General features: G+C 61.4%; 45 protein-coding genes and 5 pseudogenes (1 of these 50 running past the window's edge). 23 read left to right on the top strand and 27 right to left on the bottom strand.

Annotation, left to right across the window (positions count from 1 at the left end; all coding sequences use genetic code 11):
* The first annotated feature begins 150 nt into the window (after positions 1-150).
* Positions 151-372: a hypothetical protein gene (locus tag RX328_RS17045; RefSeq protein ID WP_213253502.1), complete on the top strand. Its 222-nt coding sequence runs from the start codon at positions 151-153 to the stop codon at positions 370-372.
* Positions 373-386: 14 nt separating this feature from the next.
* Positions 387-809 carry a hypothetical protein gene (locus RX328_RS17040; protein WP_213253501.1) on the top strand — a complete coding sequence of 141 codons (423 nt, stop codon included), beginning with the start codon at positions 387-389 and terminating at the stop codon, positions 807-809.
* 36 nt (positions 810-845) lie between these two features.
* Here the strand turns inward: RX328_RS17040 and RX328_RS17035 are convergent.
* Positions 846-1213: pseudogene (locus tag RX328_RS17035) on the bottom strand (Ku protein); the annotation flags it as partial.
* A gap of 178 nt (positions 1214-1391) precedes the next feature.
* Between RX328_RS17035 and RX328_RS17030 the strand changes: the two are divergent.
* The 4 genes from RX328_RS17030 (at position 1392) to RX328_RS17020 (ending at position 3144) form a co-directional block, all read left to right on the top strand.
* On the top strand, positions 1392-1511 hold the full coding sequence (locus tag RX328_RS17030) for a hypothetical protein (RefSeq protein WP_283772398.1): 120 nt from the start codon (positions 1392-1394) through the stop codon (positions 1509-1511).
* A 44-nt stretch (positions 1512-1555) separates the two neighbouring features.
* Entirely contained in the window at positions 1556-2110 is a 555-nt protein-coding gene (locus RX328_RS43685) for a LysR substrate-binding domain-containing protein (RefSeq protein ID WP_312018065.1), read from the top strand.
* 249 nt (positions 2111-2359) lie between these two features.
* Positions 2360-2944, top strand: coding sequence for an alpha-hydroxy-acid oxidizing protein (locus RX328_RS43680; protein ID WP_213253500.1), 585 nt, complete (start codon positions 2360-2362; stop codon positions 2942-2944).
* Positions 2851-3144 (top strand): hypothetical protein, encoded by a 294-nt coding sequence (locus RX328_RS17020; RefSeq protein WP_213253528.1) that lies wholly within the window; start codon positions 2851-2853, stop codon positions 3142-3144. Before RX328_RS43680 ends, RX328_RS17020 begins: the two co-directional genes overlap by 94 nt.
* Before the next feature lie 116 nt (positions 3145-3260).
* Here RX328_RS17020 and RX328_RS17015 read toward each other — a convergent pair whose 3' ends face one another.
* Positions 3261-3728, bottom strand: a complete 468-nt coding sequence (locus tag RX328_RS17015; protein WP_213253499.1) for a metallophosphoesterase family protein — start codon at positions 3726-3728, stop codon at positions 3261-3263.
* Positions 3729-3804: 76 nt separating this feature from the next.
* Entirely contained in the window at positions 3805-4509 is a 705-nt protein-coding gene (locus tag RX328_RS17010) for an SGNH/GDSL hydrolase family protein (protein WP_213253498.1), read from the bottom strand.
* A 723-nt stretch (positions 4510-5232) separates the two neighbouring features.
* Between RX328_RS17010 and RX328_RS17005 the strand changes: the two genes are divergently transcribed.
* On the top strand, positions 5233-6741 hold the full coding sequence (locus RX328_RS17005; protein WP_213253497.1) for an ATP-binding protein: 1509 nt from the start codon (positions 5233-5235) through the stop codon (positions 6739-6741).
* 244 nt (positions 6742-6985) lie between these two features.
* Positions 6986-7468, top strand: coding sequence for a transcription elongation factor GreA (gene greA / locus RX328_RS17000; protein WP_213253496.1), 483 nt, complete (start codon positions 6986-6988; stop codon positions 7466-7468).
* Between the two features lie 170 nt (positions 7469-7638).
* Here greA and RX328_RS16995 read toward each other — a convergent pair whose 3' ends face one another.
* From RX328_RS16995 to RX328_RS16915, 17 genes are all read right to left on the bottom strand, one after another.
* The gene (locus tag RX328_RS16995) at positions 7639-7833 is read right to left on the bottom strand and encodes a hypothetical protein (RefSeq protein WP_213253495.1); all 195 of its coding nucleotides are present in this window, start codon (positions 7831-7833) and stop codon (positions 7639-7641) included.
* 202 nt (positions 7834-8035) lie between these two features.
* Positions 8036-9349 carry an HlyD family type I secretion periplasmic adaptor subunit gene (locus RX328_RS16990; RefSeq protein WP_213253494.1) on the bottom strand — a complete coding sequence of 438 codons (1314 nt, stop codon included), beginning with the start codon at positions 9347-9349 and terminating at the stop codon, positions 8036-8038.
* The gene (locus RX328_RS16985) at positions 9346-11100 is read right to left on the bottom strand and encodes a type I secretion system permease/ATPase (RefSeq protein ID WP_312018064.1); all 1755 of its coding nucleotides are present in this window, start codon (positions 11098-11100) and stop codon (positions 9346-9348) included. The genes RX328_RS16990 and RX328_RS16985 overlap by 4 nt, the downstream gene beginning before the upstream one ends.
* A gap of 112 nt (positions 11101-11212) precedes the next feature.
* Positions 11213-21184 carry a choice-of-anchor I family protein gene (locus RX328_RS16980; RefSeq protein WP_213253493.1) on the bottom strand — a complete coding sequence of 3324 codons (9972 nt, stop codon included), beginning with the start codon at positions 21182-21184 and terminating at the stop codon, positions 11213-11215.
* A 502-nt stretch (positions 21185-21686) separates the two neighbouring features.
* On the bottom strand, positions 21687-21908 hold the full coding sequence (locus RX328_RS16975; RefSeq protein ID WP_213253492.1) for a hypothetical protein: 222 nt from the start codon (positions 21906-21908) through the stop codon (positions 21687-21689).
* 250 nt (positions 21909-22158) lie between these two features.
* Complete coding sequence (locus RX328_RS16970; protein ID WP_249726745.1) at positions 22159-22512, bottom strand: YybH family protein; 354 nt, start codon at positions 22510-22512, stop codon at positions 22159-22161.
* Positions 22481-23440, bottom strand: coding sequence for a hypothetical protein (locus RX328_RS16965; RefSeq protein WP_213253490.1), 960 nt, complete (start codon positions 23438-23440; stop codon positions 22481-22483). The genes RX328_RS16970 and RX328_RS16965 overlap by 32 nt, the downstream gene beginning before the upstream one ends.
* Entirely contained in the window at positions 23437-25158 is a 1722-nt protein-coding gene (locus tag RX328_RS16960; RefSeq protein WP_213253489.1) for a radical SAM/SPASM domain-containing protein, read from the bottom strand. Before RX328_RS16960 ends, RX328_RS16965 begins: the two co-directional genes overlap by 4 nt.
* A gap of 19 nt (positions 25159-25177) precedes the next feature.
* Positions 25178-25678 (bottom strand): hypothetical protein, encoded by a 501-nt coding sequence (locus RX328_RS16955; RefSeq protein WP_213253488.1) that lies wholly within the window; start codon positions 25676-25678, stop codon positions 25178-25180.
* Positions 25672-27273, bottom strand: a complete 1602-nt coding sequence (locus tag RX328_RS16950; protein WP_213253487.1) for a LysM peptidoglycan-binding domain-containing protein — start codon at positions 27271-27273, stop codon at positions 25672-25674. Before RX328_RS16950 ends, RX328_RS16955 begins: the two co-directional genes overlap by 7 nt.
* A 200-nt stretch (positions 27274-27473) precedes the next feature.
* The gene (locus RX328_RS16945) at positions 27474-28163 is read right to left on the bottom strand and encodes a hypothetical protein (RefSeq protein ID WP_213253486.1); all 690 of its coding nucleotides are present in this window, start codon (positions 28161-28163) and stop codon (positions 27474-27476) included.
* Between the two features lie 119 nt (positions 28164-28282).
* Positions 28283-30892: a LysM peptidoglycan-binding domain-containing protein gene (locus RX328_RS16940; protein ID WP_213253485.1), complete on the bottom strand. Its 2610-nt coding sequence runs from the start codon at positions 30890-30892 to the stop codon at positions 28283-28285.
* 313 nt (positions 30893-31205) lie between these two features.
* The gene (locus RX328_RS16935) at positions 31206-31769 is read right to left on the bottom strand and encodes a hypothetical protein (RefSeq protein ID WP_213253484.1); all 564 of its coding nucleotides are present in this window, start codon (positions 31767-31769) and stop codon (positions 31206-31208) included.
* Between the two features lie 93 nt (positions 31770-31862).
* Positions 31863-32384, bottom strand: a complete 522-nt coding sequence (locus RX328_RS16930) for a hypothetical protein (protein WP_213253483.1) — start codon at positions 32382-32384, stop codon at positions 31863-31865.
* The gene (locus RX328_RS16925; protein ID WP_317258753.1) at positions 32347-32610 is read right to left on the bottom strand and encodes a hypothetical protein; all 264 of its coding nucleotides are present in this window, start codon (positions 32608-32610) and stop codon (positions 32347-32349) included. Before RX328_RS16925 ends, RX328_RS16930 begins: the two co-directional genes overlap by 38 nt.
* Before the next feature lie 356 nt (positions 32611-32966).
* Positions 32967-33338, bottom strand: coding sequence for an immunity protein YezG family protein (locus RX328_RS16920; protein ID WP_213253481.1), 372 nt, complete (start codon positions 33336-33338; stop codon positions 32967-32969).
* A gap of 18 nt (positions 33339-33356) precedes the next feature.
* Positions 33357-34637: a DNA/RNA non-specific endonuclease gene (locus RX328_RS16915; protein ID WP_213253480.1), complete on the bottom strand. Its 1281-nt coding sequence runs from the start codon at positions 34635-34637 to the stop codon at positions 33357-33359.
* A gap of 6 nt (positions 34638-34643) precedes the next feature.
* On the opposite strand from RX328_RS16915, the gene RX328_RS43675 reads away from it, so the two are divergent.
* Together RX328_RS43675 and RX328_RS16910 are read left to right on the top strand one after the other, a co-directional pair.
* Positions 34644-34841 (top strand): DUF4142 domain-containing protein, encoded by a 198-nt coding sequence (locus tag RX328_RS43675; protein ID WP_213253479.1) that lies wholly within the window; start codon positions 34644-34646, stop codon positions 34839-34841.
* Positions 34842-35009: 168 nt separating this feature from the next.
* Positions 35010-35369 carry an inorganic diphosphatase gene (locus tag RX328_RS16910; RefSeq protein WP_249726741.1) on the top strand — a complete coding sequence of 120 codons (360 nt, stop codon included), beginning with the start codon at positions 35010-35012 and terminating at the stop codon, positions 35367-35369.
* 941 nt (positions 35370-36310) lie between these two features.
* Here the strand turns inward: RX328_RS16910 and RX328_RS16905 are convergent.
* Positions 36311-36652: an imm11 family protein gene (locus tag RX328_RS16905; RefSeq protein ID WP_213253478.1), complete on the bottom strand. Its 342-nt coding sequence runs from the start codon at positions 36650-36652 to the stop codon at positions 36311-36313.
* A gap of 657 nt (positions 36653-37309) precedes the next feature.
* Positions 37310-37507 (bottom strand): DUF3606 domain-containing protein, encoded by a 198-nt coding sequence (locus tag RX328_RS16900; protein ID WP_213253477.1) that lies wholly within the window; start codon positions 37505-37507, stop codon positions 37310-37312.
* A 290-nt stretch (positions 37508-37797) separates the two neighbouring features.
* Between RX328_RS16900 and RX328_RS16895 the strand changes: the two genes are divergently transcribed.
* The 5 genes from RX328_RS16895 to RX328_RS16875 all read left to right on the top strand — a co-directional run bounded on the left by RX328_RS16895 (position 37798) and on the right by RX328_RS16875 (position 42646).
* The gene (locus RX328_RS16895; RefSeq protein ID WP_249726740.1) at positions 37798-38049 is read left to right on the top strand and encodes a SemiSWEET family sugar transporter; all 252 of its coding nucleotides are present in this window, start codon (positions 37798-37800) and stop codon (positions 38047-38049) included.
* A 1033-nt stretch (positions 38050-39082) separates the two neighbouring features.
* On the top strand, positions 39083-40201 hold the full coding sequence (locus tag RX328_RS16890) for a site-2 protease family protein (protein WP_213253476.1): 1119 nt from the start codon (positions 39083-39085) through the stop codon (positions 40199-40201).
* 898 nt (positions 40202-41099) lie between these two features.
* Positions 41100-41339 carry a redoxin domain-containing protein gene (locus tag RX328_RS16885; protein ID WP_249726735.1) on the top strand — a complete coding sequence of 80 codons (240 nt, stop codon included), beginning with the start codon at positions 41100-41102 and terminating at the stop codon, positions 41337-41339.
* A 431-nt stretch (positions 41340-41770) separates the two neighbouring features.
* Complete coding sequence (locus RX328_RS16880) at positions 41771-41962, top strand: hypothetical protein (RefSeq protein ID WP_213253475.1); 192 nt, start codon at positions 41771-41773, stop codon at positions 41960-41962.
* Positions 41963-42088: 126 nt separating this feature from the next.
* Positions 42089-42646 (top strand): ferritin-like domain-containing protein, encoded by a 558-nt coding sequence (locus RX328_RS16875; protein ID WP_213253474.1) that lies wholly within the window; start codon positions 42089-42091, stop codon positions 42644-42646.
* 211 nt (positions 42647-42857) lie between these two features.
* Here RX328_RS16875 and RX328_RS16870 read toward each other — a convergent pair.
* A pseudogene (locus tag RX328_RS16870) lies at positions 42858-42956 on the bottom strand (septum formation inhibitor Maf); the annotation flags it as partial.
* Positions 42938-43012 (bottom strand): annotated as a pseudogene (locus RX328_RS16865) (dephospho-CoA kinase); the annotation flags it as partial. The pseudogenes RX328_RS16865 and RX328_RS16870, both read right to left, overlap by 19 nt.
* A gap of 692 nt (positions 43013-43704) precedes the next feature.
* Here RX328_RS16865 and RX328_RS16855 point away from each other — a divergent pair.
* The 4 genes from RX328_RS16855 (at position 43705) to RX328_RS16845 (ending at position 45839) form a co-directional block, all read left to right on the top strand.
* Positions 43705-43911 (top strand): hypothetical protein, encoded by a 207-nt coding sequence (locus RX328_RS16855; protein WP_213253472.1) that lies wholly within the window; start codon positions 43705-43707, stop codon positions 43909-43911.
* A gap of 229 nt (positions 43912-44140) precedes the next feature.
* Positions 44141-44635 carry a DUF4142 domain-containing protein gene (locus RX328_RS16850; RefSeq protein WP_213253471.1) on the top strand — a complete coding sequence of 165 codons (495 nt, stop codon included), beginning with the start codon at positions 44141-44143 and terminating at the stop codon, positions 44633-44635.
* Positions 44636-44808: 173 nt separating this feature from the next.
* Positions 44809-45243 carry a Crp/Fnr family transcriptional regulator gene (locus RX328_RS43670; protein WP_409410861.1) on the top strand — a complete coding sequence of 145 codons (435 nt, stop codon included), beginning with the start codon at positions 44809-44811 and terminating at the stop codon, positions 45241-45243.
* A gap of 350 nt (positions 45244-45593) precedes the next feature.
* Complete coding sequence (locus RX328_RS16845; RefSeq protein ID WP_213253469.1) at positions 45594-45839, top strand: DUF6894 family protein; 246 nt, start codon at positions 45594-45596, stop codon at positions 45837-45839.
* Positions 45840-46412: 573 nt separating this feature from the next.
* Here RX328_RS16845 and RX328_RS16840 read toward each other — a convergent pair.
* Positions 46413-47443 (bottom strand): annotated as a pseudogene (locus RX328_RS16840) (IS110 family transposase).
* A 334-nt stretch (positions 47444-47777) separates the two neighbouring features.
* On the opposite strand from RX328_RS16840, the gene RX328_RS16835 reads away from it, so the two are divergent.
* The 4 genes from RX328_RS16835 (at position 47778) to RX328_RS16820 (ending at position 54425) form a co-directional block, all read left to right on the top strand.
* Complete coding sequence (locus RX328_RS16835; RefSeq protein WP_317258752.1) at positions 47778-48803, top strand: Ku protein; 1026 nt, start codon at positions 47778-47780, stop codon at positions 48801-48803.
* Between the two features lie 142 nt (positions 48804-48945).
* Complete coding sequence (locus RX328_RS16830) at positions 48946-50085, top strand: DNA topoisomerase IB (protein WP_410734063.1); 1140 nt, start codon at positions 48946-48948, stop codon at positions 50083-50085.
* Positions 50086-50919: 834 nt separating this feature from the next.
* Positions 50920-52854 carry an alpha-1,4-glucan--maltose-1-phosphate maltosyltransferase gene (locus RX328_RS16825; protein WP_249726775.1) on the top strand — a complete coding sequence of 645 codons (1935 nt, stop codon included), beginning with the start codon at positions 50920-50922 and terminating at the stop codon, positions 52852-52854.
* A 5-nt stretch (positions 52855-52859) separates the two neighbouring features.
* Positions 52860-54425, top strand: a complete 1566-nt coding sequence (locus RX328_RS16820; protein ID WP_213253577.1) for a putative maltokinase — start codon at positions 52860-52862, stop codon at positions 54423-54425.
* Here RX328_RS16820 and glgX read toward each other — a convergent pair.
* Positions 54422-56653 (bottom strand): glycogen debranching protein GlgX, encoded by a 2232-nt coding sequence (gene glgX / locus RX328_RS16815; protein ID WP_213253576.1) that lies wholly within the window; start codon positions 56651-56653, stop codon positions 54422-54424. The genes RX328_RS16820 and glgX overlap by 4 nt on opposite strands.
* A 592-nt stretch (positions 56654-57245) precedes the next feature.
* Positions 57246-57671: pseudogene (locus RX328_RS16810) on the bottom strand (putative zinc-binding metallopeptidase) (its annotated part continues 411 nt past the right edge of the window); the annotation flags it as partial.

Here is a 57671-nt window from a genome sequence, read left to right as displayed (position 1 = left end):
AAATGCGCGCCGAGACCGCCCGCAATCCGGACGCTGCGCGGGTGGGCCATCTCGGTGCTACAGGAAGCCGTTCTTCTCTTGAAAGAACACAACTTCGGGCCGATACTGGATCGAAGTCCTTGGCTATCACAGCAATCCGAGGAGGCGATCATGGCAATCCAGATCGTGATGGACCGCACCGGCGACAGCCGTCATCACTTCAACTCCCACGACGCACGAGAACTAGCGAAGGCGCAGCAGCGGTTCTACGAGCTGACGAAGGTCGGCTTCACCGCGGCGGTCCGGACCGCTCCAGGTCAGGTCTGCCAGATCCGATCGTTCGACCCGAACGCGGAAGAGACCGTTTTCTTCCCCAGGCTGGTCGGCGGGTAGTCGGTCTTTCTGCCATGTTCGGCTTTCGACCGCTGCCGCCAGGTGGCCGCTCCCGCAGAAGAGCGACGCGAGCCCTGTTTATCATGCACGGCGCCGAGGGCACGCCGGAGGGCCGGTCGCTGCGGCTACTGCGAAAATGGCTGTCGCCGAGCCAGTTGGAGCAGTTCGGCAGACGGGGCTACTTTGAGGTCGTCGGAAGTGACAGCGGAAAGCGGTACAGGATCCACGCCGGGGCCTCGGTGAACGTGTGCGAGGTTGACGAAAGAGGTCGCCTGCAGGAGGGGTTGTGTTTCATGCCGATCGGCGCGCTGCCGATCGGAGATGTCATGCTCGCCCAGAAGATCGCGCTGGAGACATGCGAGGACAAGGCGCGCGGCGTGGCCCGCAGGTTCACTCCGAACGGTTTCCATTTCAGAGAAACCCGACCTCTCGGCTGACGCCGCGGACCTCATCGCGGCTGGGGCGGAGCCGTTCTATGCCGACTCCCGCTGCGGCTTCGGCGTCGTCTTCTTGGCGGCGTTCTTCGCCGGCTTCTTACCGGAGATCGCCAGCAGCATCTCCTTCTGTCCGGCCGCCACTTTCCTCGGCTTTCTTCGTGGCCTTTGATGGCTGCTCGCCAACGCTCCGGCGCAGCGCCTCCATCAGGTCGATGACGTTGCCGGCGGCGGGACGCCCCTTTGGAGTGATTGGCTTGCCGGCGCGCTTCTGGTTGATGAGGTCAATCAAGGCCGTTTCGTACTGGTCCTCGAACTTCTCGGGTTCGAACCGGCCGCTTCTGGTTCACGATGTGCTTGGCGAGATCGAGCATATCCTTGATAACTTTGACGTCCTGGATTTGCTCGATGTCATTGGGCTTCCCATCGGTCAGCACCAACAGCAGCTTCTTGCGCTGGGGTTGACGGGCAAGCTCGGCAGCGGCATGGAGCACCGCCGCGCCGATGGGCGTGTAATAACCCGGCTTGAGCGGCATCTCCGGCCGGGTATCGGTCGGAGTCATCACGTCGGTAGCACAACGCACGATGGCGAGTTCTTCCGCAACCGTGGCGCAGCTCTATCCGGAGATCACGCTCTCGGTCTGCGAGGGATACACCGAAACGTTGACCGACTGGGTAAATTCCGGACAGCTCGATTTGCGCTGATCAACGTCCCGCGCCGTTGCGTTTCGCTCGCCGCGCACCATGTCATGGACGAAGAAATGGTGTTCGCGTGTCGAAAGGATGCGCCGATCAAGCCGTCGGCGAAGCTGCGGTTCGGGCATCTGGCCGAGTTTGATCTGGTCATGCCGTCGAGGCGGCACGGCCTGCGCATGATCCTCGAGGAGCATGCCGCCGCAGCGGGCATCGAATTGAAGCCGCGGCTGGAGCTCGACACTCTGCCCGCACTCTGCGATGTGATTGCGACCACGCAACCTAGTGACCGTGTTGCCGACGATTGCGTTGCAGCAGTCGCTGGCAGATGGCAGAGTGAAGGCGCATCGCTTTGCGAACCGCGGATTGTCCGGTCGATCGCCTCGGTCCATCATTCACGCCGGATGGTATCCGCAGCTGCCCGGGCCGCGCTCCATACTATTGGCCACGAGTGGTCGAGACCGCGACATCTGCGAGCAGTTACGTGCAGCCTGGTTCGGGAATGGCTGCGAGGCGTCGGAACTTACCGCGCGGCAAGTCGCGATCGGTGCATTCCTGACGCACCAGTAAAAGCTATGGGACGCATCATCGGTAATTATTTGCTGAGATGATACGCCGCGTCATATGGTAGTACCCGGCGCAAAGAGGGGCAGTTCTCATGACGGGCGATCTTCGCATCTCTTCACCGCGCGCACGGCTGGGGCGCCGGCAGCGGAACGAGTCCCGAGGCTTGCCTGCGGCAGCGTTTGCCGACACTGGATGATATCGAGCGCCGCACCCGCCGCCGCGCGCTTTGCCTTCGACTTCTCGAGGGCGGTACGGGGGCGATCTGAACACCGGGCGCAATCGAGAGGCGCTCGATGCGGTGGAATTGGGTTCCGCGCTACGGCAGGCCCGGTCCCGTGCAGACCGAGATTGAGCTATTCGGGGTCCGTTGCCGCGCCAATCGGCATTTCTCCGGTCGGGTCGACGGCGTGATCCGGCCCGGCGCCACGCGGATTCTCGCAAACGCCGCCGGCAAGGCACGAATTCCTCATATTACCGGCACGCTGGGCACCGCCACGATCGAAGATGTCGTCGAGCTTGCCGGCCCCTACGCCTGGTTTCAGCTTTACGGATTGCCTGCCGACGACCACGCCGTCACGTTCGATCTGATCAAGCGGGCCCGCGCAGCCGGCGCGCGGATAATAGCTGGGACACTGGATACGCCGGTCCGCTCCAAACGGCCGCGTGACCTGCGCAACGGTCTGGTAGTCCCGTTCCGCCCCACGCCAAAGACCATCTGGAAGTGGCATTGTCGCCGTCATGGCTACTTGCGCTCGCCACAGCCGGCGCGCCGGCATTTCGTAATATGGAGCGCTATGTCGAAAAGCCGGCAACGCTGGCGAACACGGCCGGTTTTGTGCAGAGCCGGATCAAGGGCACATTTTCGTGGGATGTCGTAAAGCGGATGCGGGATGCCTGGCCGGGCGCGCTGGTCGTAATCGACCATGCCCAATGTTCTGGTCGTGAAGCCGAGCAAGATTCCGGCGTCCAACGTGCAGGAAGCAATGGTCAAGATCATGTCCGATCCGGCGGTGCAGAACGGATGATCAATATCGGGCCGACCCGATCTACACAAGCCAGGCCGAGTTCAAGCCTCTGATCTCGTCGGAAGCGATCAAATGGCGAAATCTCATCAAGGAAGCCGGAATGTCCACCAACTGACAACAATTCGGAAGAATAGCGGCTGATGAAGTGCAAGCGAAGAAGCCTTGCCGGTCAGCTCGCACCTACGATATCGTGAATTAGTGGTCTGGGGCCGCTTGCCGTTAGATCCAATGTCGCCAGGGTGACAGGCAAGTTGAAACGTCGTGGTCCAGCGCTGCCCGGGTTGAGATAGAGCACCCCACCAACAGTCTCGATCCGCGGACGATGCGAGTGGCCGGAAATGACGACGTCGATCCCATACAACATCGGATCGAACTGCAGTTCATGGATGTCGTGCAGGACGTAGATGGAATGCCCGCCGAGTCTCACCGTTTGGGTGTCCGCATAATGCTTCGCCCAGGGACCGGTGTCGACATTCCCTCTGATCGCAGTGACGGGCGCAATCCGCCTGAGGCCGGCGATGACATCTCGTCGACCGATATCACCAGCATGGACGATATGTGCCACGCCGGCGAGACGTTGCTCGATCTGCGGGCGTAGGAGTCCGTGGGTATCCGAAATGACTCCAATCCTGAGCACCGCGTCAGCATCCCTGGTTGCCCGACCTCCAGCTCAACGAGGCGGCTGGTGCATAATGGGGTCATCTTACCTGTGCTTACGGGTCGGCGAAAACGTCGGCGCTTGGCTTCTGTCCGCCCACGAACCTGGCAATCGTCCGCGCGATCTTGAGGCCACCCGTCGTCGAGGGCTCTATAGCGTTCGCGAAATCGCTGTCCTCGCTGCAAACGAGCCGTAGGTCGATCAGAGATGCGCCCGCCGAAAACGCCTCCCTTGTGATCACATCGTTTAGGATGCTGAGGGCGGTCGCAGCCGATCGCCGCCGCGCCGGGTCGGGGAAGCGGGGCTCGTAAATGGTACAGACCGCGATGGCAGCATTTTGTCCGGAGAGAAGTTTCATCATCGAAGCATAATTTTGGCGGAAGCCTTCGGCTATGAGCCGTAGCCTCTCCAGTGCACCCGAGACATCGGAAACTCTTTCTTCCAGTACTCCAGAGGCTATGAGCGCGTCGTTTCCTCCAATACTCACCACGACGTGAGTGGCGGCCTGGGGTGCCCGACCAAGCTGGGCATGAATATCGGATATAACGGCGCCATCTCTCGCAAGGAAGCTGATCTCTATCATGGGCATCAGCGATTGAAGCTGAGCTCGGACGTCCGGCGCTCCGCTCACATAAGCGCCGTTGTCAAAAATGGAATCGCCAAGCATCAATACGTGTTTCATCGGGCTGGCTTCGGTCCTGCCTGCAATGCTGACCGCCAGTACCGCTCCTGCCTTCAAGATACTGCGCCGGCTGGCCATTGCGCTCTCGTGATCGCGGTGAAAGTGAACCGGCCTCTCTGATCGGCTTGGAATGGCTTGTATTATCTTTCTTCCGCACGTTGAGAAAACCACGGCAGCCATAGCTAGTTCCAACGTAAACTAGAGGCGCGACACACTCGATGAGTACTGGGAACTAACAACCGTACTTCGAATTTCCCGAAAGTTGCCTCGAAGCGCGAGTCAATGGTTAGGCATCTATCCCGAACGAGCGAGAAGGGACGCGGAAGCTGGTGTTAGCCGGTTCGGTTACGTCCGCACGATCGTTGTGAGGCTGTTTTCATGGTTCGCAGTGCCGCATTTGGCCGAAGCAACGCAGCGGCTTTTAGATGCCGGTGTGTTGCGGATCGAAAAGCAAGGACCGCCTTCGGGTTGCTGTAACGTGCTGGTGGCAAACGGCAACTAGCCAACCGGCGCTTTGCGGACTCTCCGGTGAAACATGAATTACTTTCAGTTGCGCCTCCTTCTGGCCAATGCGGGGCGGACTCGTTCGAGCACTGCTACCGCGCAAGGTCCCTCGCTAGTCCTCTAGAGATATTCAACATGCAAGCAACTTGGCTATCGTTGATGGTCTGCGAGGTGCACAAGTCGTGCACACGCTGGCTTCTAACGCCGTGGAGAACACGGAGTAGTCGGCCATGGGCGCTCGACGGACGGCGATCAGGTTGTTAAGCCCGCCTCCGCAAGGAGACTTTGAGTCGAGACATGACCGTTGCGATCGAGATGGGACACACGACGGCAGGCGCCCCAGCGACTCTGGACCTTGAGGAACTGCTGGCGACTCGTCTGCTGGTGCAGGGCAATTCGGGTTCAGGCAAATCCCATCTGCTGCGCCGGCTGCTGGAACAGAGTGCCCCCTGGGTGCAGCAGACCATCATCGACCCCGAAGGCGACTTCGTGGCGCTTGCCGACCGTTTCGGCCACCTGTTGATCGATGCCGAGGACCATACCGAGCGCGGCCTGCAGGTCGCCGGCGAGCGCGCGCGCATCCATCGCGTCTCCACGGTGCTCAATCTCGAGGGGCTCGACGCCGAGAACCAGATGCGGCGCGCCGCCGCCTTTCTCGGCGGGCTTTTCGAGGTCGCTCGCGACCACTGGTACCCGATGTTGGTGGTGGTGGATGAGGCGCAGCTCTTCGCGCCGGCAGTCGCCGGCGAGGTTTCGGACGAGGCGCGCAAGCTCTCGCTCGGCGCCATGACAAACCTGATGTGCCGTGGCCGCAAACGCGGGCTTGCGGGGGTCATCGCCACCCAGCGACTGGCGAAGCTCGCCAAGAACGTCGCGGCCGAGGCGTCCAATTTCCTCATGGGCCGAACCTTTCTGGATATCGACATGGCGCGCGCCGCCGACCTTCTGGGCATGGAACGGCGACAGGCAGAGGCTTTCCGGGATCTGGAGCGCGGGCATTTCATGGCGCTGGGACCGGCCCTCTCCCGCCGTCCGCTGGGGCTGCGCATTGGTCCAACGGACACCACGCCGCGCGACGCGACCCCGCGCCTGATGCCTCTGCCGGAAGCGACACCGGACGCACGCGCCATCATCCTGGCAGCGTCGCCGCTCGAGAATAATCGGCCCCAGCGCCGGTCGCCGCCGGACCTCCTCGGCCAACTCATGGCGGCGAAAGCCGCGGCGCTGGAGATCCGTCCCGAAGCTGTGGAGCAGCCACTCGGCGCTGAGGAACTGGCGGAGCGGCGTGAGCGAGTGGATCGTATTCTGCGCGCCGTCATGGCGGAACCCGAGGCCGGATTCCGTGCCATCGGCGTCCTCTATCAGGAGTTCGTGGTCCGCTGCCGAATAGAGGGCCTCGGTTCGGCCGTGCCGGAGCTGGGTGACTTCCGTCGCATGCTGACGCGCGCCCGCGCCGGGCTCGGCTCCGATATGGCAGAGGATGACGGGTGGCAGGATGTCTCGGTCCGAGCCTCACTTCTGCCGGAGGATATGCAAGGCGTCTTCATGATGATCGCCCGCGCCGCCAAGGAAGGTTGGCCTTGCCCAGGCGATGCAGCGATTGCGCGCGCCTATGGCTCACATTCGTTGCGCCGTGCACGGCGTCTGCTGACCTACATCGAGGAGCAGGGCCTCATCGTTTGCCAGCTTGACGGTGCCGGTCGGCGGATCGTGACGCTTGTCGAACTGGCCTGGGCGACGGCACCGGGCGACCCCAATGCCGAGGAACTGCCGGCGGGGCAAGGCTGCAGCAGTTCGGCTGTGTGATGCGCGGTCGAGCGCGCCCTCAGAAAATACCACGCATCAAGCCGTGGCTGTCTGCAGCAGAGGACTGCCACAGGGCTTCTGTCGAGTGATACACAAACGAGGTAACTTGATAACGGCGCCCGTCTCGCTCCGCGGTATATGATTCGTAGAAGTCGCTGAGCGTTGCGCTGCAGTTCCTTTGACGAGTCCGCGCTCTTGTCGCCAACCGCTTTTTTGCATATCTCCCTCAAAAGGAGTCCTGAGCTTGAGCGTTGCCTTTACCAAGGAAGACAGTGCCGAAACTGCGTCGGAGACTTTGCTTCCCGACCGCCCGGTTTCACCCGATCCGAACCTTCTTACGGAAGCGGGATTAAAGGCTCTGGAATTTCAGCTCCACCAGGCTCGCGAGGCATACGAGACTGCGCAAAAAATCGAAGACGTGAACGAACGACGGCGGCAAGCAGCAACCCCTTTGCGTGATGTGCGCTACTTTGCGGCGAGAGTTCGGACCGCTCAGGTCATCCCCAATCCGACGTCAAATGAAACTGTCGCCTTTGGGAGCACAGTGACGTTCGAGCGAGACGATGGGCGCGTACAGAAATATCGTATTGTGGGAGAGGACGAAGCGGACCCCAAGGCCGGTTCGATTTCCTTCGCATCACCAGTGGCAAGGCTTCTGATGGGCAAAGCTGTTGGGGATGTCGTCGGCACATCCGGTCAGGAGCTTGAGATCGTTGCGATCTCGTAGCGTGCCCACACCGCCAACCAACACCGAGAGCGAGTTTCTTCCGAAACCGCCATATGTCGAGCATCATCAGGCAAGCAGGTATCGAGCCTCAATGAGCGAGGTTCGACGCTGGGCTATCTGTTGTTCGCACCATGAAGCGCGCCGAGACGCTAGTGTCCTGAATCTGAAGTTCAGCAGACGCGCCCGGGCCTCGAGATTAACGAGCGGGCGCTCTTGTCGGAGCGGCTCCGCAGTTCTGCAGCCCGCTCTTCACGCTCCTTCTTGGAAAATTCGCGCTCCCGTCGCTCGAAGGCGGCGAGCTCTTTTTTTGCCATCTCAAGAAAGCGGTCGCGTGGTGTTACTGCCAGTTGAGCAAGTCCCGTCATTATACACCCCCGTCCAGGCCCCCGGCCCATCCTACCCAAGTGCTGGAACCCGGAAAAGGTTCTGACGGGTCGAAGGCCAGCTAGCCAGTTCATACTGATGGCGAGCGATAAAAAGGCAGAGGGCGCTACATTACAAGGCTAGCTGCTCTTGGAATCATCCAAAGCTTGCATTCGCCTACCCGATCTCTGAACAAATTTGCTATCAGCGTTCGCGAAATGCCCGCGCCACATGGTCAAATAGCGGCTTGGTCAGATAGGAACCCACTGTACGATCGCCGGTCTTGATGAAGACCTCGACCGGCATTCCCGGCACCAGCTTGACGTCACCGAGACGCGCGATTTCATGCGGCTCTATCGCAATCCGCGCCGTGTAATACGTCATGCCGGTTCTTTGCTCAGTAGTCACATCTGCCGAGACGCGGCTGACGGTACCGCTGATCTCCGGTGTCGTGCGCTGGTTGAAGGCAGAAAAGCGCAAGCCTGCGGCCTGTCCGATCTTGACCTGATCGATATCCTGCGGCGCGACCCTCGCTTCCACCGTCAGGCGATCCGAGGCGGGCACGATCAGCATGAGCTGCTCGCCGGCGCTGATTACGCCGCCTACGGTGTGAACGTTCATCTCGTGCACCGTCCCGGAAATCGGCGCGCGGATGTCCGTCCGGCGCAACTGGTCTTCGGCCGCGACCTTGCGTTCCGCATACTCGTTCGCCTTGCCGTCGATCTCACGCAATTCGCGGCCGACCTCGCTCGCCAGTTCGCGATCGATCTGGGTTATCTGCAGCTCGATCTCCGCGATCTTGCCGCGGCCTTGGGCTTCCGCCGCCACCAGTTGCGCGCGGTCGCCATCGAGCCGCGCCGCCTCCCGTTCAAGGGTAGTGAGCCTGTTGATCTGGATCAGATTTTTTTCCCACAGCTCCCGAACGCCCTTCAGCTCGCGCTCAACCAGCAAAATTTCCTGAGATTTAGCCGCCTGCTGCGCGGCGATGCCGGCCGCTTCCTGGGTCAGCTGCGAGATACGCTCGCCCAATTGCCGCTTCTGGCCAAGGCGCGTGGTATTACGGAGCTGAAACAGATTCCGCTCGTCAGCCATCAGCTCGACAATGCCCGGCTCGTCTTGCCTGCCCCGGAATTCGGAGGGCCAGGCGACCTCGCGGGCGCCGTCGCGCTCGGCGCGCAGCCGCGCCCGCCTCGCGGTCATCTCGTCCAGCGATTTTGAGACGATCTGCAGGTTCGCCCGCGTCATCGTCTCGTCCAACCGCAACAGCAGGTCACCTACGCTAACCGTCTTGCCATTGGTCACGGCGATCTCGCCGACCACGCCGCCGGTCGGGTGCTGCACTTTCTTCGCGCTCGACTCGACGACGATACTTCCGGCCGCGATCAGCGCTCCCGAAATGTCCGTGGTCGCAGCCCAGCCGCCGATGCCTCCGGTAACGAGCATGACCGCAGCTAGTCCGAAAACGATGTGGCGCCGGATTGACGGGCGTGCGTCGATTTCGCTGGTATCGGTCGTCATGGCCGCCCCTGCGCTGTTGCGTGAACGATTTTTGGCGCGGCAGGCGCAGCATCGCGCCGCAACACCTTTGCCAGCACCTCGTCCTTGGGACCGAATGCCTGCTGCCGTCCGCCGTTGAGCGCCAGAACATGATCCACGCCCGCGAGCGCACTCGGGCGATGTGCCACCACAATCACGATTGCGCCGCGGGCCCGGATATTGAGAATGGCCTGCGTCAATGCCTCATCGCCCTCGACATCGAGATTTGAATTCGGCTCATCGAGCACGACGAGAAACGGATCGCCATACAAGGCCCGCGCCAGCGCAACGCGCTGCTGCTGGCCGGCCGACAGCGCCGATCCTTGCTCGCCGATCGGAGTGTCGTAACCCTGCGGCAGACCCAAAACCAGTTCGTGTACGCCCGCGGCCCTGGCAGCCGCGATGATGCCGTCTGGCACCGCGTCAGGATCGAACCGCGAGATGTTTTCGGCGATCGTCCCTTCCACCAGTTCGACATCCTGCGGGAGGTAGCCGATGTTCCGGCCGAGATCGTCGGGCATCCATTGATCCAGGGTCGCGCCATCGAGCCGGACAGTTCCGCGCGCCGGCGTCCACAGCCCAACCAGCACCCGCGCCAACGATGATTTCCCGGACGCACTCGGACCGATGACACCAAGACCACTGCCGGACTTCAGCGCAAACGTCAGGTCCTGCACAACCGCGCGCTGCACGTCCGGCGGGGCGGCACTGACGTTATCAACGTTGAGACTTCGCTGCGGCTTGGGCAGCGCCGTCGGCGCCCTTTGAATCGGCAGCAAGGCGAGAAGTTTATTGAGGCGTTGGCGCGCCTGCCGTGCTCCGACAAAATTCCGCCAGTGCGAAATCGCGAGATCGACCGGGCCGATCGCACGGGCCGACAGGATCGACGACGCAATGATGACGCCGGCAGTTGCCTGCTGGTTGATGACGAGATAGGCGCCGACAGCCAGTACGCCCGATTGCAGCATCATGCGGAACGAGCGGCCGACCGCGCTGAGCCCGGCGGCAAGGTCGCTCGACTTGTTAAGGCCCGACAGGAACTGGCGATTTAGGATCTGCCAACGTCGCAATATCCAACCCGTCATGCCGAGCGCCGTCAGAGCTTCCGCATTGCGCCGGCTGGTCTCTGAGAGTTGCGCTCGCTCATTGCCGACGCGATTCGAATCGAGTGACGATTTCCTCGCCAGCAACTCCGACAGCAGCGTCAGCGATATCAGAACGAGCGCACCCGCAAGCACGGTGACGCCGATCCAGACATGAAAGGCAAAGCAGATCACTAGATAGAATGGTACCCATGGCAAATCGAAGAATGCAGTCGGCCCCGGCCCCGACAGGTAGGTCCGAAGGGTATCGAGATCACGCAGCGGCTGGATCGACGCCCCGCGCTTCGGCGCCTGGATGGGAATACGCATTACGGTCGCATAAACACGATCCGACATGATCTGGTCGAGGCGCATGCCGATACGGACCAGCAGTCGGCCGCGAAGCGCATCCATCAGGCCCTGAAAAACATAGAGCGTCATCGCCAGGATCAGGAGGCCGATCAGCGTCGGAACGCTCCGGCTCGGCAATACCCGGTCGTAGACTTCCATCATGAATATGGAGCCGGTAAGCGCCAGAATATTGAGGATAGCGCTGAACCCAGCGATGGCGATGAACGCGGATCGGCATTGCGATAGCGCGCCGTCAAGCTCCGAGCCGGCATGACCGGGTTGATTTGCGCTGATGCCCACGATTGACGCCCACTCTTCAGAAGCGCCTTAGCCGCTGATTGTTACAGTTATCTGACACGACGAATGGGGGCGCTGGCGCCCCCATTCGATTCACAGGTCAAATTGCGGTCTGTCAGGCGAACTTGAAATCGTCCACCGTCAGGCTTGCCTTGTTGACGCCGAGCAGCGTGATGCTCGACCCGTCGTTGTAGCTGATCTGGACGCCAATCTGCGTGTCGTGCAGTGCACTGGAAGCCATTAGCGCGTTGAAGTCGGCAAACTTCGACTGATCGAGCTGAACGACGTCGTGGTCCGGACCAGAGCCCGCATGGAAGTCGAACACAATGTCGCGCCCGGCTCCGTCGTTGCTGAACTGGAACACGAAAGTGTCGCGACCCGAGCCTCCATTGAGCAGATCGTTGCCTCCTCCGCCGTTCAGAATGTCATCGCCGTCTTCGCCGAACAAGTTATCGCGGCCGCCATTGCCGTTAAGGGTGTCGTTACCGGCACCGCCGAACACGTAGTCGTTGCCCTCGCCCGCGTGCACCGTATCATTGCCGCCCTGGGCAAGAACAAAGTCGACGCCGCCGCGTGCATTGATCAGATCGATGCCATCGGTTCCGAGCAGAAGGTTCGTGCCGTTGGTTCCGTTGATCACGTTGGCATCGGTCTCGCCGGTGACATTCAGCGTGAACGTACCAGTCGACTGGGCGTTCAGATTGTCGGCAGCGGTATAGCGGATCGAGACGGTGGCGTTCTGTCCGTCGTTCAGGCCATCGAACAGATTGCCCGGGGTGAACTGCAGTCGGCCGTTCGGAGCAATCGAAAACGCCGACTGCGCCTGTGCGTTGGTCAGGTTGATGCCGTTGACACCGGTGACCTCGAAAGCCGCCAGGCTGAGCGGCAGGTTGCCCTCGACGTCGGTGTCGTTGGCCAGGAGATCGAACGATTTGGCTGCGTTCTCACCCGCAGTGCCGACGTCCGCCACCGTGATCGGCGCATCATTGACCGCTGCGACCGCTACATTGACGACCGCGTCGACCGCCGGAGCGATGCCGTCGCTGACCTTGATAACGAAGCTGTCGGTGCCGTTGTAGTTCAGGTCAGGGGTGTAGGTGTACTGACCCTGGGCATCGACGCTCACCGTGCCGTGCTGGGCGGTGGTACCGACCGTGTAGGTCAGCACATCGCCATCCACATCGGTCGCCACGACCTGGCCGGTGAGTTGCGTATCTTCGTTGGTGCCGGCCGCCGCCGGCGTGACAACCGTCGGCGCATCGTTGACCGGATTAATGGTGACGTTGATCACCGCGTCCACCGGCGGTGCGATGCCGTCGCTTACCTTGATGACGAAGCTGTCGCTGCCGCTGAAGTTCAGAGCCGGCGTGTAGGTGTACTGTCCCTGGGCATTGACGCTGACTGTGCCGTGCTGGGCGGCAGTACCGACCGTGTAGCTCAGCGTGTCGCCTTCGGCATCGGTCACTGCGGTCTGGCCAACGAGCTGAGTATCCTCGTTGGTCTGAACCGCAACCGGCGTGGTTGGGACCGGCGCATCGTTCACGGCTGTCACCGTGAAACTGACTTTGCCGATATCCGAACCGCCGTTGCCGTCGCTGAGGGTGTACTCGAACGAGGCGGCTCCGTTGAAGTTGGCGGCCGGCGTGAACCGGATACCACCAGCGACGATCTCAGCCGTGCCGCCTACGATGTTGGCGAGCGCCGTGATCGAGAGCGCGTCCAGGTCAGCATCGGTATCGTTGCCGAGAATGTCAGCGAACGGGATGACGAACGCCGCCGCGTCTTCCGCTACCGCAGCTGCCGTGTCGTCGATAGCCACCGGCCCACGATTGACGATCGCGCCGTTGATGCCGTTGCGATCGAGCTCCTGACCGTTGGCGAAGGTCACCTTCTCGACGCCTCCGCCAACGCGCTGATCCTTCAACGTGATCACGCTGCCATTGGACAGCTCAATCAGGGTGTCGTTGCCAAACCGGCGGAACGTGACATCAGCAGCATTGAGATCAACCAGCGCCAGCGTGTCGGTATCGGCCGGGGTATTCGCCGCTTCGGTAATGATGTCGGAGCCGTCGCCCAGCTTGTAGGCATAAGCATCCGAACCCGCACCACCGTTGACATTGTCATTGCCAATGCCGCCGGCCAGCATGTCATTGCCGTCGTTGCCACGAAGACGATCATCGCCGGCACCGCCCAGCACGGTATCATTACCCGCATCGCCGAAGACAAAGTCGTTGCCCTCGCCGCCCTCGACACGGTCGTTGCCATCGCCACCTTCGATGACGTCGTCACCGCCGCCGCCGAGCACGAGATCGTCGCCGCCGAGGCTGCGAACGCGATCGTCGCCATTCTTGGCAAAGATCGAGTCTTTTGCGGCGGTGCCGGAGAGGTCATCCTCACCGTCGGTTCCCATGATCGGCAGAACGGTGTCATTGCCGCCATTTGCAACCAGATTCTGGATGCGCTGATCCTGGGCCGGAGTCGTGTCCGCCTGCGCGAACGGGGTATCGGAGAACTTTGCCGCGAGATATTCGGCCAGTGCATCCTGCTCGAAGCCGTCGTCGGTGAACCTGCCAGCGCCGGTGCGGGCCGCCACGTCGTCTGCCGGCAAATTGTCCGGAGACAGGTCGACGCGATTGGCAAACGCCGGGTTGGCCGCGATGTACTCGGCAAACCGGAAGCCGTCGGGCCGGTTGAACCCGCCCGGAGCGTTGGGGTTTGCCCCACCGATCAGGAAGCTCAACGTCACCATGCGGATCGCCGCGGGCGCATCCGCAACCACCTCACCGTCGGCGACAATAACCGCGATCACATGCTCATTTTCATCGACTAGCGAGACCGAGCGAACCCGATCTCCCGCAGGGCGGGTCAGATCATAGCTGAACCGGAGGCCACCGACCTGGGCGAAGATGCCGCCTGGATTGGAAACACCGTTTTCAAGAGCCTCAAGCAGTTGCTGCGGCGTCAATGTGACAAGGCTGAGCGCGTTGTTGAAGCGCAGCGAGTTCTCGATGTCGAGCTGGCTGACTTCGCCCGCTTCCTTGCCAACTTCCGGATTCGCAGCCGGCGGCAGTTCCGCACCGTCGCCTTCGGAGCTGATCGAGCCGATCGAGTCGCGGATGCCACCGCCGTTCTTGATCGAGATCTGAACAGTGTCGTCGTAGCCGGACTTGGCGTACCACAGGTTGGCATCGGCGGAGAGGTTACCGAGATTGGTTTCCTGCGAGCGCACCTCGCCACGTCGACCCTCAAGGTAAACGTCGGTGCGGCCGAAGGTGACGGCATCCTTCTGGGTGATGATGCCGTCGATCACGGTGGTGATATCGCGCACGGCGTCACCGCGCGAGCCCTCGGCGAATGGATCGATGCCGGAGCCTTCATAGACGCGGGCCAGACCCGCATCGTCAGTGGCATAGGCGCCATTAATGCTCGGATCGAGGCTGGCCGGAATGATGTCGCCGTTGGCGTCAAACTCGAGCACCAGCCGGCCGACATACTTGTAGTTGCCGTCAGTGTTGACGAGAACCGTGTTCTTGCCTTCGGCGTTGGTGATGATCTGCGCGTACTCGCCTTCGCTGACATCGCCCGGGCGAAGAACGTCGTTGCTGTCGGAGAGTAGCGTGTTCGAGCCGCCGCCGATCACGACGTCGACGCCCTTTAGGAAGCTGATGAGCTTCTGCTCGTTCTCCAGCTCCTGCAATTGCGAAACGATGATGACCTTGTTCACACCCTGTGCGATGACGGCATCGATCGCCGGCTGGATAACCGCTGCAAGCGCGATGAAGTCGGCATCGGTTTCCAGCGTACGCGGGCCGACAATCCGGACCCCGCCCGGCGTCGTGATATCTTCGAACACCGGCGTGGTGACGCCGACAACGCCGATCTTCTCGCCATTTTCCTCGAGAATGGTCGACGGAGCGATGCGGCGGCCTCCGCTGGCACCGACACCGAACGTAGCTTCAGTCAGCGGCGTTGTCTGCGCATTAGGCGCCAGGTCCGGCTCGCCGGCAAAATTCAGGTTGGCGGCGAGATAGGCAAACTGGGTTCCTTCGTAACCGCTCAGCGGGCCGGCCCCGTCGGGATCGGCAACAGGGCGGATAAGGTTCTGCACATCGCGCGGGCCCGGATCGAACTCGTGGTTGCCGATCACGGACGCCTCGATCCCGATCGAGTTCAGGATACGGATATCGGCGCGGCCGATGCTCGGCGGGAAGAACGACGCCAGGGCCGGGTCGCTGGCGGCATTGAAGAACGGGCTCGGAATGTAGTTGTCGCCCGACGCCAGCGTGATCGAGTTGGCGAACGTGTCCTCGAGCCGATCCACGATGGCCGCGAAGCGTGGCGCGTCGTCGATCGCCTTCAGACCTGCCTCGAAATCGGACGCATGCAGAATCTGAAGCTTGTAAGTCTGCGGCGCTGCGACGGTGAAGTCGAGAGCATTCTGTGCGATGCCGCCAAACGCGTTGCCGGCAGCGTCGGTGATCACCCCCGACGCCAGTGTGACATCGTAAGTGGCTCCGGCCGCCAGATCAGCCGTCGGGTTGATGGTGACGGTGTTGCCGGAGATCGTGACCTGCGAGGCGTCGCTGATCGCGATCGTGCGTGTATCTCCCGCACCGTTGCTGATGACGATGTTTCCGGTGCCTGCCGCGACGGCTTCGTCGAAGGTCAGAACGATGTTGTTTCCAGCCGCGACCGCGGTCGTATTGTCCGCCGGCGTCGCAGCGGTGAGCGTGGGGCCGGTCGCATCGGTCAACTCAGCGGCCGTGAGCGTCCGGTCCGCGAATTCGAACCTCTCGACGTTCGTGATGGTGTCGATGCCGTCCGAGGAGCCAGTGCGGGTATCGGTGATGACGAACGAACCGCCCTGCAGGGTAACCGTATAGTTGCTCCGTGCGCCCGTGAACACCGCAACGTCGCCCGCTGCGCCGTTGCTGCCACCGTTAATGGCATCATTGCCGCTACCACCGGCAATGCGATCATCGCCGCCAAGGCCGTCGATCGTGTCATTGTCGGCGAGGCTCCCGCGCACGCCAAACTTCGCAGTATACGCAGCCTGGTCGAAGACATCGTTGCCTGAGGTGGCGATCGCAGCCGAACGGGACATCACCAGCGACGACACCGACGGATCGTGATCGGAGAGCTGGTCGATGAACTCCGAATTGATGTGGACGATATCGAACTGAGCGCTGTCAAACAGGTTGTTCGAAACCAGGATATGGTCCAGCGCCTGCGCGTTGCCGTCGAAATTGTAGGAATAGCGCTCGTTTACAGGGAGCTTGCTGATCAATTCCGAAAGCACAGCGGTGCCGGGCGTGAAGATGCTGGGGGTGCCGTCCGGGTTGGCGGTGGTGCGGGTCAACTGGCCCGTGATGAGGTCAACGACCGGGAAGAACTGGAAGTCGTTCAGATCGCCCAACACCACGATACGGTCGTCGGTCGCGGACCCATTGGTCAGCAGGCCATCGACAAACGCGTTGATCGTTTCGGCCTGTCCCTCACGCTCGTTCGATGTTCCGGTTTGTTGCGCAGACCCGTTGACCGGGTCGGCATAGGGCGGCAGATCCAGCAACGTCGTATAGAGCGGAGCTGAACCGCCCTTCGAGGAGAGATGATTGTTGACAGTCCAGAATGTACCGCCCTGGTCGTCGGTGTAACCAACAGGCGACCATTCCATCGGCAGCGACTTGCGAGTGGCCGTGAAATCGGTATTGCCTTGACCGATCTGGTTGGCGCTCGCGAACTGCTGCACCTTCACGCCATCCGCGTCGGTGACAATATCAGTCAGGCCATTACGCTCGGTCGGCGAAACTGCCTCCGGATTGTACAGATAGGCGACACGCTGGTTGCCGTTCGGAATGCCGCCAATGTTGTCGATCGGCGGCGAGTCGATAGCCACGTAACGCGGCCCGCCGGCAGCGACAATAGCGTCGATCAGTTGCGACAGGGTCAGGGAAGCGCTTGTTGTGCTCGAGCTGGTGGCACCGTCATTGTCCAGCACCTCCTGGAGCGCGACGATCTCGGGCGCCTTGAGGTTGCTGACGATAGCGGCGGCAAGGCCGGCGAACTTGCTTGCCGGCGTCGGCACACCGTCCACCGGTTGGCCAACCGGCGCCAGGTTCTCGACGTTGAAGGTCGCAACGCGAATCCGGTCCAGGTTCTCCACGATGGTGGTGGTTTCCTTTTGCAGGTTCGCGGCCGTCACCGGGCCATAGGCCTCGGTTGTGTTAACCTCGTACTGGCCATTCGCGTAGTTGACGACGCCCGTTACATCGCCCAGGCGGTCGCCGGTCTGAAGGTTGGTGGGCAGCGCTACCCCCGCCTCATCGTCCAGCTGAATGCGCTCCGGATTGAAGTCGAACACCTTGTTGGCCGGCTGCGTCGTTCCGGGTGTCGTGTCGCTGATGGTCAGCCCGCCACGCGAATTGCTGGAGGGGTTATCGCCGACGTTCGGCGTGACGAACTGCTCGTCAAAGTTCGAGTGGAACGGTGTGGTGACGCGCACATCTTCAAGCGTGACGCGCATGCCTTCCAGGGATTCCCAGAAATCGGATCCCTGATTCACTGGATCGTAGGTACCAGCCGGGGGAGCGGTATCGACATCGTCGTCACCGAGCGACACCAGAGCCGGTTTGCGCTCAAGGCCGGTTGTGAGGTTATCGACATCGCCGACGCGGACAGCCGTGGGCAGCGCATTGCCCGTAGACAGTACATTCGTTGTGCCTGCCACTGGGTTGAGCTGCGTCGTCGACAGTTGGTTCGTGCCGGCGAACTCGCTGACGTTTGCGGTCAATTGCACTTCCGCACCAACGACGATGCCGCTCGGAATCGTGACGCTGGCACCAGTACCCAGGAAAACAAAGACGCCATCCGAGGTGCGGTAGTCGCCATCGCCGACCGCGTCCTGAATGTAATAGCCGACCGGGTTGTTGCCGCCGTTCTCCGTGCCGGACGCGTCAATAGCGGTGACGATGCCGCGCACAGTCACCTGCTGGCCAACGTACTCCGAGCGATGCCCCGCGCCCTGAACGTCGTAGATATGCATCACATCGTCGTTCTGGATCGTGCCGGTCGCGACGACCTGGGTGGAGCTTATCGCGGCGGTGACGCCTTCCTGCGTCGTCGACGCGCCGGTCACCGTCAACGTGAAGCTTTCGTTGGCTTCGAACACGTCGTCGCTCGCAACATTTACGATAACCGTAACGGACGACTGACCCGCAGGAATCGTCGCGTTAATGATGTGCGGCAAGGCGGCGACGCCGGCAAAATCAGTTGCATTCGCCGCACTCGAGGCGAGCTGGAGCGATACATCAACCGAACCGATGGTGCCGTTGGTGCGCTCGATGACGAACGAATAGGCGGTCGCGCCGCTATTGCCCTCATTATGCGAGACGCTGAGCGACGACGAGGCGACGCGCACCTCCTGGACGTAACCCTCCGGCAGCGCTGCGTAGACGGTGAGGCCGGAGCCGGCAAAGCCGGCGGACGAATTGCCCTCATTCGCCGTCAGCACGAGCGCCGTGCCGGTCGGCGAGTCTTCGGCGCTGATGAACTTTGTCATTTCGGGCGCGTTGCCCTCGCCCGTCAGCGGCGGACGGTAGCCGACATAGCTGGCATTTGCCGGATCGGTGATGTCATAGATCATGACGCCACCGACGCGCTCCAGGCCGACGAAGGCGTAAGTGCGTCCATCGATGACGCCGATGTCGACGCCTTCCGGCTCCGGACCCTTGTTGTCCGAACGGTTGTCGGTGGCGCCGCCTCCGCCGCCCTCGGCGGTGTCGATGTTGAAACGGGCTGCAAAGTCCCGGGCAATGATGGCTTCGAACTCGCCGCCGGTCTCGCGCACCTTGGTGATGGTGCCGTCGGCATTCTGCTTGAAGATCGAGATACCACGGCCGCCATAGGCGTAGATCTGATCGATATCGCCGTCACCATCGGTATCGCCGAGATCCTGGCGGACGCGAAGCCGGCCGAGACCGGTGGTGTTGTTCTGGAGGGCCGCCGCATTTGCATAGGCTGTCGGGTCGAGCGTCAGATCGGCAAGGTTGGCCTCATCGTCGAGATTGACGCGCGCATCGCCTTCGTTCGCGGTAATGAAATAGGTAGAGCCGCCGACCGAATAGCTTGCGATCGCATCCGGCTGCAGCAGGCCGATCACATCGGCCGTACGGAGATTCGCCGTACCATCGCGGTCGCTGCCGTCGAACGCGTTGCCGGCGAGGTTACGATCGACGCCGCCGAGCGGCAGAATGGCGATCGGTTTGGTCGCAGCCGGGTCGGTGAGATCGATCACTGCAACGGCGTTGACTTCCTGAAGCGTGACGTAGGCGCGCGCCCCATCCGGAGAGACGGTGATGTACTCCGGCTCGATGTCTGCGGCGGCTGCCTGACCGGTGAGCACACTCACGCCGGCCTGCTTGAGAACGTTCTCGAACCCATTGAGTGCGTCGAATTCGATCGTGGTTGCAACGGCTGCATTGGCCGCCCCGCCGGCGAGACTGATGATCGATACGCTGCCTTCCGGATTGACCACGTTCGGTCCGACCGTGAACGGCTCGGCCTCGTTCGCGACCAGAAGTTTCGATCCATCCGCAGTAAACACGATCTGGTCCGGGCCGGCGCCGACTTCGATCGTCTTGATCAGAACACCGTTGGCATCAAACAGCGCGACGAAGCCGTTGGCGCCGGGCTGATCGCTGGCGAAGGCGACCGCGAGCACGCCGTTCTTGACGGCGACCGAGTTGGCGCCGCCGAAATGGTCAAGCGTGGTGAGATCGATCGACCCGGCGGCACTGGTTGCACCGCTGGCGCTGATGCCGACGATGTCGATCTTGTTGCCGATGGTGTTGAGCACGAATGCGCGATCGGTGGTGGCATCGAAGGTCACGACTTCGGCGTTGGTGCCGGCCGCCGGGGCGAAATTGTCGAGGCGGATGAGCTGAACAGCATTGGTTGCGGCCGGCGCCGGCGTGGCACCGGCGAGCGACGGCGCTTCATCGAGGATGGTGATGCCGTTGATGACGTTGCCCGGAGTGACCGCATCGTCGTTCTGGATTGTGCCGGTCGCGGTGGCCTGCGCACCGAGCGCAGCAGTCACGGCGGCATTGTTGTTGGAGACCGCCTGCAGCGTCAGGGTGAACGCCTCGCTAGTTTCGACGGCGTTATCGCCGGCGACCTGGACGGTCACGACGGCCGAAGTCTGGCCCGCCGGAATCGTGCCGTTGAAGGCGAAGGGCACCGACGCCGGGCCACTGAAATCGGCAGCGTCCGCCGCGGCCGAGGAAACCTGGCCGCTGAAGCTGATGTCGCCGACGGTCCCGCCCGTCCTCTCGACCGTGAAGGTGAAAGCCGTCATGCCGGAGTCGCCCTCGGCCTGTGAGACCGACACCGAGCCGGCCGCGAACGCGACCGCCTGGGATTGCTGCGGCGCGCCGATGGTGAACGTCACACCGGCGATCGGCGATTGTGGATCGGTCCGGAACGGCGCGTCCGGCGTCACATTGTCTGCGTCCTGGTCGCCGCTGGCGTCCTGTGTCACGTAATTGGAGCCGGTATTAAACGCAGTCAGAGCGTCTGTGCGCGAGGCAAACGTGGTTCCTGCAGTGGCCGGATTGTAGACGGCAACGTCGGCCCCGGTGGTGCCGGGCAGCACCAAGGCCGTGGAGCCCGCGGTCAGGCCGGTGTTGGTCAGCAGCCCGCTGCTGGTCGCACCACTGAAGCCGCCGTTGTTGTTGGTAACGGCGGCGAGGAACGTGGTCGGCGCGGTCAGCGAGGAGCCGGTGAAGGCATAGATTGACTCGCCCGAGTTACCGAGCGCAATCGAGCCTGTGGAAAGCGTGCCAATATTGGCGGATTTTGTCGCCGACGTGTTCATGAACTCGACGATCGTTCCGGCGGCGAGCGCGGAGGAGCCATTGGTCCAGGAGAAGCCACCCTCGCCTGTATTGAAGGCGCTGCCGTCCCACTCGTTATCGCTGAAGTGAATGACCTGACCCGGATCGATCGTGTCGAGCACGATGAAAGCGAAACCGTCGTTGCCATCAGCGTTGTAACCGATGAAGGCGATCGAACCGGGAACCAGAGCCATTGATATTCTCCATTCGGAAAAAAGACAAAAGCACGCCGCAGCGGCGCAAGGGGACTGCGCGCGCAGCGTTGAAGAATGTTTTTTGTGACGACAGTGAGCGTCAGCGCGGGGAATGTAGGATGGCGCTAATTACATCGAGGTGACAATTTCTTAACCATTGCGATTTTTCCACCCCCAACGATTTGCGCCAGCCTGCGCGGTGCGGGACCCTCGACGCCGATGCGAAAGCACCACAGTATCGTCGTTGAAAACCAGCTCATATGCCCTGCCGAACCCAAGAGTTCCATCTCGTCATGCGCCCGTCATACTTTGCTATCGCAAAGGGCATGGGGATCAGACCGTGAAATCACGGCGCGATGTTTGCAGCCAGTTGCAGCGGACCGCGGCGGTTCGAGCTAGGTCGACCCTCGACCGAAAAGGGCGTTAAAGATGCGGAGCATATTGGAATCATTCTGCAGAGTGTGAGCGCCGATGCCGAGGCCCCCGAGCGCGTAGACGCCGATCACAATGCCGCCGAGGGCCCAATACCCCGTGGCGATCCGCCGGCCCCGAGGCCCAGCGCCAGCGCCATTCCGCCAACGCACATGAAGCCGAGGCTGATGCCGCCGAACGCTACCAAGCCCATCGCGACGCCGCCAAATGCGGCGAAGCCGATCGCGATATTGCCCACCGCAATGATGCCGCGGGCAGGCCTGAAGCCGACAAGCCACGTCGGGCCCAACATGACGTGAATGAGCGGCAGGCCGAACAGAATTGTCTGAGATTTGTATTCATAGAAGTACGGCCGCCCTGCCCCGGCCCCTCCCGCCGCTATTGCGGGACCGCGTTCCTGCAAAGGCCTGCCGCATTCGGGGCAAGCTGTCGACTGTTCGCTGATATCCCGGCCACAATCCGCGCACCGCACCAAAGTCATTCCGGCATCTCTCCGCTGTCCTGATGTGCAGGTTCGCCCCATCTCTCAAATGGGAGCTGAATCAGTTCCACATATGAACGGCGATGAGCCAGCCCGTGCGCTCGCGCGCGAATACGTTCAGCCAATTGCCCTTGTAGGGACCGCCATCGTCGAGCCCCCGAAGCGCCCATCGGCCCGACGCGACCAGAGACGCGTCCTTCGCGAACACGTCACCGAGATCCACGACATAATCGCGAAAGCCTTGCGCGCGGATGTCGGCGAAAAACCTGCAGATCGCCTCCGCGCCGACGACAGCGGATCGTCCGGGCGGCACGACCCGGGCGTCCAGAGTGTAGAAGCGGGCTAGATCGGCGATCCTTCCTGAGTTGAATGTTTGCACCCACTCATCGACGAGAGCTTGCGTCTGTTGCTGCATGATTGACGATTTCTCCGTCATCTGTGTGCGAAGTCATCGGGCGAGATGGCTTGCTGCTGTGCTGCCCGAGCAGAGGCCAGAACACCCAGTTCTCCAGCGGACAGAGGGACACGATGGCCTCGTCCGCGCCGACCGGTCGGATGCGCACGCTGTCGGTTGACGGGAAGTCGAGCACAATGCGTGTCGCCCCGAGCCGACGGGCAAAGCTCCGCGAGCCGGAGACCGTTTCGACCTGAAGCGCCGCTCCCGGCCCATGGGTGAGCAGGAGGCGCGATCGGCCCCGCTCTCTCCTCGCCGCCTGGGTAAAGGCCTCCGGTGGCATGTCGGTCAGATAGTAGACGACTGTGTTTGGCGTCGTAAGGCGCGCGAGGCGTGGAAACCAGTTCCCCTGGAGCGGCAGCAGCACCAGGGCAACCCCATGCGCGCGGCGCAGGAGGTCCGCGATGATGCGCAGCCGAGGCTCGGGCCGCTGTCCCTGGTGCAACAGGACCAGCTGACTGAACCTCCGGTTCTTGCCAAGGAACGCCGCAAGCTGAAACAGCACGGAGAAGACGCAGACATGGTGGACCGTGTCGACCCAGAGCGGACCGAAGCCGTCGAGCCCGCGCGCCTCGCGAACGTGGAGCGTGCTCTCCACCGCGCCCAGGTACCTCATCACCTGATCCGTCGACATGTTCTGCATGACGATCGGCTCGAAGGCGAAGTCAATAATGTTCAGCGCAGCTTTCCGGTTGACCGCGTCAGACAAGGCCATGACGCCGCTGCGCGCGCGCAAGAGCATATGGTCGAGGCGACCGCCGTCGACCTGCGCGATCAGGCGATCGCGCACGTGACGGCTCTCTCTGCTGGCGGCAAAGGCCCTGGAGACAAGGCTATCAAACCTGTCGGTGGTTAGATCGAAGGCGCTGGCCGGAGTGATCGCGTTCACGGCCTTGTGCTTTCCAGAGCCCGGTCACCCCCGGTCGGCGCGTGCGAAGGCGCAGCCTCCAGCGCCGGTTCGCCGGCAAAGAGCATCGCGCTGTCGATTGACCTTCCGTGCAGCACGCTCACTTTCTCCAGCACGCGCGCCTGGGCGGCCTGCAGCGACTCCAGCGAATGACGCTCGCCGGATTGCTTGGCTTCGACGGTTGCTTCCTCAGGGACCCACTGGTCGGCCGAGACCACGCCGAGATCCTTGGCGCGGCTGAAGATGTATTCGGCCGTATTCCATTTCCAGCTTGGACAAGGCAACGCCGCTTCGGCCGGATTGCTGTAGACGAAGCGATGTGCACAGAAGCCGCCGCACATCGGCAATATCTTGCACGAAGCGCAGACCGGATTGTCGAATGGCGTCCATTGCGACCACAGGCTGGCGTTGACGCTGTCGTGGAGCTTGTCCGGCTCGAAGATGCTGCCCGTCCGCTTGCTGGGATCGTGCGCCGTCTCCCAGCACTTGTGCACGTCTCCCTGGCCCGACACGACATAGCCACCGTGCGAAGCCGCCACGCACATTCCCGCGAAGCCGCCCGACGGCGTCTGGATGGACGCGAAGCCGAGACGCCTCGCGCGCTCTTCCAGGGCGAGCACCTTGCGATTGAATTCGGCGCGGGAGAGCCTCTCCTCGTAGGCGCTGCCGCTTTCAGGCGTCGAAGCCTCGATCGGCGCGAAGTAGACGCTGAAGTTGCCGCGCCTGGCGAAGTTGCGCTCGACGAAACAATCGAGCATGGCATCCACATTGTCGACGTTGCTCTGGCCGACGTTGACGCGTGCATTGATCGAGATCGCAGTCTGGTCCAGCGCCTCGGCGATATTGTCGAGGATGCGGTCGAAGGTGCCCTGCCCCGACGTCAGGGGCCGCATCCTGTCATGCGTCCCCCGATCGCCATCGACGGTCACTTGCACCCAGCGGACGCGACGTGTGTAGAGCTGAGCGGCCATTTCGCCGTTCAGGAACCAGGCGTTGGAGACGATTCCGGCGCTGTAGGAAATCTTGTTCTTGTCGCAGTAGGAAATCAGCAGGTCTGACAGGCGAAAGATCGAATCCTTGCCCATCAGGGGCTCGCCGCCGTACCAGACGATACTCAGCGACTTGAGGTCCTTTTTCGCCTTGACGAAATCGACGATGGCATTCTGCACGTCGGGCTTCATCTTCGTCGTCGGCTTATTCAGGCCCTGGAAACAGTAGCCGCAGGCGAAGTTGCAGGCCATGGTCGGAGCTATCGTAAGCGTGAGGCTGCCTTTGGCGCTCCGTGTCGCCTCATAGCCGTCGCGCACGACGGCAAGCTCGTCGACCATCGCGCCCACCACGTGGCCGCCGCCGACGAGCGCTTCGAGCAGCAGGCGGTCGCTTATCTGTGCGCCTGAGAACGCCGGTCGTTCGGCCAACTCGCGATAGATCCGCGCCTCGCCATCGGACAGCAGGATGAGCGACCGCGTCCGCGAATTGAAAAGCAACGCGGCGCCATCGGCAAGCCTGACCGGAATGTCGTAGCGCGAGACCTTGTAGCGGCTCGCGTCCGCCTCCCGCTGGAGGCTATGAACGGTCGCCAGCGTCTGCCGGGCCGCCGCCTCCAACGCATCAGCTCGCGCGGAATTCTGCGCCAGCAACGCGGCCTCCGCAACTTGCAGCTCGCCTTCCTGGGAAACCTGGCATTCGAAATCTGGCATGGGCTCGGTCCCGTCCTGCTTAGCGCGTCTGCGACGGGGCGGATCGTGCCGCCGCGATCTGCGCCAGTGTTGTTTCCGCCAGATCGGCAAGCATGTCGTTCCACAAGGCGAGGAATGCGTCCGCCCGGATCGAGGCATCGGCGATGGCGGTGCCGGAAGCCTCATCGAGCGGCAGCCCGGTCTGCGTGACCACCCGCCTGTTGACGGCCATGGTGGTGAAATCTCCATGGCGGCCGATTCCTGTGACGCGCAGAGCAAAGCGTCCGCCCAGCGCCTCCAGATGGCGTACGTCGTAGAGCTGCGGCAGCAATCCGAGCATGAGATTGCGAAAGAACGCGAAATTTCCTGCAGCACCGGCCGTGTTTCGCCAGGTACCTTCCAGCAGTACGTCCGGCGTGAGCCGCACGCCCGCCATGAAGCTCGCGAGCGCGATCGGGTTCGACGCGTAGCGGCGGCCCGCCGCCGCAATCTCGCGCATGGTGATGCGCGCGGTGTGGTTGCGCATGTCGACCATCAGCATGATGGCAGCACCGGGATGACGTTCACCGCGCAGAACGAAATTGGATCAAGCACCGGCGCGTCGACGCCGCAGACGCCACCGAGATTGGCGGCGCAGACACCTGTATCGACGCCGCAGGCGTCGGCGCCCGCTTTGGCGGCGCAGGCATCCGCATCGGCCGCACAGGCGTCGAGTGAGGCGTTGGCCGCGCAAGCGTCGGCATCGGCGGCGCAGGCGTCCGCCGACGCGTTGGCGGCGCAGGCATCGGCATCCGCCGCGCAGGCCTCCGCGACCGCGTTGGCCGCGCAGGCGGCGCTGTCGGCGGCGCAGGCTTCGACGGCCGCATCGGCAGCGCAGGCGTTGCTGTCCGCCGCGCAGGCTTCGGCGCCTGCATCGGCGCCGCAAACATTGCCGTCAGCTCCGCAAGCTTCGACGGTCGCATCCGCGCCGCACACATTGCCGTCCGCGACGCAGGCGTCCGCGCCTCCATCGACGCCGCAAGCGTTGCCATCAGCCGCGCAAGCTTCGACGGTTGCATCCGCGCCGCATACATTGCCATCCGCGACACAGGCGTCCGCCCCGACATTGGCTGCGCAGGCATCTCCATCGGCAGCGCAGGCCTGGATCGTGCCGTCGGTCCCGCAGACGTTCCCATCCGTCCCGCACACGCCGGCGCTGCCCTTGGCGCCGCAGGCAAGATTGCCGTCGACGCCGCAGAGCTTCGGCCCGCTGTACTTGGAGCCGCAGTTGCTTCCGTCGATGCCGCAGGCTTTTCCTTCCGTAAACTTGGCGCCGCAGGTCGCGTAGTTGACGGCGCAGACCGCGCCGGCCCTGGCGTTCGCCGCACAGGCGCTTGCCTTCGCGGCGCACCCGGCTCCGGCGCCCGCGGCGGCGCCACACGCACCGATGTCAGCGGCGCAAACCGTGCCCACCCCTGCAACGGCGGCACAGCCGGTTCCCTTTGCTCCGCACACCGTGCCTTCGCTGAGCTTGCCCACGCAGGGCGATGCGTTCGCTCCACAGGCGGTGCTGATACCCACATCGATGCCGCAGGGCGTGATTGCATTTGCCGCACAGGCTGCACCGGCACTCGCATCGATGCCGCACGGCACGGTCGGACCCGACGAGGGCTGTGCGGCCGGCGCTCCTGTTGGGGACGGCGTGCTCGGTGCCCCCGTCGAGGGTGGCGCACTTGGCGCTCCAGTGGGAGGTGGTACGCTCGGCGTGCCCGTGGAAGGCGGTGCGCTCGGCCGCGGCGGCGAGCCCAGCGGCACGTGCACGGTCTCGCCTGGATGAATCCGGTCTGGATCGCGAACCTGGGGATTGGCCTTAACCACGTCCGGAAATGGACGATCATACTGGCGCGAAATGCTCCAGAGCGAGTCACCTTCCTTAACCCGGTGCTCGATGGTGTTGTCGTTGGCGGCGGCATTGGCCCCTGCCCGGCCGTCCTCGACGACCGACGCAGGGTCGGCGCGGGAGGCGTCAGGACGAGGGACGTCAGGTCGGCTTGCGCGCTGCAAGCTCTCCGACCAAGCTTGAGCGTCGCCGCCCTCCTTCTTCTCCGCCGGCCGCTGTGAGCGGGCGGCGAGTGGCCTGTCGATGACCTTCGCCATTGTCCAATCCGCCAGTTGCTAACAATGTTCGCCGCTGAAGCACTCTGGTGGCCGCGGCCACCGCTTCCTACACATTGGATAGCGCGCAGACCTGACATCGACCTGACGAGGCCATGACCTACGGTTAAGGGTGCGGTGGTTGTCGCGAAGCCTCGCAAGCAGCGAGGCGTGCGTGGCTCACAGGAACGGGCGAAACGTGCTCAGCCCAGAATGGCCTCGCCGAACAGCACACGCGCATAGTCGCGGAGCGCCGTCATGCTTCGTGGGTTGGGATCCTCGATTCGTGCCGGGTGCCAGCTTCCCGGCACGGCACGATACTCACCCCGGAAACGATGATCCTGCGGGTCATAAAGGTAGCTTCCGCCGAATTCCGGATCTTTGCCGGGAGGCGCCCACACGTTGCGATCGTTAGATGCCGTAAGCGGGAAACGCCCCGAATCATCCTGATCGACCGTGTGCGCCTGGTCGACGAGATCGCGCACCTTCTCCGCATCCATGCGATTGAGCCGCTCCATCAACTGCTCGGGTGTCGCGCCGAACTGGCTGGCGGTTGCCGCAAGTGCGGGCCCGGCACTGCCGCCATCATTGTTGCTGTAGTCGGACAGCACAGCGGCGATCTCCGGTCGATAGCCGGCAGCCTCGAGGAATTCGCGGCTCGGCCCCTCGAAGCGGGCCTTGTCCTTTGCGTCGTTATAGAAATAGAGACCGATCGCGGAAGCGAGCACCAGGCCCGCGCCCACCGGACCGCCCCAGGTCGCAAGCCAGCCGCCGCTCGAAGCGACAGAGCCGGCCGCCATCAGGACGCCGCCGCCCGCGCTTGTCGTATAGAGGCCGGAGGCAATCCAGTCGCCACGAGCGGCCGCATCGATGGCGTAGGCGCTGTCGATCAATCCGCCGCCGATCTTGAAGTAGGTGCTGAACTTGACCCAACCCGGTTCGAGTGCAAGCCCGGTGCGGTTTGCCTTTGCGAGAATGGATGTCGAAAGACGCTCGGCACCCGGGATGGCGCCTAGACCGAGCCAGCCGCGCTGCGCACCGACCGCAAGCAGTTCGGCCGTTTCCTTGTACCGATCGAGTAGTAGACTGCCTTGGTCATGTTGAGCAGGTGGCCGGGATCCTTCGCGAACTTGTCCCAGGCCAACGCCGCCTGGTAGCCGTTGAAGGCAGCACCAAGGCCGTTCATGCTGCCAAGGAAAGCGGACGCCTTCTTCGGATCGAGCTTGACGTCCTGGCCGGTTCCGAAAATGTCGCGGACGGTATTCGAAGCGGTCGCTCCCGCCGACGGAATGGCGGCGGTTGTGCCGGCGCCGAGATCGACGACCGCGCTTGAGGAGGACGGCTGCGACGTCATCAACGCGTTGCCAAGTTCCTTGACAAAGCCTCTGGTGCTGCTGACCGATGAATTCGGCGAGGCTGACGGCGATAATGTCCCTGCCTCCTGTCCGAGCACAATGCGCAGCACTTCCTTGCTGCCCTTGTCGCTCAGTCCCATCGGGAACTGTACTTCCTTGCTGCTGACGAACTCATTGCGCGTTTCGGTCAGCCGCTCCGTCGTCGGCAGGCCCTGCAGCCGCGGCAACGCGTTGTTCAACGCCATGCTGGTGCGCACCGCGGCATGGCCCAGCCCATCGACCGCGTTGTATGTGCGATCGAAGTTCGGCAGCAGATCCGGCCGGTTGGCGACGTATTCGATGGTTGCGCGATCCAGTTGCTCCGGCGACATCGTGCCCGACCAGTCGGCACGCAGGCGGCTCACCTCGGCAGTCGCATCGCCGAAGGCCTTCACATCGTCCTTGATCCTGCCGTGCAGGACTTCGACACCGACCTGGGTGGCGCTGAGCAGGCTATCGGCCTCGCTGGTCCGGCCCGCATCCCTGAGTTGCTTTGCGATCTCCAGGGACAGAGTCGCGCCAGTGCCGTCGCTGACCGACTGCATGACGGCTTCTTGGTAGGCAGGCAGCGGGTAGGCCGGGCTGTCCTGGACGTGCGGCTGGAATTTTTCGCTCGGCAGGTGCCGCACCATGATGTCGGCGACCTGCCGAGGCACCTCTGCGCCATCGTTGCCGCGCGCAGCGTAGTCCGTCGCGCTCGCGATATTCTTGTAGACGCCGGCGACGTCCTGATACTCGATCGGGCCGCCTTCGGTGAGGCTGCGCTTCATGTCGGCGGCGACGCTGTCGATCGTCGGCAGGCTTGCCGCGACGATCCGCTCCGCCGTCTCCGGCGAGACGTTTTCCGTCTGCTGACGCAGCGCCTCGGCCGCCGCCTTCGCGCCGCCGGTCCGGTAGGCGTTGCGTACGGCGTCGACGCCGGGCTGCACGGTCTTGTTGTACGTCGCCTGGTCGACGATTTCCTTGAGCGCGGCGTCGTCGGGACCGTGCTCCTGGATCAATGCGGCGCGCGCACCGATTGCCATTTCACGCTGCTCAGGCGGCACTTGCCCGGCCACACTGTCGAGCTGCCGTTCTATCTCCTCGCGCAGCGCCTTCCGTTGGGTTTCGAGATTCTGCTCGAGGCCGGCCAAGCGCGCCTGCTCGGCCGGACCGGCGTTGCGCGCCGCATCGACGTCGCGTTGCGCCTGCGCGACTGCGCCATACTTGTCGACGACGGTACCGAGCGTGTCACGTGTCCAACCCTGGCGACGCCATTCGTCGGTCACGTTGCGATAGGCGGCGTCAATCGCATCCCCAACCTTGGGATCATTGGGCAGACTTCGCCTGAGCTCGTCGAATTGCGGGCGGACCGCTTCCTCGGGATAAGGCTTACCGGTCCCGATAAGGCGCAGTTGCCCCTCGACCTCCGTTCGCACCTTGTCCCACGCCATGCCTGCGGCGTTTCGCGCCTCCTGCAATTTCGCGTTGGCAAGCCTTCGCTCGCCCGGCGTCGCATTCGGATCGCGCGCGGCCTGTTCCAGCGATGCGACGGAGCGATCGCCTTCGCGCGCCTGCGTCACCAACTCGTTGAGCTGGCCCTTGGTCGTGCGGTTCTCCCGCCATTCCCTGTCGACCGCGGCGCGCGCATTCTCCACCGTCTCCTGGTACTTGGGATCGTCTAGAACCCGACCGCGGATTTCATCGAGCGCGGGACCTGTTGCCACGTCCGGAAGCGCCGTGTTGCGCCCGGCTTCGCGCAGCTCGTTCTCTACGGAACGCTGAATGTCGCCCCAGCGCTTCGACACCTCGCCGCGCGCACTCTCCAATTCGATGCTCGCAAGTTTGCGTGCCGACGGCGTGGAGTTGGGATCGCGCGCCAGCTGCTCCAGCGACGCCACGTTCTCCTCCGCGCGATGGGCACCAGCCACCTGTTCGCGCGCGTTCACGACACGCGGATCGGCATTCGGCACGAAAGCGACATCGCCGGGCTTGATGCGGTCGGGATCGCGAAACTGCTTGTTGGCCCTCAGAACGTCCGAGAACGGCGCGCGGTACTCCTGCGCTATTCCATAAAGGCTGTCCCCCGGTTTGACCTCGTGCGGAATCTCGTTGCCGCGAAGCGCCTGCGGATTTCCGTCGACCCGGCTGCGCTGCCGCTGTGCCGCTTGCAGGGCACTGTCGAACTCCGGATCCGTTTGCCCGGTGGTGGCGACGCGGTCGTTCCGGTTGGCGCCGCCCGGCTGCACGTGGCTGGGATTTTCCGGAGCTGCTCTCCGATCATCTGCACCAGCTTGTTCAGGAGGCGTTCTCTGCTTTTCCGTGACACTTCGTGCAGGGCTCGCACCAGACATCGATTTCGCTCCGGTCCTCAACGAGAAATACACTGAGACGCGGCGGCTTCTGCCGCATTCGCGTTCTTGATGGGCGCGGCGCTTCTCGACCTAACCTCGGTGGTTTGCGCCGCAAGACATCGGCATTCGGCCGATGCCGATCAGCAAGCGGATTTTTGGCTAATGAAGCTGATGACAAGCTGACGTGGGGAATATGCCGGCGGCAGCGTCAACGCGGCGGCGAGACCGAGCGCGCCAGCAGTTCAAATTCCGTCCGGCGCGTGTCGAAATTCTGCTTCTCGCCCACGCAGATCGTGGTCGTTCGCCCCTTCGGCGTTTCGATCAGCATGAACAGAGTTCGCACTTCCTGCGCCCGCGCCGGCAGACCGGGACGCGACTTGAAGTCTCCGATCATCGCGACGCCGCCAATTCCATTGACGCTGAAATGTTCGGTCGCGGACACATCATAGTTGATGGCCACGGTTGCCCGCGCAAGATCGAGCCAGCGCTGCCCTTCGACGATATCGTTGATGTCGCTCTGCTTAAGCTCGGCGTTTTGCGGCAGCGGTGTGAACGCGACCTGACAGCCGGTATCGCGGTCGGATGGCTTCTTGACCTCGAACCGCACGACAAAGGTTGGCGTCGGAGCGATAGTGCGGGCGATGTAGCCTTCGGGAGGATCGATCGCCAGCCCGGTGCTTGCATCGCGCAATGGCTCCGCCGAGGCTGGCGCGATCAGCGCCAGCGCAACGCACACATCAAGACACATATGGATCGAGCGCTTGAGCACCATCACGCTCCCTGGCAGACCGGCATCGAGAGAAACGGCATTGGCCCTGACGGAACCGACCGTCAGGGCCAAGCATCCATGTTAGTCAGGCCAAACTCAGGCTGCCTGTGACAGGTCCTGCTGTCCACCGCCCTCTCCGCCGAGCAGGCGGCCGAGCAGCGACACGACCGTCTTCAGGGCGTCCTTTTCATTCGGCGGCAGGTTGAGGCGATCGACCAGCGACGAAAGGGTGCTGAGGATCTGATCGAACGGACCGCCGCTCGCTCCATCCTGCTCCTGGGCAGGAGCAGCCTCACTACCCTGATCGACCCGCGGGGCCGCGATGGGCTGGGGCTGCTGGGCACCGCCGACACTGCCGGCACCGTTCATCACGCGACCGAGCAGCGACACCACCGTCTTGAGCGCTTCCTTCTCCTGCGGCGAGAGCTTCAGGCCGTCGATCACACCGTTGAGATTCTGCAGTATCTGATCGTCAGTACCCTGGCCGGCGCCAGCGCCCTGGGTCGGCCCGGTTCCTGCAAAACCATCAATGTCCTTGATATTGTTTCCGGTGATCTCCTGGCCCTTGGGCAGCACGAGATCATCGATCTCGCCGTTCTTCGTCTTGAAGCGCCGCACCCTGCGCATTCGGATCCTGGCCGGCTGAAACGAAGTTCAGTGCTCCCGTGATCAACCGAACTCGCTCGCCGTCGCTCCATTGATCACCGGACTGTCCTGCGCTTTTCAGGATATTCGCGAAGATCGACGCAACGTCCTTCTGCTCGTTCTGCTGTACGCCGCCGCCCGCAAGTTGCCCGAGGCGATCGGCATTGCCCATTATACGCTGTGCGACATCTGAAATCATGTTGCTTGCTCCCTCGCATTCCGTGATTGGTCAGTCGCAGAAAAACGACCGAACTGGGTTCCTGTCCGGCCTGCCACGGCGCTCGTTCCGGCAGGCTTCGGGTGATCGATGAACCTTGAAGCGTGGGCACCGCTAGCGTACCGCACACCGGCTCATGTTCGCACGATAGGCATGCAAGCTTTCGAGAACCTGACGGGGATACGGTTTCTACAGCGCCGCCGGGCATCGAGGGCGTCCGTTACGAACTTCGCGCCGACAAGACTTTGCGGCACGACTCGAGATCGTCTTAAGCGAAGATGATCGTCATCCGACGGCGCAACATCTTTCGATGCCACCGCTGCAAAGGACTCATGTGATCATTGCTGGCGCGCGCGTGTGGCCGCCGCGTCCAGACGCGCCGACAGGTCGGCGTCGTAGGCGAAGTTCGCGAAGAATTCGCCGTCCGGCGTCACCCGAAACGTCGCCTTGTTCCATGGCTCATGCGCAGTCGAGGCCATGATCGTTTGCAGCTTCTTGATGGCTTTGGCGACCGCGTAGTCGAGACGATCGACATCCAGATCGGCAACGCCTCGCTCGGCGGGATCACGCGTATAGTCTCCGGTAAATCCGGTCGATGTCTTCCATATCTCGGTCTCAAGCCGGATCTCCCGCCACGGTTCGTCGACGGCCGCTGCCATCGCGTTCGCGACGAAATCGTAGATTTCCTCGACGGTACTCAATTCAGCCATGGCATCTGCTCCGGCAGCCTACTCGGTCGTATTCTCGAAGAAACGCGTATGCTTCTTGCCGTCGATCCAGAACGTCACCCGGAAGGCCACCGGCCGTTTCGAATCGCCATCGAACTCGGCGCGGATTTGCGCATCGACCGTCCTGTTCTGCTCGAGCGCGGACCGCCATTCCTGCTCCATGTTATACCAGTCGCCGCCGCTCCCGTTCAACTCACGTGTCATCGGGTGATAATTGATCTGCTCGCCGGGGCCGTCGAACATCGCCGCGAACAGGTGTCCTCCCTGGTCGCCCTCGATGGCGTCCTTGATACCGCCGACCTCCGCAGCCTTACCCTGCTGGTGCGTATTGCGGTCGTGACGGTTCAGGCGGACCCGTCCCTTGGCTTCGACCACCCGGCCCGCCTCATCCGTCGTGTAGGTGTAGCGCCCCACGACATAGTCGGTGTTATGCGCCAGCTCGCCGTTCAGTGTCTGGTTCCAGCCGTCGGCCTTGTTCCCCGGATCGAGCACGATGCGCGCGCGCTCACCAGGCTGGCCGCGCGTATTTCGTGCTTCGATTGCCGCGCGCGACGGGTCGCGCACGAATGAACTGACATCTTCGGCCAGTTGATCGAGGTGCTGCTGATCGAGCGCGTTCTCCCTGACGATGTCAGCCCGCCGCTGCGCGGTGAGGCCGGGGTCGACCAGCTCGCGCGATCGTATCTCCATTCGCTCGCGGATCTTGCTGATATCGATCCGCGATGCCCAGCCGACCGTGCCGGCTCGGGGCTCGCCATGCCCGGCGAAGAAGGTTCCAAGCTGGCCCTCGAGCGTAAGGCTTCGCTGGATAGTCTGCGCAGTCGCGACATGCAGGTCGATATCGGCCGCCGTTGCCTGCGGACCATGCCTGATGCCCTGGACTGCGCCCGTCGCCGGATCGTAGTCGATCCGAACCGCATTGCCCTGCAGCGAGCCATCGGGGGTAACTCGCGGCGCGAAGTTGCGCAGCAACCCGTCACGCACGGCATTGGGGTTGAACATGTCGCCCGGCCGCAAGCCGCCCGTACGTATCGCCGCGCCGGTGCCAGCAGCCCAGAATCCCATGGACAACAGCGATTGCGCGCGCTGCTCGTCCGACATCTCCGTCCAATGGCGCGACAGATAGATGCTCTCGTTGGCGATCGCCGCCGTATCGACAATCGCCGCGCCCGCCTGCACGTAGCCATGGAATGACCATTCAATGACGAGCGCCGCTCGCTCACAGAGCGCGCCGATGCTGACCGCATTCTCCGGCCCTTCGGTCTGCTCGATCCTAAGCACGCGGCGATGCTCTCGCAACTTGGGGCGCTGAGCGGGCCGGGTTTCGACCGACTCTACGCGCAGATGCAACTTGCCGGGCATCGAGAAGCGGTCGCGCTGTTTTCATCCTATAGCGCTACCGGCGAGGACCCGCGCCTCGTCAGTTTCGCGCGGACGACATTGCCGCGTTTGCGGCACCACTTGTCCATGGCGCGCCGCCTCTGAGCGGCACTCATCGGCAATGTAGGAGCGAGATCGTTCCGCGGCGGGACGCTGATGCTGAGCAGCCGCTCGGTCGAGATTTGGCTTAAATTAGGGCGGAACGGCAGGCGTGCGGGTGGTGAATGACGAACTTGATGAAGCTGCCTACGTGAGCCACTCGCGAAACCTCTCATGACGGGACTGACTTATCCGTATGACTGGGGCTTCATTCCCTCCACCAAAGCCGATGACGGTGATCCAGTCGATGTTCTGGTGATCCACGAGACTGGAACTTATCCGGGGCTCGTGCTTCGTTGCAGGCCCATTGGCGTCCTCGAGGTCCTTCAAACGACCAGGCGTAAGAAGAATAGAAATGACCGTGTATTCGCAGTGCCGGAGCGTTCTCCTTTTGCTGGCCACTTACACGACGTCCGGCATCTTCCTTTGCGGGCCATGGACGAACTACAGAAGTTTTTTCGTGCCACCAACGCGCTCAAGAAAAAGGAGATTGAATTTCTAGCTGGCGCGGCCCCCGCGCTGCGGTCAAGATGATTAACCGATTTTCGCGCTATTAGCCTCTGCCAAGCTCCAGCTCCTGACGCTCAATCCCCGCCCGATGTGCAAACACTGACGGGCGCCACGGTGTGCGCTCAGGCCCTCGCGGAAGAGAGGGGCAACCGAATCCTAAGTGGCGGACGATCTGCTAGGAGCTGCCATTTTCACAAACGAGCCAAGCCGCGGAACGGTTCAGCCAGACCGGTCCCGAAGCCTTAGGATCAGCTCACAGTACTGAGGGTGCCCGGTACCGCACGATCCGGCGTTAGGGCAGCAGCTTGCTCGAGCTCGACCCAACCATGACTAAGAAGAACTGCGATCGCTGCGCTTCGAATCATGGGCACCAGTTCGTGAGCCGGGCAGACGCCCGGACCTACGCTAAAGGGAACTAATGGCCACCTGTCACCCGGACCACGCCTGAGCCATAGCTCCGGGGCAAAGCAATTGCGCATAGGCCAGGCTTTCGTGTCTGTGGAAGAAGGGCGCGTAGATCAGAACGTGCGTTTTCTTCGGCAGAACGCCACCTTCCCAAGGTACTTCCTGCACCGTCTCGCGGAAGATGGTCGGCGTCGTCGGCCAGAGCCGCACCGACTCCATAATGCAGCACGCACAAACGGCAGGTCGCCGCGACCGGTGGATCCGGCTTCAGGATCTCCTCGTGGGCGCAACTCTGAGCGGCAGGAAGAGTGGCAATCAGCGTGAGTGCGCGGAAGGTAGACATGCCAGCGGCACCGAAGGCGAAAAGCCAATGGGCAACCTGGTCGAGCTCGGCGGCGGCCTCTACGCGCCTGCCACTGATATCTATGTGCGTCCTGGCCAGCGACTTATCCGCCGGCCTGTCCGCCGTAGCTTGCCAGAGCGAAGGCGGAAGTTCGCAAGAGAAGGCGGAAGCGATACCCATCCGCGCACGTTCGATTCTGCTCTACCGATCCAACGCGCTACGGCCAAAGCTGAGTAAATTCGGATCCACGCAACCCGGCAGCTTTCACCGCGCTGACGAATTCGTCGCCCAGGAACAACGGGCCGCGTAGCAGCTGCGGCACCTTGAACACCACCAGGCCCTCCGTCAGCTCCGGCCGAAACACGTAGCGTTCGACATCAAGGATGTCTCCATCATCGAACCGCACCAGCTCCGATTTTTCCTCATTAAGCGCGTCGACCACGGTTAGCACGTTGAACAGCCACAGGTCCGCTTCCGGACATTCCAGCGGCAGGAGTTCGCCGGAACGGTCCAGCAGCGGCGCCAGCACCCTGGCCGCATGCTCGCGAAGCACCAGCACGTGGCCGCCAAGCCAGGGAAGGTCCGCCTCAGCCGCGGCTCACCTTCGTCGTCCACCAGGAGCCTGGCCACCGGCATCGGTCGCCAGCTGGCTCGCCGGGCGGTCCCATCCAGGCTCCACAGGTACTCGTGATCGCTCTCGTGCACCGGAAGCACCCACTCCAAATTCGGGCGGACCCGCGGCTCGTAAATCCTCAAGACTTCCTCCTGATGATGCGTACCCTTCAAAGAGCTTACAATTGCGTAATATTCTTGAAGGCAAGCACGTTTGCACCATGTAAGTGACAGGCGGAAGCGTTCAAATCCGCTCTTCAACCGAAGCCCAGCGGCCGTGCTCTGTGAGGCGAGCTGGGTCCTTTTGATTTTCTGTATCTGCCCCGTCTCAATTGGCCTCAGAGGCAAACCTACGATGAGCGATATTAGACAAAACCGCGGCCGTCACTGGTCGGACGAGGACGACAATCTGCTGCGCTCTATGTCACGGGCAGGAAAGAGCCTCACTCTTATGGCAGTGAAGCTCAATCGGCCGATGGCATCGATCAGAGCGCGCGCCGAAGATCTCGGTATAGAGATCCCCGGAACCGAGATAGGCCGGCGTAAGCGCATAAGAAGTGCTTAGCGGACGCCCGATCCCGCGAATGCCAGACATGCAGCCTCTTTATCCCTGCTGATGCCGTGTGCCGAGCAGCCCCAGTTCTTTCCTGACAGCCGAAGCGGAGTTGCCAACCCTGTCGACGGCACGAAGCAACTCCTGCTTTGATACTCCGAGCGCCTTGGTCCAGTACTTCATCTCCCACGCCTCGCGCGTGTTGATCTTGCTGCGGTCCGGCGTGCTCTTCTTGATCAGGCTTGCCATCGTCTCCTCCACGGGGAGCACGGTCCCGCCTGGGGTTTTGGGGGGCATGAAAGGACGGGACCGTGCCAGGGCCGGCGGTTTACGCCGGCTCGACGAACCAATACGTGACGACATTCCTGGTTCCTATTGCGAATATTTTGGACGAGCTTGGCACGAAGCTTGTGGATTAAGATGTCGCGGCGCTAACTGTTAGCCCCAAATAGCGACCGAGCGTGTACATGGCGGTTCCTCACGCGCGCTCGTTGGAACGAACGGACGCGCGCACGATTGCCAGTCGATGAACACTGCTCTTGCTCTATTCGCTGCCTTTTTGCACCACCGTCTCGTACGTTCCCCAGTTGAAGAAATGCTGGGAGACAGGATCAGCTGGCGATCTCTCGCTTCGAATGGTCCTGATCCTGGCGTTGGGGGTTGCGACCTGGATCGGTTACGGAGTCCTACAGAGCGACATCGTCATCATCATCGCCAACTCGGTCAGTCTGTGCCTCTTGCTCGGCATCCTCTATTTCAAGCTCAAAGAACGTCGCAACGGCAAGCAATAGCGGTTGTTCGCGTTGTTCGGCTTGGGGCAGGCCGGCATAAGGGTCGAGACACTTGGCCGCGGCTAGAAGCTGGCCGTTTCGCAATCATTTTGAACGTCGCGCATGGACACTTAGGGCAGGTGCGAGCAGGCAATGGTTCTGGCGCAAATCTTTGCTGCGTACCGATGCCGTCTCAGCCGCGTCACGGCTGCAACCCCAATAACGAGATCAGTCGCAAAGCAGGAGGGCTCACGATAGCTTTCAATTGGGAAAGTTTTCGTCCTTCGGCACCGCGCGGGCACGACCGCGTTCACTCGGGTCAGGCGGCGAACTGAAGCGGCTTTTATGCCCAAGACCGTTGCCTTCGCTGTGACCGCACCTGAAGCACTTAAAACTCAGGCGGCGTTCGTCGCCACCCCATCGCGGCGGGCGCACCGTGACTGGCATAGGCCAGGCACTGCAGCTCGGGCAAGTAAACAACAAGCGGTCTGGACGGCTCATGGCGCTTAGCCCTTTCGCTGCGGATGTAAGCATCAACGCTGGCATTACACGCCAGATAATCTTGTGGGGACCAAGTGCACGCCGGCCGAACGTTCTTTGAAGCTCAGCACGCAAGTCTTTGTGCCAAGTTTGGGACGGCCTTTCATCAAGAAAAGGAATGCTCTCAAAACGGGAATGCCTGGCTGGCCGACCAACGCAGTTTACGCAGCATCAAAGTCACGGCCCTTGAAGTTAGTTCGCTCGAAGGCGGTTAATGGTTGCGCTCGATGGCGAAGTCCGGTCGATGGAAACCCCGCTGCGCTACAAGATCATGCCCGCCGCTTTGCGCGTGCTCGGCCCTGCCGCGAAATGACCCATAGCTGCTCGCCATTCGCGCCCGCGGCCAACTTGGCCGCCGGATTTTCCGGCTTCGTGTCAATTCGCAATGACATCCAATGGGGACTGCGGCTGCGAGCGGCCGCAGGAAAAGCAGTTCATCCTAAGCCGCAGCCCTCGAAGAAGCACCACTTATTGCTTAACTCAGCCCTAGCGCCCGACCATTGCGAGGCAAGCCATGTCTTGGTCCATGAAAATCGGTTCCATCTCAGGAACGGCCATTCGGCTCCACATCACGTTCATCCTCTTTCTCGCCTGGATTTTCGGCACGAGCTACGTTTCCGGCGGGGCCAACGCTGCCTGGAGCGGACTTCTCTTCATGGTGCTTCTATTCCTCTGCGTACTGGCGCATGAATTCGGCCATATCCTGACGGCACGCGTGTTCGGCGTTCTAACACCCGATGTCATTCTGCTTCCGATCGGTGGCGTTGCGCGGCTGGAGCGGATTCCGGAAGAGCCCCGGGAGGAATTCCTCATCGCGATCGCGGGCCCGCTGGTCAATGTGGTAATTGCGGTCGGTCTCGTCTTGGTCACTAGCGCGACACCGGACGGCGGCTCGCTCGCGACAATCGAGAGCGCCAAAGTCTCTATGGCCGACCGGCTCGCATCGGTGAATCTGTTCCTCGCGATCTTCAACATGATCCCCGCCTTCCCGATGGATGGCGGACGCATCCTGCGCGCGATCCTCTCAGCGCGACTCGGCTTCGTGCGCGCCACCGAGATCGCCGCGAAGGTTGGTCAATGGGTCGCATTCGTGCTCGGTTTTATCGGTCTGTTCGGGAGCCCCATGCTGGTCTTTATCGCGATCTTCGTCTATCTGGCAGCCTCTTCGGAGGCTCATATGGTCGCACTCCGCTCCTTGTCGCAGGGCGTGCCGGTCGGCGTCGCCACGATGACAGATTTCGCGGCGCTCACGGCGGAATCCCGCATCAACGAGGCCATCGAGCTCCTGCTGCGCACTAGCCAGAGCGAATTCCCGATCGTGGATCACGGGCAGCGGCCTGAGGGCATTTTGTCGCGCGCTGACCTCATCCGAGTTCTGAGGGAGTCTGGCCCGGAGGCCCGCGTCAAGCAGGCGACATTATCGCCGTTGCCGACTTGTGACCGCCGTTGCACGCTGGAAGACGCGCTCAAGCTCCTTCAGGAAAGGGGCGCGCCCGCAGTCGGTGTGCTCGATGGTGCGGGCCGGCTGGTTGGGCTTGTGAGCTCCGAAACGCTCGGCGAAATGCTGATGATAGCTGGCGCGATGCCGCCTGGATACCGCCTAGGCAGCGGCCACCGGCCCGCGGCAGCCTGAAAGGGCCGTTTGTTTGAAAAGGCACTTACTGCACTCACGCTCGTCGTGAGCTGCGTTACTCCCCGGGGGCGACTCTCCTGAGCGGAGATGTCACGAATTGATCCGCACTTGCATTTGTGATGAGTAGCGTGTCCTCCCGAAGGCAGTCTACGCATGAAAGCCAAAGCAACACGTGTTCCGCGACATGCCAGCGTGCCTGTCCAGCGGATAGCCCCGACATCTTACTCAGCGAAACGCCCTCCGCACTGCTCAGGACCATGCCACGAGGCCCGCTCCGGTCTCACCTTTATCGCGCTCTTGACGCGCGAAGGACGACAGTCCTCACCGCCTGGGCACCGCGGTTGCGCGCTTCAGCCGCCTATACCAAGCTCGGCAGATTGCGCGAGCCGGAGCCATTTCTCGGAAAGTAAGAGCCACCGCTGCTTTCGATCGGGCTGATGGCCCTGGCGGCCTGCTCACGGCATTCCTCCGCCTTGCTTGCGAAATGTAGATGGATCAGTCATCGCCAAAGCCATCTGCTACCTCTGTTATGCGCCTGCTCAGCCAAGTGCGACCGCAAGACTCGGCCCCAGCGGAGGATTTAGGGTCATGCACATTCGGGGACAGCCGGTGAGGTCTGAGCGGCTCCCCACTAGCTCGGACTAGTCTGCCCAGCCGTCATTACCATTGTGGTGTAGCGGCAATATTTCCTCTAGACAGCTGGCGCGGCGGCGTGCGCAATTCTTGCCGCGCTTGCCGGCCGAGCTGCGTAAGGCGAACGGGCCACCCGCTCGCTCGTTCAATGTGCCGATCCCATGCATCGCGCAGCGGTAGCGAAGAGGTGCTGCCCAGTTGCGGATGAACGGCGGGGCGTCGAGCTCGTCGGTATTTCCGTCGACAGCCTCTACAGCCATGGGGCGTGGGCGGCCGTGCGGCGCCTGACGTTCTACTATCGGTGGACTTCAATCCCAAGGGCGAAGTCGCCAAGCAATACAAGGTCTGGCGAGAAGCAGACGGATTCTCCGAGCGCGCGATCTATGTGATCGACGCTCAGGACATTATTCGCTACGCGCAGGTTTCGCCCAAGCTCCAGCACGTTCCCGACATTTACGAGCTGTTCGACGTGCTGGACGGACTGAGCACCCGCAAGGCGGCTTGAGTAGATTTAGCTAGGAGGTTGAGCAATGCAGGCATACCCCGTGAACGTTCCGGCGATGCTACGACGATGCGCTTCGGCGTTCGCTCGAGGAGTTCGGCGCGATCATCCATATCATCGCGCCAAATAGCGCGCACTGGATGTTCGTAAAGCAGTGGCAGGAGCATTGTCCCTCGATCGAGACATGGGGGCGCCGGGCCTCTCAATGCGGTAGCCGGTGAAGCGCGCCGGCGTCCGGCTGGACGATGAGCTGCTCCCGACGTGAGAACCATGGTCGGACGAGATCCGCCATACTATCGTCAAAGCGATTGGCTGTGCGGAAGTCGCCTTGCTGCACGAAACGTCGAGATTACTGGTACTTGCAGACCTCGTACAGACTCTCGAAGCAGATAAGATACCTCCCGTGCTGCGACCGGCGGGCGCGTCTCGCAGGCGTGGTCGCGCCGAATGGCAGGGCACCGCTGTATTTACGTGCGACCGTCAAGATAAAGCGCAATGAGGCTGCGGCGGCAGCCAGACGCATTGTCGATTTCAAACCACGTTTCGTGATCTTCAGTCAGGGCCAATGGTACGCCGAGGATGCAGCCGAACGCCTGACGTCGTCCCTGGATTGGAAGCTGGAGTAGGATTGCCGTTCGTACCTATGAGGTCCGCTCGAACCCAGATCCCTCCAACGCAATTGGGAACCTTCGACGTCACGCAACATTGATCAAGGGGACAGGCGCTTTCCAAACGGGGCTACAGGAGAAGTTATGGCGAAACGAGCGAAGAAGCGTAAGTCGGCGGCGCGTCGCACGAGCCGGCCGCGGAAGAAGCTGAGCGACCTTTTCCACGAGACGCTCAAGGACATCTACTTTACTGAAAATAAAATCATCAAGACATTGCCCAAGATGGCGAAGGCGGCGCAGTCCAAGGAGCTGGCTGCAGCTTTCAACAAGCACCTTCGGGAGACTCAGCGTCAGGTCAAACGCCTAGACCGCGTTTTCCGTATTATCGGCAAGCCGGCCCGCGGAAAGCCCGGCGAGGCCATCAACGGCATCGCTGATGAGGGTGCGGAAATCATGAAGGAGTTTCGCGGGATGCCTGCTCTCGACGCTGGCCTTGTCGCTGCCGCCCAGGCGGTCGAGCATTACGAAATTTCGCGCTACGGCACCCTTCGCACCTGGGCTGAACAGCTCGGCATGTCGGATGCAGCAAGTCTGCTCCAGGAGACGCTGGACGAGGAGGAAGCAACCGACAAGACGCTGACCGAGCTGGCGACCTCGGTGGTCAATCTCGAAGCCGAGCAAGAGGAAAGGGAGGCCGCCTGACCGGCAGGCCCCGCGTATCCTGGAGACCCTAATAGGCGCTGGTCGCATGGTCTCCGTGATCCCGCGCGGTTTGGTGTGTCGCGTTAAGATGTGAACGGATAAACATGTTCGACCGCCGTCACGTTGGCGTATTGCGCGGCGACCGCGCGCGCCACCGTGATCGGCGCGCCGCAAGCATCCGGGCGTGTCGAGCAAACCCTCGCCGCGCAGGAAACCCCAATAGAGGCAACAGCGGCAGGCCGACAATGGTGAAATGGTCGCCTTCGATCTGTTCGAGCAGATGCACCCCTAGCCCTTCGAGCTGAACAGCTTTGCGGTGGTGGATTTTCCCACCCCGATCGAGCCGGTGAGTCCCAGGATCCGCATCAGATCGCCGTTGCCAAAGTAATGGTTCTAGACACCTTTGAACGACCGCATTTCGGTCGATGTTGGACAGGCGAAACAGACTGACATTCAAGCGGCGGAGGTCGCAATGAAGGCACTCGTTTGGCACGGCACTACCGACATCCGCTGCGATAGCGTACCCGATCCCGATGATGGTTTCGGGCGGTACATAGTCGAGAATGGTCAAGGGATCGCTGGGCTTCCTTCGCTGGCGTTGCTCGATCTCCTCCCCGGAGCCTGCCAGCCATTCCGACATGACGTCCAGCACCACTTCCTCTGTCTCTGCGATCTTTCGCAGCGTGTCCAGTTCGTAAAAGCAGATCGCCGAAAGCTGACCGCTCGCGATTTCGAGCCTGACAGGGGGAAAGGCACCAGCAGGATAAATCTCAACCGTCTCCCCGAGAAACAATGCGCGATCCCGGGAATTTCAACCCCTTCGTCCAGAGAATAGCCAGCTTGCTCGACGAACGTGCGCAGACGGTGTTCGTCTAGGGCTTCGCCCTTGCGCAGTCGGAAGCAGGCGTCCGCCGAGGTACTAGGCGCGGGAGAAGAGCTTCGGCTGTAGCCACCAACAGCCGCTGCTCGGGTCTTTGTGGCAGCCGCCGCAACACGGAGGCTCTCCTTCCCGAGAGCTCCGGACGCGCGATTTCATCGTCACTCGTGGGTGCAAACGAGTGCCCGCCGAGCGCTTCGGCCCGCCGTTCGTCTTTAGAAACGAAGAGCATCCCGCCGCTTCGACCGCCGCCATTGCTCGATTAAATAAAGCGATCGTTCCGAGCGGCGCGTCGGAAGACGGTACTGAAGACTTAGCGCGAGGCGCTGCAACGCGCTTCTTGGCGCCGCTGATGCTCATGCGCCAGGCGTCCTCGAAACATCAATAGCTTGCCAACGTGGTGTTAAAGTCGATCTGGATAGGTCCATCTGGTCGGCGGCTAAAGCTTTTAATCGGGAAGAACCGCTTCCGGTCGGCCAAGTTCCTGCATGCACCACCGCGAGTCGTCACCAGGGACGTCATCAGCACTTCTTGATCGGAGTCCGGCAAGTTGGGTGGAACGTCGCTCGAACGTCCATGTTTGAGGGCCACACTGATTTCAACCAAGGAGCCTCCCCATGAAGAGTATTGCCCTTCCCCTTCTCGCGCTCTTTCTTGCAACTTCCGCCTACGCTGCGGAAAAGCCGAGCCAGTCCTTTCTGAAGAAAGCCATTCAAGGCAACTATGCCGAAATCGAGATGGGCAAGCTGGCGCAGCAGAACGGTCAGAGCGACAATGTGAAGAACTTCGGACAAATGCTGCAGGCCGACCATACAGCTGCAAATGAGAAGGCGGCCGATGCGGCAAAGTCGATGGGCGTGACGCCACCGGACGGGCCGAATGCGAAGCAAAGGGCCGATTACGAGAAAATGTCAAAGATGTCGGGAGCCCAGTTTGACCGCCACTTCGCAACTCACATGATCGCCGATCATCAAAAAGACATCGCAGAGTACAAGAAAGCTTCAAAAAACGCCGATGCGGCAGGCGATTATGCGAAAGGAAGTATCCCTGTGCTGCAGAAGCACCTTGAGACTGCAAAGTCGTTAGGTTCAAGGAGAACATCCAGCCGGTAGGCGCGCCCGCCCAGCCGGCACACCAGGGGGCAACTCGGTCTTGAGCTTGGATTAGGTGATCGGCATTGACTGCCGTCCTGCCGTGTCTTTGGTCGTTACGCTCGAAACGGGGAAAATGGTCGAGGCTGCGATGGTTGGCGCGGACGGCGTTGTTGGGGCCTCGGCGGCGCTTGATGGACGCATTCTCTCAGCCGTGGAGTTGTCCAGCTCGCGGCGAGACCATCCTTTGCAGCATCGACGGATTGAGGTCGGCGGCATTGCAAAGCCCCAAATGCTGTCTCTGCTCATCCGCCATGAGCAGACTGTATACTCAGGCGCAACAGTCAGCAGCTTGCTTTGCAACTCACCACGTCGAGGCACGTCTTAGCTGTTGGCTGCGGCGGGCGAGACACTTGTCCCTGTTTCTCACGCAAGACTATATAGCGGAGATGCTGGGGGTTAAGCGGACAAGCGTGACTTTGGTAGCGCACACCATACAATCTGCAGGTCCAATCAAATACGGCCGAGGAAGAATCTTCAACGCGGAAGCGCTGCATGACGGCGCGTGTGAGTGCTACGAGACAGTGAAGCGCCATTACGCCAGGCTGTTGGGCGCGAACACCAACTAAAGCGCGGCAAAAAGGCGCAAAAGCCAATATCGGGAACCACACATAAGGTATATAGTGGCAGTATCATCGATCCGTTGTTCCCGGCTTCTGTCGATGACTGAGAGCGTTCTGTGCTCCCGCATTGGAATGAGCGGCGAGCTATGTGCGAAAAGTGTAAAGAGCTAGACCAGAAAATCGCTCACTGTCGTCGGTTCACCTCAGGGTTTGATCCACTCACGAACAACCGCATAGAGCAGTTGATCGGCGACTTCGAGCGGAGGCGGGCCTCTATGCATCCTTCCCCAGGAGAGCCGAACGGACGAAGCAACTCCCTTACAGCTAGTTTAGAAAGAGGTCAGTCGAAGCCTGAGATGCGACGCTACTTTTTCGACTTGCGAGACGGTGACGATCTCGCCCCTGACGAGGAAGGTATGGAATTTCCCATGCTTGACGCCGTGCGGACAGAGGCCGCCCGTTCGCTAGCGGAGATGGCGCGGGACGCGGCGCGGACAAGTCATAATGGCGTTGATTACCGCATGGCAATCGAAGTGCGTGACGACAATGGCCCGGTGCTGCAGGTGAAGTTCACCTTGGAGATTGATCGGCACGGCCTGTAAGGTCGCCTCTGTTAGCGGCTTGTTTCGATGTGACCTGTTGGCAGCTTTGAGACATGCCGAAGCTTGATATGGATGTCGGCTTTCAGGGCGAAAGCGGAAGTCGCTCGGACACGCCAAACTGTCGCGACTGACCCTGATGTATGGTCCGGCCGTGCGGTGCAAGAAGATTTCGATGATCCGGTAGATGCGGTCTTGCATCAATGTATCCGGCCTCTGCTTGGAGCGCAGTGCTCCGGGCCATCATGGATGTCAGCGCGCATGTGATCTGGTTAGCGGACAGGCCTCGACCGGGCCATTTGGGTCACCAGTGTTCGCATGCGCCGGGAAGACCGATTCTCCATCGTCGTCTCATCTTCTCGCAGACCTCGGCGGGTAAGGGTGTTGTTACGTCATCGATAGCTCCTCACTTCGCGCTGTTCCTTTGTTTGTGCCTGGCGGTCGTTCCTTCGTCCCGGCCTGCGCGCGCAGACGCGCCGCGCGCAAGGGGTCGTCAAGGCCGGCCGTCGTGCTTTCCTGACGTCTTGCTCTCTGCTGCCAGGCTGCGCCTTGACGGCCCCGCGCACGGCGCGAGGGTCAAGCAGGTTGGGACGCTGTCTCCTCCGTCTTGACGCTCGCGAAGGCGCGTCCCTTGTTGAGGACCGCCCAGGCAATTCGGGCGAGTTTGTTAGCGAGCGCAATCGCCAGCACGTTGTGATGCAATCGTTTCTTGGCGGCTCGGATCCAAGAGTTGAGGCCATAGCGCTCCCAACACCTGATCTTGACCAGCACAACCCAAGCGGCTTGCACGAACAGCGCGCGCAGGTAGCGATTGCCGCGCCTTGATATACTGCCGAGGATCGTGCGGTCGCCGGTCGATGTCTGCTTCGGCACAAGTCCAAGCCAGGCGCCGAAGTCGCGGCCTTTCGAGAACACGTCTCCAGCGCCGATCGCGGCCACCATGGCGCTCGAGATGATCGGGCCAATACCAGGCACCGTCATCAGTCGCCGGCAGGCCTCATCTTGATGGGCTAGTGTTTCGATCTCGCTAGATAGCCTCTCGATACGCTGATCCAGCCGGCGCCAGTCTTCCACCAGGCCCTCGATGATGAGCGACATGCGAGGCGAGAGGACATCGATGCGTGTCGCCAAGATGCCCGGCAACTCGAACCGCAGGGAATGCAGGCCTTGCCGCACGGCGATGCCCCGCTCCAGCAGGAACGCACGGATCTGATTGATGACGCCGGTACGCTGACCGACCAATCGATCGCGGACGCGGTGCAGTGCCTGAAGGTCGAGCTGTTCGGCGGTCTTGGTCGCGACGAACTTCATGGTCGGGCGTTGCACCGCCTCGGCGATGGCTTCCGCATCTCGGAAGTCATTCTTCTGTCCCTTCGAATACGGGCGCACGTACTTCGCCGGCATCAGGCGGGCGTCGTGGCCAAGCATCTGGAGTTTGCGGCTGAGATGCACGGCGGCAGGTTGGCGAGCCGCGTTTCCACCTGGCCGCGTGACCACTTCTGCCGCAGCACGATGGCACCGCGGTGATCATGACCCACGATGTGGAGCGAGTTTTTGCCAATATCGATGCCGATCACGGCGATCGCTGCGTTGATTTTCTGAGACATGGCGTGCTCCTTGTCTTGAGCGCCCCTTGCCAGCTTCTCGTGCTGGCAGGGCCGGAGCACGGCCGGACCATCCCATTAGCGGACTGCGGGCCGACGATCCGGCCCGCGCTCGCTCGACCACCTGTCCCACTTCAACGAACGGCATAAGCTCGAATTTGGGAGGCATCTTAGCTGGGAAGAAGCTTGGTCGTCGCTGCATCCGCAGGGCCGTTCGGAACATCCTGCACGAGATGTGGAACACAGGTCGCCCTGAAACTTCCGTCCCTTACGTCCGTTGACTCCGCGCCATAGCTCCCGGCTTGGCCTTTGTACCACTGTTGCGTTGGAGTTTCCGGTGCCGGCGTCCCGACCCTATTGGAAGGGCTATCTGAAGCTGTCCTTTGTCTCGTGTCCTGTCGCGCTCTATCCCGCAATTTCGGCGGCCGAGCGGATCTCCTTCCGGCAGGTCAACCGGCGAACGGGCCATCGCCTCAAACAGAAACTCATCGACTCCGTTACCGGCCAAGCCATAGACGCAGCCGATAAGGCGCGCGGCTATGAGGTCGGCGAGAACGAATTTCTGCTGGTCGAGGACAACGACCTTGAGCGGGCGCGACGGGAGCGCCCGGCGCCTGGTGAGGTGGAGCTTGCCGCCCCGCCGCTCCGTGAAAGCCCGCCAACCGTTCCCGCCGGCCTTCACGACGAGCCCGCCAAAGAGGGCGCCGCGGACTATGATGATGAAGACGAAGAGCAGGAGGAAGCCGTCACTTTCCGGCGGCCGCAGAACACGCGCACAATCCAAATCGAGCACTTCCTTCCCGCCGGGCAGATCGACTCGCGATATTTCGAGAAGCCGTACTACATCATGCCCCGCGAGGAGATCAGTCAGGAATCGTTTGCGGTGATCCGAGATGCGATGAGCCGAGAGGCCGTTGTAGGCCTTGCGCGCGTGGTGCTGTCCTCACGCGAGCGGCCGTTTCTGCTCGAGCCGACGGGCCGCGGCCTCCGCGGCGTAACGCTGCGCTTCGCGCACGAGGTCCGAAATGAGTCGGAATATTTCGGCGCGATTCCGGAGATGAAGCTGCCGCCCGAAATGATGAAGCTCGCGCAGCACATCATCCGGACGAAGTCGGCCGATTTCGATCCAGCTATGCTGGAGGATCACTATCGCCGCGCGCTCGTGCGCATCCTGCGCAGGAAACAGGCAAAACGTCCCGTCCAGCCCCCTGCAGTCAAGCCGTCACGTGAGAACGTCGTCACCCTCATGGACGCGCTCCGGCGAAGCGTCGCCGCCGAGCGCCCGGCAAAGCCTTCCCGCCGGAGCGGCGCGGCGAAACCGGCCACGGGAAGGCGCGGCGGGCGCCACCGCACAGCCGGTTGACCAAGCGGGGCCATAGCTTCAGCAGCTCCCGCTCTTCGGGCCCACTGCTATGCCTCCTCAAAACCTCGAGGAACCCCCTGTGATCAGAAAGGTTCATTTGAGCAAGATCTATTTGGGTGAGATAGGAGGCCGTGTGTTGCTGATCGAGTCACCAGATAGCGCGCAGGCCATCGTCGACCCGCGGGATGCCGCCGAATCTGCGGGTCTGAGATATGTTTCCGACGAACGGCCCGGGATTCGGCGAAAGAAGGCAGGGACGGGATTCAGCTACACACAGCCCGATGGCTCGAAGCTCATCGAGCCTGACGCGCTGAAGCGGATCAGGGCACTCGCGATCCCGCCCGCCTGGACCGACGTGTGGATCTGCCCGTTTTCAGATGGCCATATCCAGGCAACCGGCCGTGACGCTAAGGGACGCAAGCAATATCGTTACCATGCGCGCTTTCGCGAGGTGCGGGAAAGCACGAAGTACGAGCATGTGGTGGCATTTGCAGACGCGCTGTCTTCCATTCGGGAAACAGTGCGCGAGCATATGGCATTGCGCGGCCTGCCGCGGGAAAAAGTTCTGGCAACCGTCGTGCATCTCCTGGAGACCACGTTGATCCGCGTAGGGAATGACGATTACGCCAGGCAGAATAGCAGCTATGGCCTGACCACGTTGAAGAACCGGCACGCGGCGGTCGAGGGAAACGAGGTACGTTTCCGCTTCACCGGTAAAGGCGGCAAACAATGGTCGCTGCGCGTTCGAGACCGGCGCGTCGCGAAGATCATCAGGGCCTGTCAGGAGCTTCCCGGGCAGGAGCTGCTTCAATACATCGATGAGCAAGGCAATAGCCAGGATGTCACGTCGACCGACGTGAATGAGTACCTCAAGTCGATTACCGGTAAAGACATTACCGCAAAGGATTTCCGAACCTGGGCGGGGACGGTGCTGGCGGCCATGGCCCTGAGCGAACTTGAGAGCTTCGACAGCGCCGCTCAGGCCAAGCGTAATCTTCGCAACGCGGTCGAAAAAGTCTCCGCACGGCTCGGCAACACGCCGACGATCTGCAGGAAGTGCTACATCCATCCGGAGGTGCTGAACTCCTATATGGATGGAAACCTGGTCCTCGAAATCAAGTCACAAGCCGAAAGCGAGCTTCGGAGCGCTGTCGAAAATCTGAAGCCAGAGGAAGCCGCCGTGCTCGCGCTACTGCGCGGCCGGCTCGCCAAAGAGGCGGAGCAGCCAGAAAGCGCCGATCCCAAAGAGTCGCCCGGCAAGCGGCGGGCGCACGCTGCTTGACTGTTAGTTTGCCGATTCCATCAACTGATCATGCGACTGCCACCCTATCTTCTCCATTGACTTCGCTGCCCTTACTACAGCCGGGGCCCTGGTTTTGGCTCTTCTACCGCCGATGTGCCAACTTCTCAGCTCGAGGCGGACTGTTATGCTCGCCGAGCGTCCGGTTTGCGGTAAGAGCCGCCCTGCCCGCCAGGTCGCGTTTTGATCGGTATCTGACATCACCGCGCCCGCTCCGAACCGGTCGGACGGTGCTGGACTGATTGAACCTTTCGAGCATCAATCGCTTTATGCTCTTGGTGGATCAGACACTCCGATCGTGCGTTGATCTTGGTTCATTAACGGAAAGGCCGTCGGCTATGGCGGACTTTGCTCCAGTCTCGCCTCGATCTTCAGCCACTCAGCCCACAGGCTCACCGATCCTGACGGCCGGCGGCATCGTCCTTGCAATCGCAGGACTCTATCTCGGCCGAGATATCTTTGTTCCCTTCGCCCTCGCCATCCTCTTAAGCTTCGTTCTCACACTGTTGGTAAATTTTCTAGGGCGCTGGAGCTTTAATGCGCGCGGCCGCGCACCCTCGGCCGTGTTTAGCGACGAGGCCGTTCGGACGAGTGGTGGCTAGATGATAAGGACTGGCTTGTAACGGCAACTCGAATATTCAATTGCCCTCTTGGTCGCTCAATGCGTCGCCGAAGACCAGGATAAATTGTCCGGAAAGTCTAACCGCGTGATCCACAAATAGTTCCTTCCCGAGACCCCGGCCAGCACTCAGGAACCAATCCGGCACATCCAGCATTCGTATGTAAGTCTCTGTGATGCCGCGTCCCCATCATGCCATGAGCGCTCCTGTAAAGCAGGCTTTTCATATCGAGGAGATCTTCCCCTCAATTGACTGTGGCCGCTTTGCGGTCAAACGGATCGTGGGCGAGACCTTCGAAGTCTGGGCAGATATCTATCGCCACGGCCACGATGTCGTTGCCGCCGACTTGATATGGCGCCGCGAGCCCGAATCCGATTGGCAGCGGACCGCCATGATTCACCATGGCAATGACCGCTGGATGGGATCCTTCGTGCCTGAGAAGACCGGCCTCTACAGCTACGCGATTGAGGCGTGGACCGACGAATTCGGGACGTGGCGACATGGCTTTGAGCAAAAACGCAAAGCCAATGTGGCGACCGAGCTTGACGCTATGGAGGGAGCTTCCCTGCTTAGCCGCGCTCTTAGCGGCGGTCAGGAAGCCACAGTAAAGGTAGCGCGTGCATGCGAAACCTTCTTACAGTCGGGCAAGTGCGAGAGCCTGCTCGCCGATGACCTTAAAAAGGCGATGGCCGAAGGGCAAGAGCGGACGGATCTCACCCGATCGAAGCCACTGACGCTCGTCGTGGATAGGCCCAAGGCCCGCTGCAGCTCCTGGTACGAAATGGTGCCTCGCAGCCAAAGTCCTCAGCCAGGACAACATGGCACGTGGAACGATTGCATCAATCGTCTTCCCGACATCCAGGCCATGGGCTTCGATGTCATCTATTTGACGCCCATCCACCCGATTGGACGCACGAATCGCAAGGGACGCAACAATTCTCTCAAAGCTGGCGATGGTGACCCGGGCAGCTTTTACGCAATTGGCTCACATGAGGGGGGACACGATGCAATCCATCCGCAGCTCGGAAGCCTGAATGAATTTCGGCGGTTTGTTGCGGCATGCGCCGCCGCCGGCATGGAGGTCGCGCTCGACTTCGCTATTCAATGTTCACCGGATCACCCCTGGCTCAAGCAGCATCCGGAATGGTTCAAACGCCGTCCAGACGGCTCGATGAAATACGCGGAGAACCCCCCAAAGAAATACGAAGACATCGTAAATGTTGATTTCGAGTCGGACAATGCTGAAGAGTTATACCGAGCGTTGCGCGATGTCGTCCTGTTCTGGGTCTCGCAAGGCGTCAAAATCTTTCGTGTCGACAACCCACACACCAAGCCGTTTCGCTTTTGGGAATGGCTGATCAGGGAGGTACAAGCTCGCGATCCTGACGTTCTTTTCCTCTCGGAGGCATTCACCAGGCCCAAAGTCATGAAAGGGCTTGCCAAGCTCGGCTTCACGCAGTCTTACACGTACTTCACGTGGCGCACGGAAAGATGGGAGCTCGAGCAATATGTGAGCGAGCTCGCGGGCTACCCAGAGCGCGAATTTTATCGTCCCAATTTCTTTGTTAGCACGCCCGACATCCTGCCGTTCCACCTTCAGCGCGGCGAGCCATGGATGTTCAAGACGCGGCTTGCGCTGGCTGCGACATTATCGAGCAACTACGGCATCTATAACGGTTTCGAGCTTCTCGAGCATGAGCCGATACCGGGCCGCGAGGAGTATCTTAATTCCGAAAAATACGAGTTGAAATCCCGCGATTGGGACAAGCCCGGAAACATCAAGCCTTATATCACCCAGATCAATCGTATCCGGCGTGAAAACCCGGCACTGCAACAGACGTCCGCGATCCATTTTCTGCCCGTGGAGGACAACTCGGTCATCGCCTACGTCAAACATTCCGCGGATCAGACCAACGTAGTCGTGACCGTCATCGCGTTGACCGGTGATTTCCGGGAGTTCTGGCTCCCGCTTGGTGATGTGCAGGTGCGACTAGGCCGCGGCGACTTGAAGCCGGTGATCGCGCTCGAAAACCTCAAATCCGGTCCGACCTCGCCTGTTACCTATGGCGGTATGCGGCTCTGGATCGATCCTGTGCACGATCCGGTGCTGCTTTTCCGGTGCTTGGGTTAACGGACATGGGCGCCGCCGGTGAAACCCTTGCATTCCTGGACATACCGGAAGGTTCTTCATGGGTCGGAAATAGCGAGGTAACCGCAGCTCTCGAAACACATTTTCTTCCTGCCTATCTTTCCAAGGCGAGGTGGTTCCCTGGTAACTCTGAAACGCGGATTAAGCCCAGGATCATTGCACGTCTCCCTTTCACCGGGGACTCAACCAATTTCGTCATTATCGAAACCAACCATCACGCGCGTTATCTCCTGCCTTTACGGGTCGACTGGTCCGTTGATGCGGGGCCAGAATTGGACAAATCCATCGTGGCCTGTTTGCACCAGGGCGAGCGCGAAGGATTGCTGCGCGATGTCGCCGCTGATCCCGATTTCATCCGGCAGCTCCTTGATCACCTCCGGCGAGAGGCTTCCATTGCGGGCTCGGGCTGGAGGCTGGACTTCAAGCCCACGAGCAAACTTGGGAGCCACCCTCCGAGTACTCCATCCCGAATCCGCGCGATTCAAGGCGAGCAATCCAACAGTACGGCCCTGGTTGACCAGGACTACGTCGTCAAGCTGTACCGCCACATTGAGCCCGGCCGAAACCCCGAAGTGGAGATGGGACACTTTCTGACCGAGGCAGCGAATTTTGCCCATACGCCCGCGCTGATTGGCCATCTCGAGGCTGCTCATGCTTCAGCGAGTTATGCCCTTGGTATCGTCCACGCATTTGTGCCGAACCGCGGTGACGCCTGGACCTGGTCGGCCGACCGCCTCAGCGTTTATCTCGAGTCAATGGCGAAAGGTTCTGAAGAACGCGATAAGGCTATCATCGCACGGCGGGATTATCTCCAGTGGGTGCGGCGTCTGGGATGCCGTGTTGCCGAGATGCATCGCTCTTTGGCGAGCCGCGACGACGTAGAGGCCTTCAAGCCTGAGCCGATCGACGAAGGCGATCTCGATTTCTGGATCAGCGATGTTATGGAGCGTGCGGCTCGCATCTTCAATAGGTTGGAGGACTCTTCGCTGAATGTGAATGACTGGCCCTTTGGAGAGCGCCTGCTGCGGGTCAAACCCGGACTTTATGAGTATGCAGCTAACCTCATCCGGCCTTCGCTGGGCCGCTGCAAGATACGCCATCACGGCGATTTGCATTTGGGCCAGGTACTTGTAGCCAATGAGGACGCAGTCATTATTGACTTCGAGGGCGAGCCCAGCCGACCGTTGGCAGATCGCAGGCGCAAGGCTCCCGCTGCGCGCGATGTGGCAGGTGTGTTGCGCTCCCTGGACTACGCCGCCATGGCCTCGAGACAGCAGAGGCGGATGTCGGAAAAGCTCAACACTCCGGAGTCGCGAGCCTTATTCGCGTGGCGCGAACAGACGACAGATGGCTTTCTGAGCGCTTATCAGGAGGCGATAGGCGCCTCCGTTCTATGGCCAGATCGCGCCGAGGACATGCAGTCGATGTTGAATTTCTTTTTGCTCGAAAAGGCGCTTTATGAGGTCGAATACGAGCTTTCCTACCGGCCGGCTTGGATTTCCGTGCCATTGCAAGGGGTCCTGCGCGTTCTCGAGGAAGGAGGCGTGGCCTAGACCTGAAGTGGAAATTCGGCAACGTCCATGATGGCACCAAGACCCTGGCGAAGCCGCCGCGTCATGGTCTCTCCCGTCGCGAGGCCGAGCGCCAGCATTGATCGACCAGCCGCCTTTAAGCGGTGGCCAAACGGATAAACCGTCAACGTCACATCCGGTGCATGCGTATCAATGAGGCCGGCCCAGGCCCGACCCTGCGGCACTTCGGGCAAGACGAATTCGACCAAATCATGATGCGCATTATAAATAAGCAGCAGCGTGGCATCCGAGTCTTGCCGTTTGATACCAGTTTCCTGTGCCCTCCCGTCAAGCAGCATACCGAAACATCGCGTGGCCGGATTGTTCCAATCCGCCGTTCTCATCTCCCGGCCATTCGGAGCGAGCCAGCTTACGTCCTTCACGTCTAGTTCTTCATTGACGTTGCCGATGACAAACCTCGAGCGATGCAGGATGGGAAAGGCCTGCCGGGTCGCGATTAGCTTACGGACGAACTCCCGCAAGGCCCGGCCTTCGGCCGAGATACCGAGCCAGTTGAGCCATGTCGTGTTGTTGTCCTGGGCATAGGCATTGTTGTTGCCGCCCTGAGTATGGCCAAACTCGTCACCGGCGAGGATCATAGGCGTTCCGTGCGAGAGCAGCGTCGTCGCTAGGAGATTACGTTTTTGCTGCTCGCGAAGCTTGATGATCTCTGGATCGTCGGTCGGCCCTTCAGCGCCGTGATTCCACGAATGATTGTCCGAGTGTCCGTCGCGGTTGTCTTCGCCATTGGCCTCGTTGTGTTTATCGTTGTAGGAAACGGCGTCGTTCAGTGTGAAGCCGTCATGCGCCGTAACGAAGTTGACGGACGACCATGGCCTGCGGCCACGCTTATTGAAGAGGTCGCCCGATGCGGTAATGCGCCGCGCAAATTCGGGCGTGGTGCCCTCATCCCCTTTCCAGAAGCGCCGCACCGCATCCCTGAATTTATCATTCCATTCCGCCCATCCAGGGGGAAATTGGCCGACCTGATAGCCGCCCGGGCCGACATCCCAAGGCTCGGCGATCAGCTTGACTGACGAAAGGATCGGATCCTGCCGGCAGGCATCCAGAAAGCCGCCGCCTTCATCGAAGCCGTAGGGCTCCCTCGCAAGAATGGTCGCAAGATCGAAACGGAAGCCATCCACGCGCATTTCGGTCGCCCAGTAGCGCAGGCTGTCCGCGACCATCTGGAGCACGCGCGGGTGAGAAAGGTTTACCGTATTGCCGGTACCTGTATCATTAATGTAGTAGCGCTTCTGGTCCGGAAGCAGGCGATAATAGCTCGCGTTATCGATGCCCTTGAGAGAAAGCGTTGGCCCGAGTTCGTTGCCTTCTGCGGTGTGATTATAGACGACGTCAAGGATCACCTCGATGCCATGGGCATGGAACTGATTGACGGCCTCCTTGAACTCATTCGCAAAAGGCGTCTTGAGATAGCGCGGCTCGGGCGCGAAAAACGCAAGTGAGTTATAGCCCCAATAGTTGCGAAGACCCTTCTCCACAAGGTAACTATCGTCCACAAATGCGTGAATGGGCAAGAATTCAGCGCTAGTGATCCCAAGCGCGCGAAGATAAGCAGGGATATGCGGATGGCAAAGTCCGGCGAAGGTACCGCGGTCGCTTTCCGGTACAAGCGGATGGCTCCGGGTAAAACCTTTGACGTGCATCTCGTAAAAGATGGTACGGTCCCAGGACACCTCGGGCTTTGCCGCATGGCCCCAGGTGAAGGCGGGGTCTATCACGCGGCATTTTTGCATAAGATGCGCGCTGTCGCGTGAATCGAAGGACTTGTCCTTGTCCGGGTGACCGAGCTCATAGCCGAATAATTCTGGTCCCCAACGCAGCGGTCCCACAAGCTGCTTAGCATAAGGATCAATCACGAGCTTGTTGGGATTGAAACGGTGTCCCGCATCTGGCTCGTAAGGGCCGTGGATCCGGTAGGCATAGACTGTGCCCGGACGTGCTGTCGGTATATAACCGTGCCAGACTTCATCGGTGTATTCGGGCAGCTCGATACGTTCTATCTCTTTCTTTCCGCGATCATCGAAGAGGCAGAGCTCGACCTTAGTGGCATGAGCCGAAAACAGCGCGAAATTAACGCCAAGGCCATCCCAGGTGGCTCCAAGCGGAAACGGCTTACCTTCCAGTACCGGAGCATGCCGAAGGCTTGCCGCCGCCCGGGCCAGTCTCTTGTCCTTGACCTTGTTCATGAACAATCCCGACGCATCCCCTGCAACGCCCGAGGGCGGCTAGGCGCTAGCCAGTAAAAGCACTATCCATGCTTTGGTTCCTGCCACCTACCAGGCGTAAAAAGCACCCGCCCATGTTCGGAGCGGCTCCTTGAAACTCCCGCAGATTTAGCGATCCAAAGTCTTTGTATGCCGCTCGATGCTAGGCCCTTGTCTGAATTGAAGGGACCTTACCGGCCATCCGCTACGTTTAATAGCTGACACTACGGACGGCGTGCCAATGAGTTAAGCAGACTGAGCGTTTGCAACTCGCCCCTCAATCGGTCGAGCAAAGGCTTGCGCAAGTTGCGAAGCAACTTAACTTCGCGATGCTTCGCCGGACTGGTTTGGATGGAGCTTGGCTTTGTCTTCCTCGTATTCCCTAATGAGGTCAGCGACAGCTTCGCGCGTTAGCTCGTCATTAGTTGAGTTTTCCAACCTGCGACACGCTTCGATCTTATAGTCCAGCTCGCGGCACAAATCGCACATGCGTACCTCCTGTATATATCGGGAGCACACACTATCTCCACCCGCGTTTTTGGCTGACCATTGCTGGTGATGTACTACAATGCGATCAGAACCCGCTTTGTTTCAAGGGAACGTCACCTGGGCGACCGTTCCCCCTCCCCGCCGCCGGAGCCGGCGGTAACACCGACCGCTCGCGTTGAACCAGCTCATGAATAAACGCAGCTTGCCGATGACCGGGCCCGTTCCCGGGTGGCGATGTGCGGCTCAGGCTGTTCATCGCGAGTACGAATGGAAACCACGCCCGGGTCACGGCGTCGACGTCCTCGATCGCATAGGGGGTCAAATTCGACCCTCGCACGCAGACCGCCGTTGCGGTCGGCGGCCGGGGCGATCTGCATGCCGAAATTGCCCGGCATCTCCAGCGTGTCGACGATATGGAGATAGTGCGCCCAGGTCTCGGCAAAATCCTCCAGCGGTGAGCCGTCGCATAGGCGGACACGTGGCTCTCCTGCCAGTTTGCGGGCGGCCCTTC

It is taken from the genome of Bradyrhizobium sp. sBnM-33 (genome assembly GCF_032917945.1).
Lineage (GTDB): Bacteria > Pseudomonadota > Alphaproteobacteria > Rhizobiales > Xanthobacteraceae > Bradyrhizobium.
Note: the sequence above shows the minus strand (reverse complement) of the source record. Positions and strands in the feature narration are given on the sequence as shown.

Excerpts from the sequence above, each read along its gene's own strand:
- RX328_RS17045 (WP_213253502.1), top strand. The coding sequence starts at position 151 with ATGGCAATCCAGATCGTGATGGACCGCACCGGCGACAGCCGTCATCAC.
- RX328_RS17040 (WP_213253501.1), top strand. The coding sequence starts at position 387 with ATGTTCGGCTTTCGACCGCTGCCGCCAGGTGGCCGCTCCCGCAGAAGA.
- RX328_RS17030 (WP_283772398.1), top strand. The coding sequence starts at position 1,392 with ATGGCGAGTTCTTCCGCAACCGTGGCGCAGCTCTATCCGGAGATCACG.
- RX328_RS43685 (WP_312018065.1), top strand. The coding sequence starts at position 1,556 with ATGGACGAAGAAATGGTGTTCGCGTGTCGAAAGGATGCGCCGATCAAG.
- RX328_RS43680 (WP_213253500.1), top strand. The coding sequence starts at position 2,360 with ATGCGGTGGAATTGGGTTCCGCGCTACGGCAGGCCCGGTCCCGTGCAG.
- RX328_RS17020 (WP_213253528.1), top strand. The coding sequence starts at position 2,851 with ATGGAGCGCTATGTCGAAAAGCCGGCAACGCTGGCGAACACGGCCGGT.
- RX328_RS17010 (WP_213253498.1), bottom strand. The coding sequence starts at position 4,509 with ATGGCCAGCCGGCGCAGTATCTTGAAGGCAGGAGCGGTACTGGCGGTC.
- RX328_RS17005 (WP_213253497.1), top strand. The coding sequence starts at position 5,233 with ATGACCGTTGCGATCGAGATGGGACACACGACGGCAGGCGCCCCAGCG.
- RX328_RS16995 (WP_213253495.1), bottom strand. The coding sequence starts at position 7,833 with ATGACGGGACTTGCTCAACTGGCAGTAACACCACGCGACCGCTTTCTT.
- RX328_RS16990 (WP_213253494.1), bottom strand. The coding sequence starts at position 9,349 with ATGACGACCGATACCAGCGAAATCGACGCACGCCCGTCAATCCGGCGC.
- RX328_RS16980 (WP_213253493.1), bottom strand. The coding sequence starts at position 21,184 with ATGGCTCTGGTTCCCGGTTCGATCGCCTTCATCGGTTACAACGCTGAT.
- RX328_RS16975 (WP_213253492.1), bottom strand. The coding sequence starts at position 21,908 with ATGTTGGGCCCGACGTGGCTTGTCGGCTTCAGGCCTGCCCGCGGCATC.
- RX328_RS16970 (WP_249726745.1), bottom strand. The coding sequence starts at position 22,512 with ATGCAGCAACAGACGCAAGCTCTCGTCGATGAGTGGGTGCAAACATTC.
- RX328_RS16960 (WP_213253489.1), bottom strand. The coding sequence starts at position 25,158 with ATGCCAGATTTCGAATGCCAGGTTTCCCAGGAAGGCGAGCTGCAAGTT.
- RX328_RS16955 (WP_213253488.1), bottom strand. The coding sequence starts at position 25,678 with ATGCTGATGGTCGACATGCGCAACCACACCGCGCGCATCACCATGCGC.
- RX328_RS16950 (WP_213253487.1), bottom strand. The coding sequence starts at position 27,273 with ATGGCGAAGGTCATCGACAGGCCACTCGCCGCCCGCTCACAGCGGCCG.
- RX328_RS16935 (WP_213253484.1), bottom strand. The coding sequence starts at position 31,769 with ATGGTGCTCAAGCGCTCGATCCATATGTGTCTTGATGTGTGCGTTGCG.
- RX328_RS16925 (WP_317258753.1), bottom strand. The coding sequence starts at position 32,610 with ATGATTTCAGATGTCGCACAGCGTATAATGGGCAATGCCGATCGCCTC.
- RX328_RS16920 (WP_213253481.1), bottom strand. The coding sequence starts at position 33,338 with ATGGCTGAATTGAGTACCGTCGAGGAAATCTACGATTTCGTCGCGAAC.
- RX328_RS43675 (WP_213253479.1), top strand. The coding sequence starts at position 34,644 with ATGCTCTCGCAACTTGGGGCGCTGAGCGGGCCGGGTTTCGACCGACTC.
- RX328_RS16910 (WP_249726741.1), top strand. The coding sequence starts at position 35,010 with ATGACGGGACTGACTTATCCGTATGACTGGGGCTTCATTCCCTCCACC.
- RX328_RS16900 (WP_213253477.1), bottom strand. The coding sequence starts at position 37,507 with ATGGCAAGCCTGATCAAGAAGAGCACGCCGGACCGCAGCAAGATCAAC.
- RX328_RS16890 (WP_213253476.1), top strand. The coding sequence starts at position 39,083 with ATGTCTTGGTCCATGAAAATCGGTTCCATCTCAGGAACGGCCATTCGG.
- RX328_RS16875 (WP_213253474.1), top strand. The coding sequence starts at position 42,089 with ATGGCGAAACGAGCGAAGAAGCGTAAGTCGGCGGCGCGTCGCACGAGC.
- RX328_RS16850 (WP_213253471.1), top strand. The coding sequence starts at position 44,141 with ATGAAGAGTATTGCCCTTCCCCTTCTCGCGCTCTTTCTTGCAACTTCC.
- RX328_RS43670 (WP_409410861.1), top strand. The coding sequence starts at position 44,809 with ATGGACGCATTCTCTCAGCCGTGGAGTTGTCCAGCTCGCGGCGAGACC.
- RX328_RS16845 (WP_213253469.1), top strand. The coding sequence starts at position 45,594 with ATGCGACGCTACTTTTTCGACTTGCGAGACGGTGACGATCTCGCCCCT.
- RX328_RS16825 (WP_249726775.1), top strand. The coding sequence starts at position 50,920 with ATGAGCGCTCCTGTAAAGCAGGCTTTTCATATCGAGGAGATCTTCCCC.
- RX328_RS16820 (WP_213253577.1), top strand. The coding sequence starts at position 52,860 with ATGGGCGCCGCCGGTGAAACCCTTGCATTCCTGGACATACCGGAAGGT.
- glgX (WP_213253576.1), bottom strand. The coding sequence starts at position 56,653 with ATGAACAAGGTCAAGGACAAGAGACTGGCCCGGGCGGCGGCAAGCCTT.